This window comes from Mesorhizobium sp. M2D.F.Ca.ET.226.01.1.1 (assembly GCF_004022705.2).
GTDB lineage: Bacteria > Pseudomonadota > Alphaproteobacteria > Rhizobiales > Rhizobiaceae > Mesorhizobium.
Genome location: NZ_RZOY02000014.1, coordinates 57,672 through 115,342, shown reverse-complemented (window position 1 = coordinate 115,342; position 57,671 = coordinate 57,672). Strand labels below are relative to the sequence as shown.

The following is a 57,671-nucleotide window of genomic DNA, read 5'->3' as shown; positions in this document are numbered from 1 at the left end:
GCCCGATCAACCCCACGGCTTGCCCATCAGCCCGTTGGGCCGGACCGACAGGAACACCATCAGGGCGGCGAAGATGACGAGATAGGTCACGTCGCCATATTCGCGCAGCACGGTGAGGCCGACCGATTCCATCATGCCGAGGATGAAGCCGCCGGCGATGGCGCCGCCGACAACGCCGGCGCCGCCGATCATCACCATCAGGAAGGCCTTGATCGAGATCGGGCCGCCGATGCCGGAATTGACACCGGTGATGGTGACCAGCAGCCCGCCGACGACGCCCGCCAGCATGGCGCCCATGGCGAAGCCGATCATCGAATAGCGGTCGACGCGGACGCCCATCAACTGGGCGGCGACGCGATCCTGGGCAAGCGCACGCATGGCGCGGCCGACGCGGCTGTACTGCATGTAGAGGACGAAGGCTGCGATGAAGACGATCGCCAGCGCGCCGACGACGATGCGGTCGTAGGGCATGATGATGCCGACATCGTTGAAGACGCCCTTGACGATCTTGGGAACGCCGCGCTGCTTTTCGCCGAACAGAAGCAGGATGACGGCGTCGAAGAAGAAGGCGGTCGCGGCGGCCAGCAGCATGGTGCTTTCCTCGCGATGGCTGCGCCGGATGACGGTGCGGAAGAGGAATTTCTCCATTAGCGCGCCGATGACGGCGAGCGTCACGCCGGAGGCGAGAAGCGCCACGACGAAGGGCAGGCCGAGCTGGCCATAGACGGTATAGGTGATGAACCCGCCCAGCACATACATCTGGCCGTGGGCGAAATTGAGCACGTTCATCAGGGCGAAGATCAGGGTCAAGCCCAGCGCGATCAGCGCGTATTGGGCACCGAGATACAGTCCGTTGGCGATGACCTGTTCCATGGGTACCTTCGATCTTCCGCGGGGTCCGGCCTATCGTCCGGACCCCGCGGCAAGCTGGAGGAAATGGCGCTCGAAGGTAAAGCTAGTCGACGGAGCCGACGAACAGGGTATGGAAAGCGCCGTCCTTGTATTCATTAACCACCATCGGCACCGAGAGCTGCCGCTTCTGGCCGAAGGAGGTCGCGCCGACATAGCTCAACTTGGCGTCACCCTTCAGGTAGGGGTTGGGCGCCGAGAAGGTGTCTATGGTCTTCTTGAATTCCGCGACATCGTTGAGGGCCGCCGGATTGGCCTTCAGCGTGTCAAGGATGTATTCCAACGCGTAGACCTTGGTGTTGGACTCGTCGTTATATTCGCCGAACATTTTGGTGTAGCGGGTGACGAATTCCTTCATCTCATCCGACGCGATCTCCGGCGTCGAGGCGCCGCCGACAGAAATGAAGCCGTTGGCATATTCACCGGCACCCTCTTGCAGAACCTTGGCGTCCTGCGCGGTTTCGGTCGAGATCAGGCCTTCATAGCCGAGCTCGCGAGCGGCGCGGATGAGCAGCGGCGCGTTGGCGGGCGCCACGCCGGACAGGACGAGCAGGTCGGGCTTCAACGCGACGATCGGCGTCAGCACGGGGGTGAAGTCGCGCGTGTCGTTTTGGTAGGTGTCGTTCTGGGCGACGATTTCCAGGCCGAGCGCCTTTGCCGCCTCGACACCCGAGTCGCGCTGGCTGAGCGGATCGGATTCATTGGCCGCGACAAAGGCGATCTTCTTCACGCCCTTGTTTTCCTTTAGATATTTGTAGATCGCGGGGCCGGACTGGTAGTTGGCGATCATGCCGAGCACGGCATTGGAAGCCGGCTTCTGGTACAGCGCCTTGGGGAAGGCGTAGGGGAAATAGATAATGCCGTTGGCTTCGGCGACCGGGCGCACCGCGGCGGCGCCGTCATCGACATTCGGACCGACGACATAGTGGATGCCTTCCTGCGCCATTTTCTCCATGCCGGCGATGGCGCGCTTGGGGTCCTTCTGGTCGTCGAAGGTGACGATGTTGATGTTGTAGGTGTCGTTGCCGATCTTGACGCCGCCTTTTTCGTTGAGCCAGGCGGCGCGGGTTTGCATCGAGCGTACGTTCGAGGTGCCCCAGGCGGCGGCCGGGCCGCTGGTGACGCCGACAAAACCGATCTTCAGTTCCTTGTTTTCAGCCTGTGCGTACGAAATGCCGACGGCGGCAATGGCCAGGGTCGAGACGGCGCCGAGCGCCATGGATTTCAGAGTCGAGCGACGGTTGATCATATTGGCAGTTCCCCTTGGTTATCGCGCTTTTGTGTTTTGCTCGTAGGCTGCGCGGATAGCGTTAAGGGAAACCGGCTGCGCCAGATTGTCAACATCTTTCTTATGTTTTGTATACAATGTTTCAGCGGAATGTGTTCGGACACTCTCCCGCCGCTACGCAGGGGCCGACGGAAGACTTGGCCCGATGGGCGTCAGCCGTTCAGGGAACGCAGCGAAATGCGCCGATCGAAGCTTATCGATTGCTTGGCAACGCGCCCTAAACGGCGGCTATTTCCCGCAATGATGGTCGTTGATCTTGTTTAGCGCATTCGCGTCCGGTCCGACGCGGTCGTAGGAACAGGCGCCTGACGCGGTGGTGAACAGCTGCTGGTCGTAATAGCGCGGACCACCGAACAGCTGATAGAGGATATCGTCACTGGCCGGGACATAGCCCTCATGCTCGACCGGCGGCTGATGACGATGGTGGCGATGATGATACCGTTCGCCCGCAACCGCCGAGGCGGACATGCTCGCGGCCGTGGCCAGCACGAGAGCAGAGATCGTTAGGTATTTCGGCATCGGCGGCAACCCTTCTGGCCATTGGGATCGGCAGCATATCCAAAATCGCAGGTTGCGCAAAAGTTCCCTCGGCTGGTGGTTACCGCGAGAGCAATTCCAGGAAAAGTGTGGACGGTTTTCCGTCCGGAATTGCGCCAAAACAAGGGTATAGGGCATTTCACCGTTTCCGTGAAACGGTGAAATGCCCTAGTGCAGGTGCCGCAGCTTGTCGGGATTGCGCATGACATAGATCGCCGTGATCTTGCCGTCCTCGATGTCGAGGGCCGTGGTCTGCAGCTCGCCGTCGACTTCGAGCGTGACGAAGCCTGGCAGGCCGTTGATGAAGCCGTACCGGACCAGCATCGAGCGGTTGTCCTTGAGCCACGCCGCGACGGCTGCGTATTGCGTCATGACCGCCTCGAATCCAAGGGCCGGCTCGGTCGCCGCCGGGCGCTTGCCGCCGCCATCGGCGTGAGCGGTGACGTCGGCGCTCAGCATTGCGCCGAGCGCTTTCATGTCGCCGCTGCGTGACGCGTTGAAGAAGGCCTCGGCGATCTCCAGCCCGCGCTGCTTCTCGACCTTGAAGCGCGGCCGCGCCTCGCGCACATGCTCACGCGCTCTGGCCGCGAGCTGGCGGCAGGCGGCTGCATCGCGCTCGATCTCGGCCGCGACTTCGTCGAACTGCAGGCCGAACACGTCATGCAGCAGGAAGGCGGCGCGCTCGAGCGGCGACAGCCGCTCCAGTGCCAGCATCAGCGGCAAGTTGACATCCTCCGCCTCGTCTTCCTCGACGAGCGGCTCGGGTAACCAGGGGCCGACATAGGTCTCGCGCTGGCGGCGCGCGGATTTGAGCTGATCAAGGCACAGCCTAGTTACCGTGCGGCGCAGGAACGCCTCGGGCTGGCGCACCGCGCCGCGCTCGGTCCGCATCCAGCGGATGAAGGCCTCTTGCACCGCGTCCTCGGCATCGGCGACCGAGCCCAGCATGCGGTAGGCGACCCGCATCAGCTGCGGGCGCAGCGGCTCGAACTCCGCCGCCGCGCCCGTCAATGACGGCTTCGTCGTCAAGCCGCGGCCGCCTTGTTGGCAGCCTGGGCGGCAGCCGCCTTGTTGGCAGCCTGGGCGGCAGCCGCCTTGTTGGAGGCCTTGACGGCTGCTGGATCGACGAAGCCGCCGAAGCCGACCGCGATGCGGTTCCAGCCGTTGATTATGTTGATCATCAATGTGAGCTTCACGCGCTCCTCCTCGGAGAAATGCGGCTTCAACGCTTCATAGGCCGCTTCATGCGTATGGCCTTCGCAAATCCTGGTCAGCGCTTCGGTCCAGCCGAGCGCGGCGCGCTCCCGATCGGTATAGCATGGCGCCTCACGCCAGGCCGACAACAGATAGATGCGCTGCTCGGTCTCGCCGCGCTCGCGGGCATAGGTCGAGTGCATATTGATGCAGTTGGCGCAACCATTGATCTGCGAGGATCGGATCTCGATGAGCTCGGCAAGCGCCGGATCGAGGCTGCCGGAAATGGCGAGCGAAGCGCGCTGCCACTCCTTCATCAGCGAAGGGGCGGCGGCAAGGGGGTCAAGTCTGACAGTCATGGTCGGTTCCTTTCGTTGCTTCCGAACTCAAGACGAGCGATGCGCGGCCAGTTGTGACATGAGCGCCGGATTTTTTGCTTCTGGCCGCCGAAAAATAACGGTAATTGCGACGGCGATTCGACAATGGGCGGCAGCGGGCGGCTATCCTGCGTTCGTTTGAACCCGTCCAATGCGGGATGCACAGGAACAGCGCCAGATGACTGCAAGAGTGATCGTCCTCGATGCCAAGCCGCTCAGCACGGAAGATGTCGCGGAGATCGCGCGGCGCGGAGCCCGGCTCGTGCTCGGCGAGGAAGCCATGCGTCGCATCCGCGCCAGCCGCGCCCTAATCGAGCATCTCACCCAGCTCGGCAAGCCGCTCTATGGCGTCACCACCGGACTCGGCGCCTGTGTCGACACACCGCTCGCCGAGGCCGACCTGATCGCCTTCCAGCATAGCGTGCCGCTCAGCCACTCGATGGGCGCCGGCCCGTCGCTGCCGACCGAAGCGGTGCGGGCGCTGATGGTCGCGCGCATCTGCGGCATGGCGGCGGGCGGCACCGGCACCTCGGAGCGCGTGGTGCTCGGCCTGGTCGCGGCGCTCAACGCCGATGTCCATCCGGTCATCCCGAGCTGGGGATCGGTGGGCGCCGCGGACCTCGCGCCACTCGGCCACCTGGCACGGGCGCTGCGCGGCGACGGCGAGAGCGAATATCAGGGCAGGATCATGCCATCGGCCGAGGCGCTGAAGCTCGCCGGGCTCGAACCGCTCGACCTGCGCGAGAAGGACGGCCATGCGATCATCGTCGCCAACAGCCTTTCCACCGGAACGGCGTGCCTCGCGCTCGAGGAGGTCGCCTGCCTGATCGACTGGTCGCTGGCGGCCGTCGCTCTCAACTACGAGGCATTCCGGGCGTCGCTCAAGGCCATCGACGAGGATGCGCTTGCGGCGCGGCCGGCCTTCGGCCAGCAGGAGATCGGCGCGCGGCTGCGGGCCGAGCTTTCAGGCAGCGGGCTGTGGCAGGACCACGCCGCGCGGCGCCTGCAGGACCCGCTCAGCTTCCGCTGCGTGCCGCAAGTGTGGGGCGGGCTGCTGCACGCCTATGAGCAGGCGAAGCTCGCGACCGAAATCGAGCTTGGCCATTCCGGCGACAATCCGGTCATCCTGCCTGAGGCCGAGCGCGTCGTCTCCAATGGCAATTTCGACCTGACGGCCTTCACGCTGACCTGGGAAAATCTCGGCCAGGCGCTGGCGCATTGCGCGGTCGGCACCGCCAACCGCTCGATGAAGCTGATGTCGCCGACGGTGGCGGAGCTGCCGCGCTTCCTGTCGGCCCGGGGCGGCAGCCGCCAGGGTTATGCTGAACTGCAGAAGCCGGTCGCAGCCCTCGAAGCCGAGATCCGCCACCTCGCCAATCCGATGTCGCTGAGCCCCTTGGCGATCTCGGACGGCGTCGAGGACCAGTCGTCGATGGCGCCACGCGTAGTGGCCAAGACGGCGGGGATCATCGAGCGCCTGCGCTATCTGGTGGCAATGGAACTGATCTTCGCGGCGACGGGCGTGGAGCTGCGCGGCGTGCTGGACTCGATGGGCGAAGGCCCGCGGCGCAGCTATGAAGCCGTGCGGGCACTCGTCACCCCGCTCGACGACGATCGCGAGATGAGCGCCGACATGGCGCGAATTGCCAGGATGGTGACGGGGCCGCGGTTCTAGAGCGGCCGCGAGACCCGCCGCGAGCGTCAGTGGGAGTAGATGCCGCCGTCGACCTTCAGCGCCTGGCCGGGGACGAAGGTCGAGAGATCCGAGGCGATGAGCGTGCGCGGCTCGCTGCCGCTCCGAATGGCTGATCTCAATCGTGCTTTATTCGAACGAATAGGTGAATCCTTCCGTCGAGGCACCGACGATGACTTTTGTCATCTTCTTGCCCTCGAGCGAGCGGTTGAGCACGCCACGGCTGAGTTCCGGCAGCAGGGTGTTGGTGAGGATCGCGTCGATCATGCGCCCGCCGGATTCGATCTCGGTGCAACGCGCCTTGACCAGATCCATGACGCCGTCGCCGATGACCAGTTCGGCATCGTTGGTTACCCTGAGCCGGCGTGCAATCTTGCCGAACTGATGCCTGGTGATCGCCTCGATCATCGTATCCGACAGCGGATAGTAGGGAATGGTCACGACCCGGCCGAGGAAGGCGGCCGGGAAGACCTTCAGCAGCGGAGCGCGGAGCGCGGTGTCGAGATCGTCGATGCCGGTCCGCACCGCGCCGTTCTTCGTGCGGTCCATGATGACGTCGGAGCCGACGTTCGAGGTTAGCAGGATCAGCGTGTTCTTGAAGTCGATGCGGCGGCCTTCGCTGTCATCCATCATGCCCTTGTCGAAGACCTGGAAGAAGATCTCGTGCACGTCCGGATGCGCCTTCTCAACCTCGTCGAGCAGGATCACGGAATAGGGTTTGCGCCGTACGGCCTCGGTCAAGATGCCGCCCTTGCCGTAGCCGACATAGCCGGGCGGCGCGCCTTTGAGGGTCGAGACGGTATGGGCTTCCTGGAACTCCGACATGTTGATCGAGATCAGGTTCTGCTCGCCGCCATAGAGCGTTTCGGCAAGCGCCAGCGCGGTTTCGGTCTTGCCGACGCCGGAGGGACCGCACAGCAGGAACACGCCCACCGGCTTTTCCGGCGCGCCGAGCCCGGCGCGGCTGGTCTGCACGCGTCTGGCGATCATCTCCATCGCGTGGTCCTGGCCGACGACGCGCTCGGATAGCGTGGCAGCGAGCTTCAACGCCTTCTCGGTCTGGCTGGAGAGCATCCGTCCGGTCGGAATGCCGGTCCAATCCTGGACAACGGCGGCCACGGCATTGCGGTCGACCGAAGGCAGTATCAACGGCGTTTCGCCTTGCGCCGCGGCGAGTTCCGCCATCAGTTCGCGCAGCCGTGCCAGGTCGGCAGCGGCCTGATCCGCCGGCTGGGCGGAAACAGCCTCGGCCTTCGCAGCCTTGGATCCCTTGGCTTTCGAGGTCTTGGTTTTCTTGGCTTCGGCAGCCTTGGCTTCGGCAACCTTGTCCTCAGCCGGCTTTTGCTCTGGCGCCTTTGGCGCGCTCTGCGTCTCGGCAGCAGCCTCTTCAGCCGCCGCTTCATCGAGCGGCACGCCCTCGCCCCGCAATTTAGCGCGCAGATCGAGGATCTCGCTGACCAGAGCCTTTTCGCGATCCCAGCGCGCCTGGGCTGCGGCCAAAGCGGTCTCGGTTTCCGCCAGCCCGGCGTCGACGCGAGCCCGCCGCTCGGCGACCTCGATGCCGATCGCCGCCTCGCGGCCAATGATGCCCTTCTCCACTTCCAGCGCCTGGCGGCGGCGCAGGATATCCTCGACCTCGGCGGGCGTGGCATGCTGCGAGACCGCGACGCGGGCGCAGGCGGTGTCGAGCAGGCTGACGGCCTTGTCCGGCAACTGCCTGGCCGGGATGTAGCGGTGCGACAGTGAGACCGCCGCCTCGATCGCCTCGTCCAGGATCTGCACCTTATGGTGCTGCTCCAACACGCCGGCGACGCCGCGCAGCATCAGCACGGCCACCGCTTCCGACGGTTCCTCGATCTTGACCACCTGAAAACGGCGGGTCAGCGCCGGATCCTTCTCGATATGCTGCTTGTATTCGGCCCAGGTCGTGGCGGCGATGGTGCGCAGCTCGCCGCGCGCCAGCGCCGGCTTCAGGAGATTGGCGGCATCGCCTGTGCCGGCGGCGCCGCCGGCGCCGATAAGGGTGTGCGCCTCGTCGATGAACAGGATGATCGGCACCTCGGAAGCCTGGACCTCGTCGATGACTGCCTTCAGCCGCTTCTCGAACTCGCCCTTGACGCTGGCGCCCGCCTGCATCAGCCCGACATCGAGCATGCGCACGCTGACATTCTGCAGCGTCGGCGGTACGTCGCCCTGGGCGATGCGGAGGGCGAATCCTTCAACGACCGCCGTCTTGCCGACGCCTGCTTCGCCGGTCAGGATCGGGTTGTTTTGCCGGCGTCGCATCAGGATGTCGACGATCTGCCTGATTTCCGGATCGCGGCCGACGACGGGATCGATCTTGCCGTCACGGGCTCGCTGGGTGAGGTCGGTGGCGTATTTGGCGAGCGCCGAGTCCCCACCGGGACCGCGCTTCATCGGCGTCTCCGTGGCAGGCTCGGGGGGAGGTGAGCCGGCTTCGAGCGAGCCTTCGGTGACGTCGGCGAAGCGGGAAATGACCCCGTCGGCGTCGATCTTGTCGAACTCGGCGCTGATCTTCGATACCAGGCCTTCCAGCACCGGCGTCTTCAGGCAAGCAAGCAGGATATGGGCGCTGCGCACCTCTTCGGCGCGGAACTCCAGCGTCGCCAGGTTCCAACCCTCCTGGATCGCGTGGAAGATGTGATCCGAAAATTCTTCAATGGAAGTGGCGCCATAGGGCAGCTTGTCGATGGCACGGGTCATGTCCGCCGTCAGCCGGCTGGCGTCGATGCCGGCGTCGGCGACGATCATCTGCACGTCCGAGCGTTCGGACAGAACCAGTTGCTGAATGAAGTGGACGAGTTCGACATAGGGATTGCCGCGCAACTTGGCCGTGTCGGCCGCCGCCTTGAAGGCGCGCACCCCCGTGGCGTTGAGCTTGGCGACCAGTTCCTTCCGCTTGAAGCTCTGCGATGACCGGCGCTGTTCCATCGAACCTGCTCCCGCAACCTGCCGACCGTACCCTGCCATATAAGCGGCTGCTTGACAAAGCCGCGTGGCGGATAAGGTTTTTTGAATCTATCCGGGCGGCACCGCCCGGTTACACAAGCCTTGCAAACTCCTGGCAACAGACACCGGATTGCCGTCCAGGCTATGCGAGCCATTTCACATACCGGGTCCGACAATCGCGCAATGGGTTTCGCCGCGGAAAACGGTCGCGTTTAGCTTCCGTTAGTTTTTGCGCAGGTGCTCAATTGTCGTGGCGTGAGGCCGGTGATAACGTTACGTCACATAGGGTCTCAGGTCCTCTGGCTGGGGGTTGGTGTGATTGATCTCGCACTCTGGCTGAATCCTCTGAACGGTGCGAATCCGTCGGGGGAGGACTTGCGCAACGACCCGGCCTTCCATGAGCTGGAGCGGCTGACGGAAGCCCAGCTCAAAGTTTCCCACGACGGCAACAACACCTCGCAGACCACCGTCCCGGTCGACTGGGCGGCAGTCCTGGAAAAGGCCGAGGAATTGCGGCCCCGCGGCCGCGACTTGCGTCTGCTGGTCCTCGTCACGCGCGCTCTCGCCAATGAGGAAGGCCTGGCGGGTCTCGCCCAGGGGCTAACGCTGATTGCGCGGACCTTTGAGCAATACTGGGACACGATGCACCCGTCACTGCGCTCTGGTGCGCCACGTGAAGCCGCCTTGCGCCGCATCAACGCGCTGCTCGACCTGCAGAACGGGCAGGAAGGCCTGCTGGCGAACCTCAGGCAGGCGGTTTTTTTCTCGCCGCGCGCCATCGGGCCGATCAGCGGGCGGGACCTGGAGCAGGCGGCGATCGACGAGCGCGTCATGCTGCAGGAAGCAGCCTCCGGGCTTGGCGCTGCCGAAAAGGCGGCGCTGACGAGCGCCCACAACCAGCTGTTGAACCGCGTGCGCACCGGGTGCGCGGCGCAGATCGATCAGGCAGCGGATGCCATGACGTCCCTGCTGGCGGACGCGCATTCCGCGATTTCCGCCCTCGACACGGTCGACGCCGCGCTCAATCCCCGCATCGATGGCAATGGCGCCACTGTCCCGGAATTGAAGAGGTTCCTGCAACGTTTGCTGACGACGCTGGAGCGGAACTCCAGCGCCGCCGCCGCTAATGGCACTGCAAAAACTGCCCCGCAGCCGGCGGCGCCGGCGTCGACACCCGCCCGAAACGGTCATGGAGCCGAGACGATGGCAAGTGTGGCTAACTCTGTGGAAGCGAGCGCCGGTCTGCCGGACCGGATCAACTCGCGCGATGAGGTCGTCAAATGCCTGGACCTCGTGGTCGCCTTCTACGACCGCACCGAGCCGTCCAGCCCGATCCCGCATCTCGCGCGTCGCGTGCGCCGGATGGTGCACATGGATTTCGTGGAACTGATGGAAGATCTCGCCCCGTCGGGGCTGAAGGAGTTCCGGCAGCTTGCCGGTGTCCCCGATCCCAAGAAGCCGGCTCAGAAGGATGAAAGGTAGAAAAGCATGCCAGCAGAGAGCAAAGCGAAGGTCATCGAAAGAAACCGGGCGCCGCGCGTGCAGATCGCCTATGACGTTGAAACCTACGGCAGCCCGACGACGATCGAACTGCCGTTCGTCATGGCAGTGATGGCCGATCTTTCGGGCGCCTCACAGACCAGGGAAGCGTCGAAGTCGGTCCTCGACCGCAACTTCGTCGAAACCGACGCCAACCGCTTCCCCAAATTCATGGAGGCGATGGGCCCGCGCGTGAAGGCGCGGGTGAAGAACACCCTGCCGCAGGCCGAGGGCCAGGAGCGGGACGAAGAGCTCGCGATCGACCTCACCTTCTCCAAGATGGGCGATTTCGCGCCGGACAAGGTCGCCGAGCAGGTTCCGCAACTGGCCGAGATCCTGAAGATGCGCCGTCAGCTCGAGGAGCTGCTGGGCTTCATGGACGGCCGTGTCGACGCCGAAAAGCGCATCGCGCAGCTTCTGAACAACGAGCCGCTGCTGAGCAAGATCGCCAGCCAGGCGATGGATGACGGCAAGGGCGAGGAGTAAGTCATGGCCGAACAGCAAAAGACCGCAGCCGCCACCGCCGAGGCGGAAGCCATCGATCTCGGCGAATTCAGCGGACTCCTTGAGAAGGATTTCAAGGTCAAGAAGGACGACAGCGAGAAGCTGCAGCAACTGGTGCGCAACCTGGCGCTGGCCGCCCAATCGCGCTCCGAGACCACGACGATCTCGTCCAACGCGATCAAGTCGATCAAGTCGCTGATCGCCGGCATCGACAAGATGCTGACGACGCAGGTCAACGAGATCCTGCATGCACCGGAAGTGCGCGAGATGGAAGGCACCTGGCGCGGCCTCTGGTATCTCATCAACAACACCGAGACGGATGCCAAGCACCTCAAGATCCGGGTGATGAACATCTCCAAGGAGCAGTTGGCCGACACGCTCGAAGACTATGAAGGCCAGATGTGGGACCAGAGCCCGATCTTCAAGAAAGTCTACACGGACGAGTATTCGATGCTGGGCGGCGAGCCGATCGGCTGCATCATCGGCGCCTACGAATTCTCGAACCATCCGCGCGACGTCGGCCTGCTGCGCAACATTTCGGGCATCTGCGCCTCGGCGCATACGCCCTTCATTGCCGCTGCATCGCCGCGCCTGTTCCGCATGGACAGCTGGCAGGAACTGCCGAACCCGCAGGACCTGCAGATGATCGTGAACAACCCGGCCTATGCCTCGTGGCAATCGCTGCGCGAGAGCGAGGACGCCCGCTATATCGGGCTCACCATGCCGCGCGTGCTGGCGCGCCTGCCCTATGGCTCGGAAACCGTTCCGGTGAAAGGCTTCACCTTCGAGGAGGAGGTGGGCGGCGATCATAACAAATATGTCTGGATGAACGCCGCCTTCCCGATGGGCGTGAACATCAACCGCAGCCACAAGCTCTATGGCTGGGGCACGCAGATCCGCGGCGTCGAGAACGGCGGCACGGTGATCAACCTGCCGGTGCATGCCTTCCCGACAGACGACGGATCGATCGCGATGAAGTGCCCGACCGAAGTCGCCATCGACGACCGCCGCGAGGCGGAACTGGCCAAGCTCGGCCTGATGCCGATCCTTCACCGCAAGAACACCGACCTTGCCGCCTTTATCGGCGCCCATTCATTGCAGGACGACGAGACACGCGCCGGCCGTCTTGTCGACCCCGACGCGCAGTCGAACGAGCGGCTCTCGGCGAACCTGCCCTATCTTTTCCCGGTGTCCCGTTTCGCGCACTACCTCAAGGCGATTGCGCGCGACAAGATCGGCTCGTTCAAGGAACGCACCGACATGCAGATCTGGTTGACCGAATGGATCAACCGGTACGTGCTGGCCAATCCAGCCTTCGCTGACGACAAGGCGCGCGCCAAGCGTCCCCTTGCCGCGGCCGAGGTCCAGGTCGACAGCGTCGAAGGCCGGCCCGGTTACTACAATGCCCGTTTCTATCTGCGTCCGCACTACCAGCTGGAAGGCATCAACGCCTCACTCCGGCTGGTGTCGGAACTGCCGTCAGTGAAGGGCTGAAATCGCAAAGTGTTTCGTTTGAAAGCGGTGGAGAAAGACAATGCCTGACAGAGCCGATGCGCCTTCGATGAAGATCGACGGTTTCCTGAAAGTCCCGGATATCAAGGGCCCGAGCAAGCGGGACGGCCATGAGGACGAGATCGAGATCCATGGCGTCGATTACAAGATGATCGCGCCGTACGACCCGAACTCGCTGTCGCGGCGCGGCCGCGTGTCGATGGGGATGATCAAATTCTTCAAGCACTACGACAAGTCTTCGCCTTACCTGAAGAAGGCGCTGTTCGAGAACAAGGCGCTCGACGAGGTGGTGTTTTCGGCACGCCGCACCATTGACGGCGAGACCAGCGACTATCTGGTCGTGACGCTCACCGACGCTTCGGTCATGGAATACGATATGCGGCAGGCCCGCGACGAGGCGGACCTCATCGAGGAAGAGGTCAGCTTCGCCTACAAGAAGATCAAGTTCGTCTACAACAAGGACGACGAGATCGAAATGGACGTCTATGTCGGCAAGTGAGGCCAAACGGCCTGGTGCGAAGGCGCAACTTGCCGGCAGCTCCCGGGCGAAACGCGAGGCGGTCCAGCCCTCCCTCTGGGACCGCCTCGTCAACGATTTGCCCGGGCTGACGTCGGAGATCGACGGGCTGCGTCGCCTGCTGGAAGAAGAACTCGGCGCCGAGCGCGTCGAGGCTCTTCTTGCCGGCAGCGCGCGCGCCATCGATGCCGATGCCGAATTGACGTCCGAGCAGAAACGGCGCCTGCACCGGCTGGTGTTCCAGACCGAGCATCGCGCCGAAATCGAAAGCCGCGGCGTTGTGGTCTCGGCGCGCGTGCTGCGCGAAGCCGTCCGGCGCGACATCGAGGCCCTGTTCAACACCGAGCGCTTCGAATCCGTCCCGATGCTTTCCGATGCCGAGCACGAAGAGCCTTTGGACGAGCTGCCGCCGCTCGCCGATTTTCCGGAAGTGCGCCGCAGCGTCGTGAATTACGGCGTGCCGTCCTTTTCGGGCCGCTCGTCGCGTGATTTCGACCGCGACGCCCTGGCGCGCGAGATCCGCGCTGTGCTCGCCACCTTCGAGCCGCGCCTCAAGGAAAGCGCCACGACCGTGAATGTCACGCTCGGCGACAAGAGCGTCGGCCTCAAGATCGAGATCGACGCCGTTCTGATCATGACGCCGACGCCGGAACGCATGCGGCTGCGCACCACGATCAATCTCGACAACGGCCTGGCGCGAACCGAATTCCGGGAGACCTGAAATGGATCGGGTCTTCGTTGAGTATTACGAAGAGGAACTGACCCATATCCGGGCGCTTGCCGCCGAATTCGCCGACATGCATCCGGCGGTCGCCCGCAATCTTTCCCTCGACACGGTCCCCTGCCCCGACCCTTATGTCGAACGGCTACTCGACGGCGTGGCCTTTCTGGCGGCGCGCACCCGGCTGAAGGTCGACGCGGAGCGCTCGCGGTTTTCGCGCGCCGTGCTCGACGTGCTCTATCCGGACCTGGTGACGCCGGCGCCGGCGACGGCGATGGCCGTGCTGAAACCTGGACAGCAGGTGCAGTCGATGATCGCCGGCCACGCCGTCGCGCGCGGAACGCGGCTGGTCTCCAGCCTGCATCCGGGGCTTTCGACGCGCTCAACCTTCACCACCGCGCAGGAAGTGACGCTGTGGCCGATCGCGATCACCTCGGTCAGCTATTTCCAGGATCGGAGCGCGCTGGCGGCTGCCGGCATCGCGCCGGTCGGCGGCGTGCGCGGCGAAGCGGCGTTTCGCGTCACGTTGGCGCGGTCCGGAAAGGGCAAGCTCAGCGAATTGTCGCTCGATCGTCTCGACCTCTATTTCGCCGGGCGCGCCAAGGCGCCGCTGCTGTTCGACGCGATCTTCGGCGCCTGCTCGGCTGTCGGCGCCCGAGCCGAAGGCAAGACCAATCCGCTCACGGCCCTGCCCGAGCCCGAAATGATCGGCATAAGCGACGATGAAGCTCTGATGCCGCGCACCCGCCCAACCTTCGAGGGATACCGGCTGCTGCGCGAGTATTTCATCATCCCCGAGCGCTTCAACTATGTGCGCGTCGCCGGCCTGCAGCCGGTGGTGCGCAGATGCGATGGAAGCCTCGAGATCATCTTCCTGTTCCGCCGTCCGGCACCGGAACTCGCCGATGTGACGACAGCCGATTTCGAGCTCTTCGTGACGCCGGTGATCAATCTCTTCGAGCGCGAATGCAACGTCATCGAGATCGATCAGCGCAGGACGCGTCAGGTGGTGCATGCCGACCGCACGCGGGCCCGCGATTTCGAGATTTTCCGCGTCACCCGGGTGGAAGACGCCGACGCGGAAGGCAACGAGGCGATAATTCCCGAATTGTTCAGCCTGGGGCAGAACCGCGGCAGCGGCTGGGTCTATTCGACCGAACGACGTCCGCGTCGAGCCACCGAAGAAGAGCGGCGCGAGGGTCTGACCCGCACCTCCTACACCGGCGACGATGTCTTCGTCGCGGTCTCGCGCCCGGCTGGAAGCCCGGCGAACCGGCCGCTCAAGCGACTCGACATCATGGCGCTCTGCACCAATCGCGACCTGCCGATCCTCGACGACACCCCGACGCTGACGCTGGAAACCGCGGATCCGGTCGAGACGGTGCGGCTGATGGGTGCGCTGCGGCCGCCGCAACCGGCGATCCCGGCAGCGCTGCCGGCGGGCGCCGAAGGCGAATCCCGCGCCGACAATCTCGCCTGGCGGCTGGTGGCGCAGCTCTCGCTCAACTTCCTCAGCCTCGCCAAGGAAGGCCGCGGCATCGATCCGCTGCACGCGCTGCTCGACCTCTACGCCGATCGCGGCGATCCGGGCCTTGCCCGCAACGTGCATTCGATCACCCGCATCGACTCGCGCCCGGTGATCGAACGGCTGCAGATCGACGGGCCGATGTGCTTCGGCCGCGGCACGGAGGTGACGCTGCATGTCGACCAGTCGGTGCTGGCAGGTCAAAGCTCGCTGCTGCTTTCGGCCCTGCTGGCGCGGCTGTTTGCCCGCCATGCCGGGATAAATGGCTTCGTGCGGACGCGCACGCGGTTGCTGCAGAAGCAGGAGGATGTGCCATGGCCGATGACGCCCGGCAATCGCTACCTGATCTAGCGCAGCCGGCTCCGAAGGAAGCCGAGGCGCTGTCGGAGGGCTTCGACTTCTTCGAGCTGCTGCGCCGCCTCGAACAGCGGCGCGGATTGTTCGGCTATTCCGGAACCGCGGACCGCGAGCCGGCAAGGCTCGGCCAACATGTGCGCCTGAGCTTCTCGGCGCGGGACGTCGTCAAATTCCAGGATGCCAGGGACAAGGCTCCGGCGCGCGTGACTGTCGCCAATCTCGGCCTGCTCGGGCCGGAAGGGCCGATGCCGCTGCATCTGACCCGCTGGGTGCTCGACCGCCTGTCGCAGCGCTGGTTCACAGGCGCCGACGCCGAGCAGACCAGCGACACGACTTTCGTCGACTTCGTCAACATCCTGCAGCACCGCATGATCGCGCTCTACTACCGGGCATGGGCCGACGCGCATCCGGCGGTGCAGGTCGAACGCTCGGTCGGCGGGCGCGTGCGCGCCATGCTGGAAGCGATGGCCGGGATCGGCCTGCCCGGCACGCAGGACCCCGAGCTTGACACGGTGCGGCTGCGCCAGGCCGGATCGCTCGCCAACCAGGTCGACGGCGCGGAGCGGCTGACACTGTTTCTCGCCACGGCCTTCAAGGTGCCGGTTGAGATCAAGGAATTCGTCGCCGCCTGGATCACCATACCGAAGGCGCTGCAGAGCCGTGTCGGAAAGGCCTATGCCTCGCTTGGCAGCGGCGCGACAATCGGCCCGCGCGTCTTCAGCCGGCAGAGCAGGATCGAACTGCGCGTCGGACCGCTGAGCCTCGACGACTTCAAGTCGTTCCTGCCCGGAGAACGCCGCCTTGCCCTGTTCAAGAAGGCGGTGCGCGACATGATCGGAGAGGCGCTCGACGTCGATCTGCGCATCGTGCTCGCGCGGGAGGCGGTGCCACCGCCTAAAATGGGAACCATCCAGCTCGGCCGGACCTCCTGGCTTTCGCGCCCCGCCGAGAAGGGCGACGCCGACGATCTCAGGTTGCGCACCGTCGTCGGCTGGCGGTCGGACATGGCGGAGGCAGCCGCATGAGCCTGCTGCTGACGCTGGAACAAGGCCCGCGCTCGCAAGTGGTCAGGCAGACCCGGCTGGACGAGGGCGAACTGGTGATCGGCCGCAGCGCCGACGCCGGCTGGCAGATCGACGATCCGGACATGTTCGTCTCGCGCGCCCACTGCAAGATCAGCGGCGGCCGTGACGGCTACTACGTGACCGACACGTCGAGCAGCGGATTGTTCATAGACGACTCCGACAGCCCTCTGGGAGCCGGCAGGTCGGCGCGGCTGCAGAGCGGCATGCGGCTGCGCATGGGCGACTATGTGCTCCATGTCGAGGTGCAGCCGGGCGCCGGCCACACGTCGGTCGGTCAGGCGCCGATCGTCAACCATGCGGCGCCAGCATGGTCATCGCCGCAGCCAAGGACGCCGCCCAGCCTCGGCGGCGATGACTTCTTCTCGGCCAAGGTCGAGGAAGAGCCGCCGCGCCCGCGCCCGGCCGGGTTGCCGGATCCATTCGAGAAGCCGGTGCCCGGAGCCTACGATCGCGTTTCCAGCCAGCGCAGCTCGCCGGCCTTCGATGACCCGTTCAGCCTCGATCCGGTGGCAACGCCGGCCTCAAACGATGAGCCGGCCGCCGGCCGAGCGGACCCGTTCGGCTTCGGCGACATGCCGTCGCGCAACGATACGCCCGAACCCGCGCCCAGAGCGGCCAGTTTCAACGACGATTTCAGCTTCGGGCCGGCCCCGACGCCCGCTTCCGCCAATGCCGCCGATCCGGTTGCTCGTGTCGAGCGCCCCGCCGAAAAACCACAAGCTGCTCGTCCATGGGAGATACCGGCACAGGCGGCTCCCGCCCCGTCCCGCCCTGTTCCCGTGCCCAAGCCGTCCCGTCAGCCGCAACCGGCGCCAAGTGACATGGCGCTGCGCGCGGCGTTCCTGCGCGGCATGGGCGTCGAAGAGGCCGATTTTCCCGGGCGCGATGCGATTGTCGAAATGGAGAAGTTCGGGCGGGAATACAGGCTGATGCTCGATGGCCTGATGCAGCTCCTGCGCAAGCGCGCCGAGGAGAAGGGAAGCGCGCGCGTCGCCCAGACGATGGTCGGCGCTTCCGAGGTCAACCCGCTCAAATTCCTGCCGACGGTCGAGGACGTCATCGTCACCATCATCGCCGAACGCAGCCCCGGCTTTCTCTCCGGCGAAGCGGCGATCGGCGACGCGGTGAAGGACCTTGCGCAGCATCATGTGCGCGCCTGGCGCGGCGTGCAGGCAGCGTTGCGGCGCATGATCGACCGTTTCGATCCGGCCGCGATCGAGGAAGAGCTCAAGTCCAATTCCGCCATCGGCAATCTGCTCGCCGGCGGTCGCAACGCCAAGCTTTGGGAACTCTACCAGAAACGCCACCGCGACATCGCCCAGAGCGCGGAATCGAGCTTCCTGGGCGAGATCGGCGCTGACTTCAGGGATGCATATGAAGAGGAGTGAAGCATGATCGACAGACGCGAATTCATCGTTGCCATCGGCACCACGGCCCTGCTTGCGGCTTGCCAGAGCGGCCCGCCGAAACCATCGGTGATCTCGGTCAACGTGACCGGCGGCGCCGGCATGAACCCGGGACCGGGCGGCGGCGACCGGCCGGTGACGGTGTTGGTGATGCGGCTTGCCAGCACCGGCAAGTTCAATTCGGCCGACTATTTCGCGCTGCAGGGCGATGCCGGTTCGGCGCTCGGCGCCGACCTCATCGGCTCGGATTCGATCTCGGTCGCGCCGGGCAAGACGGCGGCCAAGACCATCACCGTCGAGCCGAACGCCACGGCGCTCGGCTTCGTCGCGCTGATCCGCGAACCCGGCGGACGCAACTGGCGCACGACCAAGTCGGTATCGCCGGGGTCGAAATTCACCATCAACGTCAACCTCGGCAAGGGCGGCATATCCGCCTAGCGAAGCGCCAACAGGGCAGTGCAGAGAGTGGCAGCATGAGCGACGCAAACAGGGTGCTGTGGTCCGAGGGGCTCTTCTTGAGGACCCAGCATTTTCAGCAGCAGGACCGGTTCTTCGAGGGGATGGTGCGCGGCGCCTTGCAGGCCGGCCAGCTCCATACGTTCGGCTTCCAGCAGCTGACGCTCGACCAGTCGCTGCTCGATGCCGGTCAGGTCTCGATCGTGTCCGCCCGGGGCATTTTCCCGGACGGCACGCCCTTCTCCATCCCCGAGCTGATGGATGCGCCGAAGCCGCTGCCGGTCACGGCCGACACCGGCGCCGGGCCAGTGCTGGTGGCGCTGCCGCTCGAACCACCCGGCGGCGTCGGATTCGATCCGGCGCATGCCCAATCGACCGGCGCGCGCTACCACGGCAAGATCGTCCCAGTGCGCGATGCCGTGCAGGGCGGCGCCGATCCGGAGGAGATCGAAATCGCCCGGCCGCAAGCCGTGCTGCTGGCGCCCGGCAAATCGGTCGGCGGTTATACCGCGCTGCCGGTCGCCGACATCAAAGGCGTTCGTGCCGATGGTGGCGTCTCGCTCGACCAGTCCTTCCTGCCGCCGACGCTGATCACCGGCGCCGTCGCCTGGTACCGGCAATTGCTGCAGGAGGTGGTCACCGGCCTCGACCAGATCGCCGAGGCGCATGGCAAGATGGTGATGGGCGGTGCCGGCCGCAGCGTCGAAGACCTTTTGATGCTGCACCTCGCCAACGCCGCGCGGCCACGCCTTGCGCATATGCTCACACAGGATGTCTTCCATCCGGCCGAGCTCTATCTCGAGCTTGCCGGCCTTGCCGGGGAGATGGCCACCTACGGCTCGAGCTCGCGGCGGCTCGGCGAATTGCCGGCCTACGACCACATGGCGCCCGGCCCCGCCTATATGGCGCTGGCCGACGCCTTGCGTTCGCTGATCCTCAGCCTGCGTTATATCGAGCCGAAATCGCGTGCGCTGCCGGTCATGCGGCACGCGACCAATGTCTGGAAGGTGCGCATCGACAACCCGAAGCTTCTGGTCGCCAGCCGCATCGTCATCCGCGTCGGCTCCGAGCTCTCGGAAGACGCGCTGCGCAAGATCTTCGTCAACCAGGCGACGGTCGGCTCGGCGGACCAGTTCGAGGGTCTGTGGAAGTCGCGCCTGCCCGGCATTCCGCTGAAGCCGCTGCACTCTCAGCCGCGCGAAATCCCCTATGACGGCGACCGGCTGTGCCTGGAGCTCGACCAGAAGAGCGAGCATTGGGCCTCGCTGCTCGACGCGCCGGGCTTCGTCATCGGCGTTTCCGGCGTGCTGCCGAGCGAGCCGCAGGTCGACTGCTATTCGGTGAACAGGTGAGGCCATGAGCCGGGATGATCCCTTCGGACTGTCGGAGGATCGCGAGCGCACACGCATCCGGCTGACCGGTGCGGCGCCGCGGCCGATGGCGCCGTTGGCGCCGGGCGCGCCGGTCAAGCGGGCGCGCGCCCATCCCAACACGCTCATCAACATCTTCGCGCCGCTGCTCGAATTCGCGCCGGAGCTCGAAAGCGCGCTGGCGCCTGAGAACCCGGAAGTGATGCGCACGCGCCTGCTCGACGAGTTGGTGCAGGCTCGCGACGCCGCTGTTGCCGCGGGCTCATCGCTGGAGCGCGCGGACCAGGCGGCCTGGGCCGTGGCGGCACTGCTCGACGACCTTGCGCTCAACACGCCGTGGGGCGGCGCCAGCGCGTGGCCGCGACAGCCGCTTGTGGTCATGCTGCGCGGCGACGTCGATGCCGGCACCCAGTTCTTCACCAGGCTCGACGAGCTGGAGCGGCATCCCAACCGCGACCGCGAGATGCTGGAGCTGCAATATTACTGCCTGGCGCTCGGCTTCCGCGGCAAGTACCGAGTGCCCGGCCGCGCCGGCGACCGTTCGCTGAACGCCGTGCGCGTGGCGGCGGCGCGCTTCCTGCGCAATGCAGATGCCGAGGATTCGCCGCTGTCGCCGAACTGGAAAGGCGTGATCGCGTCCGACGAGCCGCAGCGCTTCATCGTGCCGATCTGGGTGATGGCGCTTGCCGCGATTGTCGTCGCCGCCGCTGCCTATGTCGGCCTATCGATGGGCCTGAGCAGCCAGGCCGTCGAGCTTTCTGCGCTGGTGCGCACGCTGCCGCCGGCCTCGCGCGGCGATGTCACCCGCGCCGCGCCCAAGCAGGATGCCCCCGAACCCGAAGCGCCGCAGCCGGTCGATTTCGCGCTGTTGCCCGAGTTCAAGGCCGCGGCGCCGGACGAGCTGAAGGGCGCGCTGAGCGGCACCGAGAGCGTCTCGCTGGCGAAGCTCATCATCCAGTCCTCCAATCCCGAGCTGTTCCAGTCGTCGCGGCCGACGCTGACCGAAGGCTACGAGCCGCTCATCGCGTCGATCGCCAAGGTGATCCTCGACAACAAGGAGCTGATCGGAAAGATCACCGTCGTCGGCCATACCGACAATGTGCGGCTGCAGAAGTCCAATCCGCTGGCCAGCAACCAGCGTCTGTCGGAAGCCCGCGCCGAAACCATAGCCAAGCTTCTGGTGCAGGCCGGCGTGCCGCAGGACAGCATCTCGTCCGAGGGCCACGCCGAAACCGATCCGGTGGCCGACAATTCGACGCGCGAGGGCCGCGCGCTCAACCGGCGCGTTGAGGTTCTGGTCGAGAAGAGGCTCTGAGATGTTCATCCTGCGCTTCCTCTGGGCCGTCATCACCTCGCGTTTCCTTTGGACGCTGATCGGCATTGCGCTGCTGTCGCTGTTGATCTGGGTGTTCGGCCCGATCGTGCAGGTCGGCCCTTACGCGCCGTTCGAATCCGACAATGTGCGCATCGCCATCATCGCCGGGCTGATCATCCTGTGGCTGATCTGGCTGATCATCGCGCAGCGCCGCGCGATCCGCGCTAACCGCATGTTCGTCGCCGAGATCGCGGCACCTGTTCAGGAGAAGCAACTTACCCCCGGCGAGGAGAGCGTGGCGGCCGTCGGTGCCAAGTTCGGCGAGGTGATGGCCGAGCTCAAACGGCGCAAGCTCGGCGGCAGAAAATTCCTGCGCGAGATGCCGTGGTATGTGATCGTCGGGCCGCCGGCCACCGGCAAGACCACGGCACTGCGCCAGTCGGGCCTCAATTTCCCGATCGACCTGACCGACGACCTGCAGGGCGTCGGCGGCACGCGCAACTGCGACTGGTTCTTCTCCGAGAACGCGGTGCTGATCGACACGGCAGGCCGCTACGTCCAGCAGGAAAGCCAGCCGGACGTCGACGCCGCGGAATGGTTGGGCTTTCTCGACCTATTGAAGAAGCACCGGGGCCGCCGTGCGCTCAACGGCGTCATCGTCGCGCTGTCGATCGACGCGCTGTCGGAAGGCGACGAAGCGATCAAGGCGCATGGCCGAAAAATCCGCCGCCGGCTGGCTGAGCTGAACGATCGGCTCGAGATCCGCCTGCCGGTCTACCTGATGCTGACCAAGGCCGACCTGATCAAAGGCTTCGAAGCCTTCTTCGGCGGCCTGTCGACGACGGCGCGCGAGCAGGTGTGGGGCACCACCTTCCCGCTCGATGCCCGCGTCAACGCCGGGACGATCCAAACCGAGCTGGCCCGGCTTGCCGCCGAGCTGGAACGGCGGCTGGTGCCGCGGCTCGAAGACGAGGACAAGCTTGGCCAGCGCGCCGAAATCTTCCGTTTCCCGGCGCAGCTGGCCAGCCTCTCCGAGCCGATCCAGGTGCTGGTCGAGGCGATGTTCGGCGAGAGCCGCTACGAGGAAGCCGCCTGGCTGCGCGGCCTTTATCTGACGTCGGCGACGCAGGAAGGCGCGCCCATCGACCGGCTGACCGCTGCGCTGTCATCGTCCTTCGGCCTGCCGCCGCGTCGCGCCATGCCGGCGTCGCGCGTCGAGAAGCGCAGCTTCTTCCTGCGCAATCTGCTCACCGAAGTGATCTTCAAGGAGGCCGGCCTCGGCACGTTCGATCCGCTGGCGCAGCGCCGCCGCGCCTGGATCTGGCGCGGAGCCGCCGCCGCCTGCGCGCTCGCGGCGCTGCTGGCCGCCGGATTGTTCACCTGGTCCTATCTCGACAACCGCAATGCGATCACCGCGCAGGCCGGCCAGTTCGAGGCGTTGCAGCAGCCTCTGACAGACGTCGCCGCGATGCCGGCGGCGGTCGAGCAGCCGACCATGGACGGCGCATTGGCGGCGATGGACGCGGTGGCGACGGCCCGCACCGCTCCGCCGGATGCGATCCACAATTTGCTCGGCCCGACCGCTTCGGCGGAGTTGGTGCGCGCGCAGGCCGACACTTATGACCACGCTCTGCGCAACGTGCTCGAGCCGCATATGGTCGCCTTGCTCGAGGCGACGATGTGGCGGCAGATCCGCGATCCGGATTTCATGCTCGGCGCGCTGAAGACCTACCGGATGATGACCGGCCTGTCGCAGATGGACACCGATTTCGTGCAGAACTGGTGGGTGAACAGCCTGCCGCAATTCGCCCCGGCGCCGCCCTTCCCGACCCAGGATGCCGAAGAGCATCAGCTTGCCGCCATCCGGCGCATGGCGGTCGACGACAGCTACATCGCGCCGGACAAGGAACTGGTCGCCGAGGCGCTGAAGACGGTGTGCACGATCTCGCTGCCGGAGCGCGCCTACAAGCAATTGCTGGCGGACCCCGAAGTGGCAGCCGTCAAGGAATGGGTACCGGCCAATTTCGCCGGGCCAAACGGCGCCAAGGTGTTCGCGCGCCGCTCCGACAAGACGCTGCGCGTCGGCGTGCCTGGCCCCTACACCTATGTCGGTTTCCACGACGCGATCCTCGACCGGGTCGAGGACGTGGCGGGACAGGCGGCGCTCGACCGGGCGGTGTTCGCCGGCGGTTGCTCGGAGAATTCGGAGACGTCGGTCTCGGCGCTCTCCGAGGACATCCTGAAGCTCTATTACGACGACTATATCGCGCAGTGGGATTCCTTCCTGCGCGACATGCGGCTGGCGCCGCTGACCGATCTCAACGTCGCCAGTGAGAACCTCAAGGACCTGTCCAATGCCGACTCCGCGCTGAAGCGCCTGCTGACGGCGGTGGTGCAGGAAACCGACCTCACTCGTTCCGACGATGCGTCGGCCAACGACAAGGCCGGCGCCGCCCAAACCGGATCGAAGCTCTTGAGCAAGCTGGGCAAGCTCGGCAAGGTGGTGACCACCGGCGCGAAGCTGTTGCCCCGCGCGGGCTCCGCCAATCAGGTCGATATGACCGGCAGCCTGGTGGCCGAGCACTTCAAGCCGCTCAAAGGCACGATCGCGCAGGTCGACGGCCAGCCGCCGGCGCTCGATGCCGCGGTCGTGGCGCTGACGGCGCTGTCCAACGTGCTGCAGACGGTGACGGCCAATCCCAACCCGCAGGATGCGATCAAGAAGCAGGGTGGCCTCGCCGAGCTGACGGGCGCGGTCGCCAGGCAGGCGCAGATCCTGCCCTCGCCGATCAACGACTGGCTGGGCGGCATTGCCGGCGACACCAGCGGCCTGTCGCAGAAGGCGGTGACCAATGAGCTCAACGCCATCTGGCGGGCCGATATCCTGCCCTTCTGCCAGGCCGCGCTCAACAACCGCTATCCGTTCAGCCCGGACAGCGCCGTCGACGTCAATGTGCGCGACTTCCAGCGCCTGTTCGGGCCGACCGGCCTGATCGACGCCTTCACCAACGATCATCTGATCAACTATGTCGACACCGCCAGCGAGCCGTGGAAATGGCGCGCCGATTTCGGCCTGGATCCGGCGGCGCTCGCCGCCTTCGAGCAGGCGCGGCATATCCGCGACGATCTCTTCCCCGGCGGCACCGGACCGGTGATGAATTTCACGCTCGAGCCGAAGGACCTGTCGCCCAACGTGGCGCGGGTGACGCTCAATCTCGATGGCCAGAACATGGTCTATTACAACAACGCGACCAGGCCGCAGCCGATGACGTGGCCGGGGAAGGACGGCACCGGCGTGATCTCGCTGGCCTTCCAGCCGGTAGACGGCTCGCCCGAGGTGATGCTCAACGAGACGGGCAGCTGGGCGTGGCTGAGAATGCTGCGCGGCGGCCGCTTCAACGCGACCAAGCTCACCGATGTCTACAGCCTGCGGCTCGGCACCAAGGGCATGTGGGCCGATTTCGAGCTCAAGGCGGCCAGCGTCGAGAACCCCTACACGTTAGAGATGTTCAAGAAGTTCACATGTCCACCGCAGATCTGATCCTGCCCGGCTTCTACGGCAAGATGCCTGCCGCCGGCGACTTCGTGACGAGGCGGCTGCCGGGCGATTTCGTGCGCGTTTGGGACCGCTGGCTGGCGCAGCACATCGTGCCGCTGTTCGGGCTCGAAGCCTGGCCGGCGGACACGGCGCTGCGTTTTCTGGCCGGCCCCGGTTCGTTCGGCGCCTCGGCGGGCATCGTGCTGCAAAGCGCCGACCGGGTCGGCCGGCAATTCCCGTTGAGTGTCGTCGCAAGGCTGTCGGGGGCGCGGCTGAAGCTGGCTTATGCGGACGCGTGGTTCGAAGGGGTCGAGAATGCGGCGCTGGCCGCGCAACGCGGAGAGCTGACGCCCGACGAACTCGACGCGGCGCTGGCCGCCCTGCCCGTTCCACCCGTCAAGGATGAGGGCAATGTCATCGACGACCTTGTCATGTGGACGGCGCATACGGATATTTTCGACGTCGATCCGCAAACGCCGCGGCCGACGCTCGAGCAGATCTTCGCGGCGAGTTGGGAGACCAGCTGATGCAGATCTGGAACCAGATGGGCTATCCGCACGAATATACCACCGCCACCGATGTCGCGGGCCACGAGCACATCGTGGTTATCGTCAAGGGTACATTCGATTTTCCGGCGACGCCCGGCGGAGCGGTGCAAAAGTCGGCGCGGCAGGTCCCTCTGGTCACGGCCGACATGCACACCGGCGACGCCGGTTTCTCCGCCACGCTTTGGGAATCAGATTTCGCTTTCCACAAGCCACGCTGCGACGTGATCGTGAATGGCTTCGCTTACGCGCCCGGCGGACGGCCAGCGGAGCGAGTGCTCGTCGGCGTCAAGCTCGGCAATTGGTCGAAACGGTTCGAAGTGGTCGGCCATCGCGAGTGGCGAGCCATCGGGCCGATGTTCACCGCAACCGCGCCACGGCCCTTCCTGAAGCTACCCATATCCTATGACGTTGCATGGGGTGGCGTCGACAGGCTGGACCCCGACGACAAGCCGCCGGCAAGTTACAAATACAACCCGGTCGGCACCGGCTGGTCACGCGCCAGGAACCAGCGTTTCATTCCGGGCCTTGGCTTGCCGAACACGCAATCCGTCGGCGAGGAAATCCGTTCGCCATTCGGTGACTACAAACCAATGAGTTTCGGGCCGATGGGCCGAGGCTGGCCCGGGCGCATCGAATATGGCGGCACCTATGACGAAAACTGGATGAAGAACATCTTTCCGTTCTTGCCGCCCGATTTCGATGACCGCTATTTTCAGATGGCGCCAGCCGACCAGCAGATCGACTATCCGCGCGGCGGGGAAGAGGTCCAATTGGTCAATCTGACGCCGGAAGGAAGGCTGAGCTTTCGTTTGCCACCTTCCGGCCTCTCGATGACTTTGTTCAAGCAACAGCACCGGGTTTTCGACGGGAGCGTGTTGCCCGACACCGTGCTTATCGATCCTGAAAACCGACGCTTTTCATTGGTTTGGCGCGTCTCTCATCGAATTCAGCGAATGATCCTGGAGTTTACGGAGTGCTGGGTCGGCCCACCCAGCGAGTCGATGGTGCGCGCCATGGACAGGGGCAAGGAATATATCCGCGCGAGCCTGAAAACATCCACGGACACCGACGCATGACCGGGTCGATTGAAGTCGCTTCGATTGGCATGGTGACGGCAGTCGGCCTCGACGCCCCATCCTCGTGCGCGGCCATGCGCGCAAAAGTGGACGGGTTCCAAGAAACGCGGTTTCGAGGCCCGCGTGGCGGCTGGCTGACCGGAGCGCCGGTGCCACTTCCCAGAACCTGGATCGGCGAGAAGCGCATTGCGCACCTGGCAGCGGGCGCAATTGTCGAGGCGTTCGACAATTTCCCCGAGGCACGAGGGCAGACCGCCCTGATCCTATGCATAGGTGAAGAAGGCCGTCCGGGTCATCCTGTCCGCAATCCGGCCAACCTCTTGCGCCGCATCGCCGACATCGTCGAGGTCGACGCCTATTCACGCTCCCGGGTCGTTGCCTACGGTCGTCCCTCCGGTCATGTCGCACTGGAGCAGGCGCGGCGACTCATTTCCACCGGTGAAATGCCTTACGTGATGATCGTCGGCGTCGACAGTTATCTGACCTCCGAGACCATCCGCCATTACATCGGCGAAAACCGAATTCTCGCGCCGCAAAATCCAAACGGCTTCATCCCGGGCGAAGCGGCAGCGGCGGTCGTGTTGTCGCGACGCGGTGCCAGGACCCTGCGATTGACCGGGCTCGGCCTCGCTCGCGAGCTGGCTGCAATCTACAACAAGGAAGACCTTCCTCTTCGTGGCGACGGGATGACGGCGGCCTACCGCGCCGCGCTCGATCAGACCGGTATCGAGATGAACCGGCTCGGCTACAGAATTTCCGATCTCATCGGCGAACAATACTGGTTCAGGCAGACCGCGCTGGCATCATTGCGGTTGATCCGCGGGCGCGACGCCTTCCAGGATCTGTGGTCGCCCACCGAATTCGTCGGCAATGTCGGTGCGGCGGTCGTTCCGATGATGATCGGAATGGCCTGGACAGCCGCCCGAAAGGGCTATGACAAGGGCAATCCCGTTCTTATCGAGGCCTCCAACGACAGCGGCGCCTGTGGTGCCGCCATTTTTGCGGTGGCGAGCTGATGTCGACAAATGTTTTTGCCAACAGTCTGGAGATCTCGGGCAAGGCCGTCGACGCGAAAACTCTGGGCGCGTTCCCGGACGTTTGCTTCACCCCGCCCGAAAACCCCGCTACGCCACCGGGCGTGCCGGTTCCTTATCCGAGTTTCGGCTTCGCGTCGGATACCGACAAGGGAACGGGAACCGTTAAGATCGCCAACAAAACCGTCAACATCAAAAACCAGTCTTACTTGACGAAGACGTCCGGCACCGAGGCTGGATGCGCGGCGAAGAAAGGGGTCATCACCTCCACAAACACGGGCAAGGAGTATTTCAATTCCTGGTCAAGCGACGTGAAGTTCGATGGCGAGCCTGTCGTTCGTCACACCGATCTCGCGACCAACAATCACGCATCACCCCAGGCCAACACTCCGCCGATGGTCCATGCGGCGCAATGGCAGGTTGATGGGATCTCCTGCAAGACAATATTGACCAGGAACGACATGGTCCTTCATCGCCATGGCGATAGTCCCTGCGACAGCAAGAAGGGCGAATGGTCGGAACACTATGTGGAAAATCAATTTATGGCGGTGTCCGGTAATCGCAATAGCACCAAGGCCAAGTTCAAGAATTATAAGTGTGACGACGCGCCATGCCTCTGCATGCACTCCAGGTGGACCAAAAGCGACAGCAAGCCCAGCGGCATCCGGAACGGCCAGACGACCGGCACCGACCATTACGACAAGAGCAAGGTGTGCCGAGACAGTCTGGCCAATGACGACCCCAATTTGGGTGAGTTCACCGACACCTGCGCGCAGGCATCCGTGGACAATCACGAGAACATGGCCGGCAAGTCAGCCGCAGAAAAGGCAAGAGTCGCAGCTTGTCTGGTCGCTGTCTTCCTCGCGCACATCCAGGAGAAAATCAACGAACACCGAAAGGCGACGGGCAAACCGCCCGTGAGCATAAAGGACGTCAGGGCCATGACCAGGTAGGAGTTAGCCCATGAGCAAGTTCACCGACGAAATCGAAACGATCCTTCGGGACCCCCGCTACCACGCCCAATGTATGCAGATCACTCCGTTCGGTCTGAATCATTGCGCTCTCCTTTTCGAGCTCGGAACGCAGGACCACGACGTCGCCTATTCCGTTGTTTTTGAGGTGAGCAGCTTCGCTCCCGGCACACAAAGTCAAACCTTGAAAATTGACGAGTGGCTTGCCTCTCTGACGTCGCCAAGCCTCACCAACCTGTTTGCCCTTCAGGTGGGGAGAGTGGTGTGGCGCTACAGCAATGGCGGCTGGACATCCACCAAGGTCGCAAAGAATCTGATGCAGCGTGTTTGGTCCTATGACGATGGCCTCACTCTCCTGGTCGGAGACAAGGGGCAGTCGTGGGCGTTCGATGGAAATGCTTGGTCGGCGTTGAAACCCGCCCGGCCGCATCGCCTGCGGGACGTTCACGGGCCAAGGCGCGACCTTATCCATAGCGTAGGACAGGTCGGGACACTGCAGCGGCTGGTCGGAGCCGGTTGGCAGGCAATCGATCTCCCGATCGAGAACGATCTATGGGGTGTATTCGTAACGCCCGACGGCGTCGTTCGCGCCTGTGGCAACGATGGCACCTGCATCCGCGTGACGAATGAAGAGATCGTCGAGCTGGAGGCGCCCAAGAGCAGATTTTTCTGCGTCCACCAGTTTCAGGGTGAAACATATTGGGGCGATAGCGACTACGGCGTCTATCGGGAGCAAGGCGACCAGTTGGTGGAATTCCACCCGGCCGGCAGCGGATGGGACATGCGTTCAGACGCTGAATATCTTTATCTTGTCGGAGGGGGCATTGCCTGGCGCTTCGACGGCAAGAAATGGAACTCGCTGCAGCTCGACTATGACGGCACCGACCTTCGCCTGATCCAGTAGTCAGCGCGGCAGATGCGCAGCCAGATATTTCCGCACACTCGCAAGGTTGAGCTGCGTCACGGGAATGGGCTGAATTGTGGGCTGTAGCATTCTGACGACGAACAGTTCGCCCGCCTCGGGGTACTCGGAAAATCGGTCGTTGGCGATCTCCCGGCCGATATTTCCCGCGACGCGTAACCCGTCCAAATGCGCCTCCAGCCGTTCGATCAACCGCGCCAGCCGATCTCCGTCCATATCGGGATTTTCGTCCGGATGGAGCAGATGATAGTCGTAGACCGTCCAAAGGAAGGCGGCCATTTCGGCGTGCTGGCGCACGATCTCACGCAGGACGGGGACGGGCATCAGTTCAGATTGATCGAACCGCCGCGAATGCGGTTCGACGCGCTTGCGTGACTGACGAGATACGTCCCGCGTATCGTGATATGCCCGTCCTTTTCCATGACGATGGTTGCTTTGCCGCAACGCAGTTCCAGCCGTTCCTGGGCATTTATGCGAACACTTTCACCGTCGCGAATAACTTGCGTGGACGATTTGCGGACTGGATCGACGATCCGCCCGACGATCAAAGGCATTCGCGGATCACCGCCTTGAAACATCAAGGCGATTTCCGAACCGACCATGGCCGACGTCAGTTCGGTGAGGCTGCGCGCGGGCAGCGCCGTCTGCTCGGGGTTCCCGGGGAAGACGACCAGCGGGACAACATCGTCGTCAAACCCCAGAAATATGCCAATCACGACACCGTCTATCTTCGCGACCGTCCTGGCCATCCGCGCATCTCTCAGTTCTGATTGATCTTGCTACCCTTCATGGTGATGTTGCTCGACGCCTTCACCTCTATTTCGCCCGATCCTATGACAGTTATATCTTTTCCTTCGATGGTGATGGTTCCATCTTTCTTCATGCCTATCGCAGCCGACCCGCATTTGATGACGATCGCGTCGCCGGCCTCGATCGACAGCGTCTTGCCGACCTTGATGCCGCCGTCTTCGCCAATTTCAACCAGACTCTTCTTCGCAATTTTGACGGCTCTATTGCCGCCAACCTCGGTGAGATCGTCCTTGGCAATTTTGGCGGAGCGGTCGGCGCCGATGTCAGCGCCCTGATTTTTTGCAATCTTGAAGTTCTGGTCGGCTCCGATCTGCACCGACTGGTTCGCGGCGACGGTCCAGCTGTCATCCGCCCCGATGTCGTGGCTCTGCGCGGCACCTACGGTGACGGACCGCGTCGTGCCGATCGTGTTCGTCTGCGGCCCGCCGACGCTCCGGGTTTCGGAAGCTCCAACCGTATCGACGCGCGCTGCGCCCACGGTGATCGCCTGAACGATCGAAACAGTCTGAGTGTGATTGGCACCAATGGTTTCGGTGGAATTGGCGCCGATGCTGATCGTCTCGTTGGCGCCGACGGTCAGCGAGCGATTAGTGCCCACCGTTTCGGTGTCGTTCGAGCCGATGTTCGTCGTCTGGTCGACGCCGATCTTGACTGTCTTGTTGTTGCCGACATCCTCGTCGAGGTTGTGGCCGACGGAGTGCTTGGCGTCGTGGTCGATGCGGTCGGACTGGTCGTGCTGGACCGTCTTGTTGCGGTCGTGCTTGATCAGCAGATGGTGGTCCTTCTGCGCCTGGAAATTGACCAGTTCGGAGCCGGCCTTGTCCTCGAACATCAGCTCGTTGTAGCCGCCGCCACCCTTCGAGGAATTGGATTTCCAGCCGGACTGCGTCGCGTTGCCCGGCAACCCGTAAGGCGGCATCTGCGAGGCGTTGTAGACGCGGCCGGTGATGATCGGCAGGTCCGGGTCGCCTTCGATGAAGTCGACGATGACCTCCTGGCCGATGCGCGGGATCTGGATGAAGCCCCAGTTGCTGCCGGCCCAGGTCTGCGAGACACGCACGAAGCAGGACGAGTTCTGGTCCTTCTTGCCGAGGCGGTCCCAGTGGAACTGCACCTTCACCCGCGCATATTTGTCGGTGAAGATTTCCTCGCCTGAAGGGCCGACGACGGTCGCGGTCTGCGGCCCGCGCATGATCGGCCGCGGCGTGATGCGCGGCGGGCGATAGGGCAGTTTGGTCGGCGCCACGCCAAGCACCACCTTGTAGTTCTCGCTGTGGGCTTCGCTCTGGGTGCGATAGCCCGGGTCGAACAGCCGGTATTCGGCGCTGACCACCAGATAGTCCTGGTTCTGGTCGTCGCGCGGAAAGCTTTCCAACGTGAACTTGCAGCCGGAAAACAAGCCGCGCACCGTGCCAACCGCCGTGCTGTGCTGGTGAACGGCCTGGAGCTCCTCGCGGCGGATCCCCGCTATCTTGTCGCCCCGGCCGACATCGAGATGCGCGCCGGGCTGGCGATAGTTTTCGCCGGAGGCCTCCTTGTGGGCGAAGGGCTGGGCCGACTTCGCCATCAGATCGGCGCCGGGCTTCTCGAAATCATAATCCGTGTGGGCATAGGCGCCCGGCCGCACCGCGCTGCCAGGTATCCATTCGGTGATGTATTCGACATCGCGCCGCGAGGCTTGGCCCTCGAAGTTGTAAAGCACCTTCTCGTAACCGGGCGCCGGCTTCAGCTTGCTCATCGCGTCGCAGAGGATGAGCGTGTGCTTGCCCTCGTCATGTTCGAAGAAATAGAAAATGCCTTCGTGCTCCAGCAGCCGCTGCACGAAATCGAGATCGCTCTCGTCATACTGAACGCAATATTCGCGCTGGGGATAGGACCCCTGCAGCCGCTTCTCGAATTTGGCGATGCCATATTTCGAGAATATCTTCTCGACGATCTCGACCGCCGTCATGTTCTGGAAGATACGGCAGTCGGTGGTGTTGCCGAGGAACCAGAGCCATGGCCGGACAGTTGCCTCGTAAAAGGACAGCCTATCCTCGATGCGGGTAAGTTTGAAATCCGCGACCAGGCCGCTGAACCAGCGCTTCGGATTGGATTCGCCCTCGACCGAAACGACGCCGCCCAGCATCTTCAACGGATCGATGTCGCGGTTCTTCGAGACGAAGCCGACGGTATAGGCGAAACAACGGCTGATCTCATCGCGGCCGATGAGATGGGTGAAGGTCAGATCGGCGCCAGCCGGCGTCTGCACAACCGTGGCACGTTCGTTCGGCATGGGTCGTGCCCCTCCTCGACGCGGCCGCCAGTGTGGTGGTTTGAAGCCCCCGTTCTATTAACTGCGTCACGTTCGGGGATGTCGAATTCACCGCACTGCGCCACAGTCAGCCTAGCACATGTTTGATGGAGACCAAATAACAGCGACGGCTAAACCGCGCCCACGCGCCGGCGTGAAACGCTCCCCTCCCGCTCAGCTTGCAAGCTGCTAGAATACCGAAGCAATTCGGGACAAGCGCCCAGCGTTTTTTCCGTCGGAAATTGCACGAAGATAAGCAATTGTTGACCAAGTTTGGCGACGCTTCCGGATGTTCATCTCTCTGCAGATCAGCAATGTCGACAGGCTGCCGGCCGGCACCTCCGCCAGCTATGCCGCCCGCGACCGCAGCTTCGAGATCGGCCGCGAGAATTGCGACTGGACGCTGTCCGATCCGGACAAGTTCATTTCGGGCCGGCATTGCGAGGTCCGCTACCAGGCGGGTTCATTCTGGCTTTATGACGTCTCGCGCAACGGCACTTTCGTCAACGGTTCGCGCCAGCGCATGGCTGGGCCGCATCGGCTGGCCCAGGGCGACCGGCTGCTGATCGGCCGTTATGTCGTCTCCGTTTCGGTCGAAGACGAACGGGCCGCGACCGGACATCCGCAGGCCAGGACCGGCTCGACACAGCGCGAACTGCCGCCCGCGACCGGCCGCCCACTGGATTTCGGCCCGCAGCCATCCTTCAATCCGGCGGGGCAGCGCCCGCCCGAGGCGGCGGCGTCGACATCCTCGGCGCTGCCACCCGGCCCGGGGGCAGTTCCAGCCAACCGGCCCGCTGAAGCGGACGCGATGTTGCACGAGATCGCCAGGGCGGCGGGCATTGCACCGGAATTGCTCAAGTCGCGCGATCCGCATGACGTCGCGGCCGAGATCGGCGCCGTGCTGAGAACCACGGTCGAGCAACTATCCCTGCTGCTCAAGGCGCGCGCGGCGGCAAAGGTGCTCGCCAAGAGCGCGAACCGCACGATGATCGGCGCCGAGGACAACAACCCGCTGAAATTCGTGCCTGGCACCGACGACATCTTGGAGATCATGTTTGCCAAGCGCAGGACCGGCTATCTCGATGCCAAGCATAGCATCGAGGATGCGTTCCGCGATCTGAAGACGCACGAAATCGCCACTTACGCCGCCATGCAGGCCGCGCTGTCCCGGTTGCTCGACGACCTGTCGCCGGAGGCGATCGCCAAGAAAATTCCGCCTGCATCCTTCTCGTCCAGGAAAAGCCAGGCCTGGGATGCGCTCGTCGCGACATGGCGGACGATGGAAGACAAGCACGAGAACGGCATGCTGGATGTCTTCCTTGCCTATTTCGCCGACGCCTACGCCAAGGCCGGCAAACAGAAATAGGCCATGGGCATGGACCACGCCGGCTGTATGTGACGGTTCTCATAGAAGAAGCCGCCTCTTCGATCATCTTGCTCTCCGATTCAATCGGCAGGCCCGTTTCAATCAGATGCCTGGGCGACTAGGATATGCTGGCAAGCTTGCCTGGCGGGCAAAGCGGCGTGGCTTGGAGCGTGTGCAGCAATGTCATGTTTCGGCGAGATGAGCCTTTCCCTGCGGCCCGCCGCCGAGGTTCAGCCTGAAACGCGTTTCTCCAGGCAAACGCCCGCTCATTGCAACTCGACGTCTGGTCGGCGCCGATGAGCTCAAAGGACGATCCCTCCAGGCCGGCGGACAAAACCGTCATCCGAGCCCCGCGGCCAAAGGCAAGGCCGCTTGCCGCTCCCGATGGTTCCGGCCCGCAAAGCGGCCGGCCTGCTCCGTCGCCTGCCCGTGAATCAACGGTGTTCGACCCCGGCGGCGGCCGGCAGATGCCCACCGGCTGGTCGTCCGGAACCGTGCTCTTTCAACCACCGACACCGGGGGTAGCTGCGGCGCCGGGTGTGCAGCAGGAGGCCCTGCTCGACGCTACCGCCGGCGTGAAATATGCCGCGGCAAATCCGCTCCTTGCCGCCGCGGCCCCGCTCTTGATGCTGTTCGGCCAGTTGCGGCTGATGCCGGTCGAACGGCAAGCGGCGCCGTTGGCTGAACACATTGCCGAAGCGGTCGAGACCTTCGACCGCGCAATCGCGAAAGCCGGCATTGGCGAGGAAGACGCGCGGATCGCCAAATTCGCGCTTTGCGAAACCGCCGACGACCTTGTCGGCAATCTGCCCTGGCCGAGCAAGGACAACTGGCTGCCGCACAGCCTGGTGGCACAGTTCTTCCACACCCAACCGACGGGCGCCGGCTTCTTCGAAGCCCTGAACAAGATCCTCGCCAAGCCGGAAGCGCATTACGACCTGCTCGAACTGATGCATGCCTGCCTGTCGCTGGGCTTCGAAGGCCAGTATCGGGGGCTGGCGGGCGAACGTAACGCGCTCGAACGTGTCCGGCGCGACGTCTACGACACGCTGCGCTACTTCAGGCCGCGCGCCGACCAGGACATCTCGCCCCGTTGGCAGGGCATGGCGGCGGCGTTGCCGAAGCCAAGGGCGCGGCTGCCGCTCTGGGCGGTCGCAGCCGCCGCGGCGACGCTGGTGACAGCGGCCTTCTTCGGATTGCGGGTGCTGATCACCGACGAAGGCGACGCGACCGCCGGCGAGTTGCTGGCGCTCAATCCGTCGACGCCCGTCACCATCGAGCGCGCCAGTGTGGCGGCGCCCACTGAGCCGGTGCCAGCCACCCCGCCACAGCCCGCGGCTCCGGATACCGCCCAGATCGACCGTATCCGCGCCGCACTTGCCAAGGAAATCGCCGACGGCGGACTGAGCGTCGGCGAGAAGGGCGAATTCATCGTCGTCGAGATCAACAACCAGCTCTTGTTTGCATCCGGCCAGGCGGATCTGAAGCCGCAGTTCCAGCCGATCGCCGCCGACATCGCCACGGCGCTCAACGCTGAACCCGGACCGATCAACATCATCGGCCACACCGACAATGTGAAGCCGAAGAAGTCGAGCACGTTCAAATCGAATTTCGATCTCTCCGTCGCTCGCGCCAAGGCCGTCCGGGCAATGATGGCCGGGCAATTGAAAGACCCGTCGCGGCTCAATGCCGACGGCAAGGGCGAGGACGAACCGATCGCCGACAACGGAACGGCGGACGGCCGCGCCAAGAACCGCCGCGTCGACGTGATGATCCCGAAACAGGAGACCTTGCAGACCGGCGCGGCGGAGAACGGCGACTAATGCGCTGGATGCTGCGGATCTTCAGCCTGGCTGCGCTTGCCGGTTTCTCGGCGGCGGTCTGGTACGCCGGGCCGCTGATCCGCTTTGCCGATACGCACCCACTTGGTCCTGTGTGGATCAGGGCCACGATCATCGGCGTCACCGTCGCCGTGCTTGCGCTGTTCTACGGGGTCCGCTTCTGGCAGCGGCGCAAGGCGCAAAAGGCGCTCGAAACGGCCATCGCGCGCAGCGACGAGCGCAACGACGATTCACAGGTGCTCGAGGCACGCATGAGCGAAGCCATCGCGACGCTGAAGCGGACGAGCGGCAAGCGCAATTTCCTCTATGACATTCCCTGGTACATCATCATCGGCCCGCCCGGCGCCGGCAAGACCACGGCGCTGGTCAATTCCGGGCTGAAATTTCCGCTTGCCGGCTCCGGCAGCGCGCAGCCGGTGGCCGGCGTCGGCGGCACGCGGTCCTGCGACTGGTGGTTCACCGACGAAGCGGTGCTGATCGACACGGCCGGCCGCTATACGACGCAGGAGTCGGACCGCGAGCGCGACAAGGCAAGCTGGCTCGCCTTCCTGGGGCTGCTGAAGAAAAACCGCGTCAGGCAACCGATCAACGGCGTTATTCTCGCCATCAGCCTTGCCGATCTGATCGGCTTCGACGACCGGCAGCTCGACGCGCATGTCACCGAGATCAGGAGCCGCCTGCGCGAGTTGCACGAGACGCTGAAGATCCAGTTTCCGGTCTATCTGCTCTTCACCAAGGCCGACCTCGTCGCCGGCTTCATGGATTATTTCGGCGATTTCGACGAGGCGCGCCGGCGTAAGGTGTGGGGAGCGACATTCCAAACCGCCGACCGCACCAAAAACATGGCCGGCGAAGCGCCGGCGGAATTCGACGGATTGGCGAAGCGGCTCGCCGAGGAGGTCGCGGACCGCCTGCAGGAAGAGACCGACCCGGTGGCGCGGATCGCGCTGTTCGGTTTTCCGGCGCAGTTCGGCGCCCTGAAGAGCCGGGTAACGCAGTTCGTCGGCAACCTGTTCGACACCTCGCGGTCGCAGGTCAATGTCAGTCTGCGCGGGCTCTATTTCTCGTCCGGCACCCAGGAAGGGACGCCGTTCGACCAGGTGCTGGGCGCGATCGACCGCAGTTTCGGCAGCGCTTCCCAGGCGCACCTTTCCGGCGCCGGCAAGAGCTTCTTCCTGCACGACCTGCTGACCGAAGTCATCTTCCCGGAATCGGGCTGGGTGTCTTTCGACAGGGCCGCCGAGCGGCGCGCAAGGCTTGCCAGGTTCGGCGGCCTTTCCGTGATCGCGCTGGCGGCGTTGGCGGCGCTCGGCGTGCTCGGCCTCAGCTTCTTCGCCAACAAGCAGCTGATCGCCTCCACCAGGCAAGCCATGGCGCATTATCGTGACAGCGCCGATTCCCTGCTGAAAAGCACGACGGTGAGCGACGTCGACCTCGAAAACGTCATCGGTCCGCTTGACCAGTTGCGCAGCCTGCCCGCCGGTTTCGACAACGGCGACCAGGGCAAGCCGATCGAGGAGACGTTCGGGCTCAGCCAACGCGAGAGGCTGTTGTCGGCCTCCAAGACCGCCTACCGGCAGGCGCTGGAGCGGACCTTCCGCTCGCGGTTGCTGGTGCAGGCCGAGCGGACGATCCAGGCCAGGATGGCCGATCCGATCGCACTCTACGAGCCACTGAAGATCTACCTGATGCTGGGCGGCAAGGCGCCGAAGGTCGACGACGAGCTGATCGTATCGTGGATGAAGCAGGACTGGGAAGAGAACCGCTACCCCGGCGAGAACAACCGCGAGGGCCGCGCGCAGCTCGAAATGCATCTGCGCGCCATGCTTACGCTCGACGACGCCTACGATCCGGTCTTCGCGCTCAACCAGCCGCTGGTCGAGGCCGCGCAACGTTCGCTGGGGCGCATGAGCCTCGCCGACCGCGCCTCGGCGCAGATCAAATCGGCGGTCTACGCGGCAAGGCTGCAGGATTTTTCCGTCGCCGCCAAAGCCGGTCCGGAAGCGCAGCTGCTGTTCGAGCGCATGGACGGCACCGACCTCGCCGATCTTCACGTTGCCGGCCTTTACACACGTGCCGGTTTCAACCGCTTCTTCCTGCCACAGCTCTCGCGCATGGCGCAGACGCTCGTCGACGACCGCTGGGTGCTCGGTGGCGGTGGCGAACAGGGCGGCATCGACCAGGACCTGCCCAAGCTCGGTCCTGAGCTCATCGACCGCTACGGCAAGGAATTCGCCGCCGCCTGGAACGGCGTGCTCGACCAGCTGAAGCTCAAGGCGATGCTGAAGGACAAGCCGCATTATCTGGCGCTTTCGGCCGTCGCGTCGCCGGATTCGCCTCTCGACCAGCTGTTCACGGCGATAGCCGATGAAACCGCATTGACCAAGGACACGGCCGTCGAGAGCGAGACCAGCACCGCGCAGCAGGATCCCGCCGCCATGGCCAAGGGCCTGGCCCGCATCGGCCTGCAGGTCGCCGGCGGCAAGTCGCAGAGCCGCGCCGGCGCTAGCTCGGTCGTCGCGCAGAACGCCGGCGCGAGCGTCGAGGCGCAGTTCCGGCCGTTCCAGGCGCTGGTCAGCGGAGCGGCCGGACGCCGGCCGCTCGACGCGCTGACGCAGAACTTCCACGACATCTTCCAGAGCCTGAAGCTCGCTGCCGACGTCCCCTCGCAGACCGAACGCGTCAACGCCAATCTGCAGCTGCAGATCTCGACCTTGCGCGCCAATGTCTCGCGCCTGCCCAAACCGCTGGCGCGCATGGTCAATGCCGCGGCGGACGAATTCGAGGGCAATGTCGCCGAGACCTCCGTCGCCAACCTCAACCAGACCCTCGACCAGACGGTGACGCGCGCCTGCGAGGAGGCGGTCAACGGCCGCTATCCCTTCGCTCGCGACAGCAGCGAGGACATCCCGATGGCGGATTTCGCGAAGCTGTTCGCGCCTGGCGGCTTGATGGACCGTTTCTTCGCGCAGAACCTTGCACCGTTGATCGACATGACTGGGCAGGAATGGAGCTGGAAGCAGAATGTGCGTTCCAGCAAGGACCTGGCAAAATCGACCTTGAAGGCGTTCCAGTCGGCCGCGGAAATCCGCGCCGCCTTCTTTCCGTCGGGCGGATCGACGCCGTTGGTGTCGATCACCTTCACGCCCACCTCGCTGAACAGCGAAGCCGACAGCGCGGTGCTCAATGTGGACGGGCAGACGGTGCAGAGCGCCCAGGCCGGCAACGCGCCGAGCATCGTGACATGGCCGAGCGGCGCCGCTTCCGGATCGGCGAGCCTCAGCCTGGCGCCGGAAATGCCGGGCCGCGAGTCCGCGCTCAAATTCGAAGGCCCGTGGGCGTTGAAGCGGCTGTTCGACAAGGCGACCGTCACTGGCGACGGTTCCAACACCGAGGCGCGCTTCGTGATTGGCGGACGCGACGTCGCCTATACGATGCAGGTCGGGTCGGGCGCCAACCCGTTGCTGCTGCCGGCCTTGTCCGGCTTCAGCTGTCCGAAGGCGTTCTGACATGGCCGGATCCAGCCTTCATTTCGGTACTCTAAAGTATGCGCTTGTGGCAAAGTGGCGTGGGCACGCGGCCCATGGTTGGTCACAGAGGACGCCTGCTGAGCGCTTGGTGGCAAATTGAGCACTGTCGCCCTCCCCATCGACAGCTTCGGCGTGAGCCACCAGGGCTGCGTGCGCGACCACAACGAGGACAATTACCTTATCGAACCGCAGACCGGCCTGTGGGTGGTGGCCGACGGGATGGGCGGGCATGAGGCCGGCGAAGTGGCCTCGGCCAGCATCGTCGACCACCTCGCGACCATCGGCATTGCAAGCTCGGCGCCGGACCTCCGTGCCCGCTTCGAGGACCGGCTGAGCCGCGCCAATGCCGAGATCCGCGGCATATCGCGATCGCGCGGCATCACCATCGGCTCGACCTTTGCAGCCCTTCTCGCCATGGATGGTCGCTTCGCCTGCCTGTGGGCCGGCGACAGCCGCATCTATCTCGTGCGCAACGGCGCGATCTTCCAGGTTTCGAAGGATCACACCGAGGTACAGGAATTGCTCGACCGCGGCATGATCAGCGCGGAGGAGGCGCTCACCTGGCCGCGCCGCAACGTGATCACGCATGCGGTCGGCGTCAGCGACGAGCTGGAGATCGATTTCCAGCAGGGCGAATTGATGCCCGGCGATGTTTTCGTTCTGGGCACCGACGGACTGACGGCGCATGTCAGCGATCCCGAGATCGAGGCCGCGGTCAAATCCGCCACGCCGCGGGCGGCCTGTCAGAACCTGCTGGACATGGTGCTGGCGCGCGGCGGCACCGACAATGTGACCATCGTGCTCGTGAGGGTCGGCGGCGGGCGCAACGGCGCGCTCCATTCGGATCGGTCCGCAGTGGAGGGCCTGGCCAGATGAGCGACGACGACAAGACGCGGATAGCGACGAACATCGCCTATGCGGGGGTCGGGACGCAGCTCAGCGGCATCTACGAACTCGACGAGCGGATTGCTTCCGGCGGCATGGGCGAAGTCTATCGCGGCCACAACATCCAGACCGGCGACCATGTGGCGATCAAGATCGTGCTGCCCGAATTCGCCCGCGACCAGACGATCCTGTCGCTCTTCCGCAAGGAAGCATCGATCCTCAACCATCTCTCGCATGACGCGGTGGTGCGCTACCACGTTTTTACGATTGATACGGGAATCGGCCGTCCTTATCTCGCGATGGAGTTCGTCGACGGCCAATCGCTATTCGATATCATGCGGCGCGGGCCGATGCCTGCGGACGACGTGCGCCGGCTTTGCCATCGCCTCGCCTCCGGGTTGAGCGCCGTGCACCAGGCGGGCGCTGTGCACCGCGACCTTTCGCCGGACAACATCATCCTGCCGGGCGGGCGGGTCGATCGCGCCAAGATCATCGATTTCGGCATCGCGCGCTCGGCGACCGGCGGCGAGACGCTGATCGGTGGAAGGTTCGCCGGCAAATACAATTATGTTTCGCCGGAGCAGCTCGGCCTCTATGGCGGCGACGTCAGCGAGCAATCCGATATCTACAGCCTCGGCCTGGTGTTGGCCGCGGCGCTGCGCGGCAAGCCGCTCGACATGAGCGGATCGCAATACGAGGTCATCGAAAAGCGCCGGACCGTGCCAGACCTGTCGGATATCGACCCCGACTTCCAAGAACTCATCGAAGCCATGCTGCAGCCGGATCCGCGCGACCGGCCAGCCAGCATGGCCGAGATCGCCAGGGCGACGCGCGGCGAGGACCTCGAGGCGACGTTGCCGCCGCCAGCTCCGTTTGGCGCCCACGAACGCCCGGGGCTGCCGCGCGCCGGCTGGACGGCGCTGCCCGGCTCTAAACCCCAGCCGTCGGCGCCGCCGCCCCCCGGCGAGCCGCGCTTCGTCGAACATGTGCGTCCAGCGCTTCTGTCGGAGCCACGGCCTGCGCCGGCCGCGGCTCCCGCCAGCGCGTCCAAACCGGCCCCGCCGAAAAAGACTTCGCGGATGCCGGCCATCGCCGGCGGCGTCGGGGCGCTCGCTGTCCTGGTTGGGACCGGCCTTTATTTCAGCGGCGTCCTGGCGCCGCCGCCGGTCGCGGAAAAATCCAAGCCGCTGACCCCGAAGCCGGTCGCGGAAGCCGCCAAACCAGTGGCTGAAGCGCAGCAACCGGAGCCGGCGAAACCCCAGCCGCAGGCGCCGGCCGCGCCTCAGCCAGAAGCGCAAAAGCCGGACAGCGCAGCCACCATCGAGATAGCGAAGCCGTCCGCCCAACCCGACGCGGCCAAGACGCCCGTCGGGAAGCCGGCACCGCCTGCAACTCAGCCGGAGAGCGAAGCCAACAATCAGGCGAATGCGCCCGAGGTCGAAGCAAAAGCTGCGCAGCCGTCCGCTGCGCAATCGCCTACGCCTGTGCCAACGCCTGCGCCGAAGGCCGCGGAGAGTCAGCAGCCGGCGCAGCCGACCAGCGAGCCGCCGGCGGTCAAGACTCCAGAACCGACCCAGGCGGCTGAAAACAAGCCGGCGCCGGAAACAAATAAGCCGGCGGCCAAGCTCAGCGTGAAAGACCTCGTGGATAAGCTTTCCAAGCTGCCCAAGCCGGCCACTTCCCCGTCCCCGGCTCCCCAAAGCCAGGCTTCGGCGCAGCCGACCCCTTCACCGTCCGCGCCGAAGGCACAGACCCAGCCAGCCAGCCAGCCGGAGACGCCGATCGCGCCAACACAGCCGGCAGAGCAACCGCAGCCGCCGGCAACCAAGCAGCCTGGAACCGACGTCGCCATCAATGTGCCAAAGCCGGCGCTTCCGTCACCGCAAGATGATGTGGCCAAGTTGAACGACCAACGCTCCTGGGTGCGCGATTTCAGTGGCGGCAGCTGTTTTTACGCGAATGTGACGTCGCGAGCCGGTGCCGCTCCCGCGATCGAGGGATTTGGAACCGCGGTGCCGCCCTTCGAGCAACTGCTGAACGACTTCCAGACGAGGTTCCATGTCGAACCGGATATCAGCGTGCGCCTCATCACCCCGTCGCAGTGCGGCGTGCCGACCTTCCTGCGCTTCCTCGACCGCAGCTCGGCCGAAAAGCCGCAGCTTGTCCTCGACCGGACATCGGTGCCGGACGGCACGCCGGTCAGCGGCGCGCTCTATACGGGCGGCGGGCTTATCTCGAATGTCATGCTGATCGACCACAAGGGCGTCGCCTTCAACCTCGACGACCGCATGGTGCCGCAAACCGGCAAGCTGACCTTCAACATCCCGATCGGCCTTGCCGCCCCGGACAAGTCCGCCGGCAAGGCGGTGCCGCAGATCATGCTGGTGATCACCGGGCCCAAGGACATCCAGGCCGCGATGTTCTCCAGGCCGACACCGGCTTCGGAGCTGTTGCCCAAGATCCTCCAGGAGATCGAGGCCGACGGATCGCAGTTCTCGGCCACGGCCACCTATTTCCGGCTCGGCGGGTAGCATGAACGCCGATGGACCTTCGCCGCCCGCGTTCAATGTGCCAGCCCTCGCCACGCCAGCAGCGTAGCCGGCTCCGATTGCTGCCAGACGTGCTGGGCCGGACGACGCTTGCCGCGCTGCTCGGCGCGGTGTTGCTCGCAATCCTTTCGCCCGGCAAGGCGCATGCCGAATTCACCGTCTGCAACCAGACGCTCGACGTCGTCAATCTCGCCGTCGGGCAGAAGGTCGACAATGCCGACCAGACGGATGGCTGGTGGACGATCGGCGCCAATCAGTGCGTCAACGTCATCCGCGAGGAGTTGGCCAACCGCTACATCTACCTCTACGCGACGGACGTCTTCGGCCACGCGATCCTCAACGGATCGACCGAGATGTGCATCGACCGGCGGCGCTTCTCCATACGCGGCATCGAGGAGTGCTGGCAGCGCGGCCATATCGCGGCGCGCTTCGTCGAGGTCGACACGCTCGAGCAGGTGCGCTGGACCTATTTCCTGACCGGAAACAGCCCGTGACGCACTCGATCGACACGAGCTTCAGGCAGAAGAAGCAGGCGCGCCTGGCCGAGCGCCGGCGCAAGCTCTGGCGCCGAGTCCTTGCCGGCCTTGCCACGCTCGCCATGGTTGCCTCAGCCACCGGCTTTTATTTGACCAAGGACTATTGGTCGTTCGGCGACGAGGACGAGGAGCTGCATCCGGTCGAGGGCATGGAAGACGTGCCACCCGACGCCTCTGTCTATGTGCCGGCGATCATCGATCTGGCCGGCGATCCGATGTGGATCACGCTTGCGCCCGATGCCGACACGGCAACGAAGGGCAAGACCGTGGCGCGTCCGGCCGAGCTCGACAGTTCGGGGGCTTCGCCACAGATCGAAATCCTGACCGACGTGATGCTGAGCGCCAGCGAAAAATTCATGACAACGATCCCCTCGACGCAGGAGGATTTCGCCTTCTTCCAGGCGCAGCGACAGGCAGCTCCCAAACCTTCGGCGACGACACCCAGTGACGAGCAATTGGCATCGCCGGCTCCGGCCGTCGCGCCAGACGATCAGCAGGCCGATCAACAGGGCGATCTGCAGAACGACCTCCAGGCGGCGCCGGACGAAAGCGACGTCGGCTCGGCGCCCAAAGCCGACACCAACGACCCCGAGGCCGGCTGGGGCGAGACCATCGACCAGGGGGAAGCGGCGCTTCCCGCGTTCAAGAAAACCGCGATCGAGAACAACACGAGCGTCGCGACCGTCACCAGCGAATATCAACGCTTCGAAGCGACCGAGGACACTTTCGTGAAGATCCTCAACGACCGCAGCCTGGACAGCGTGGCGCTCGACGGGCATTTCTCCGCCGACGATGCCAAGCTTGCCGGCGAAGCGCTGAAGACGCTGTTCAATCGCGACGGGCTGGAAGCCGGGTTTGTCGTGGCCATGCGCGGGTTTCGGGCGAACCGCGAGACGACGGTCATGTCGCTGATGCAGGTCTCCATCTACGCCAAGAACGTCTATGTCGGCACGCTGACGCGCAATGCGGCCGGGGCCTTCGTGTCGGGCGTCGACCCCTGGGTCCGCGAGGATCTCTTCAACTATTCCGGCGCTTCCGACCAGGGCGGGCCGAAGCGGCAGTACCGCCTGCTCGACGCGATCTATTCGACCGCGGCGCGCAACAAGGTGCCGACCAGCGTGATCGGCGAGGCGATCATGTATCTGTCGCGCGGGCAGGACCTCGACACCTTCGCCAGCGAGGACCAGCGCCTGGTGCTGATCTATTCGCAGACGCCGCGCGGCCAGGGTGAGATCTCCGGGCGGGTGCTCTATGTCGGCGTCCAGGGCGCGGACAAGAGCCTCGACTGTTTCGTCTTCCAGCAAAGCGACGGCCAGTATGCCTGCGTGACCGGCGACGACCAGGTGCGCTCCCTGACCGTCACCAACGGCATGGTCACGCCGGTCGCCGGCGTGATGACCTCGACTTTCGGCCCGCGCAAGCATCCGATCCTCGGCACGGTCCGCATCCACAAGGGCGTCGACTGGGCGGCGCCGGTCGGCACGCCTATCATGGCCGCCTTCGATGGCGAGATCTCCTTCCAGGGCGATGGCGGCAGCTACGGCAACATGGTGAAGATCACGCATGCCAACGGTCGCGAGACGCGCTACGCGCATATGCAGAAATTCGCCATCGCCAGCGGCGTCGGCACCAAGGTGAAGGCCGGGGACGTCATCGGCTATATCGGCACCACGGGGCTTTCGACCGGCCCGCATCTGCATTTCGAACTCTACCAGAACGGCGAGGCGATCGATCCGCTGGGCACGGTCACCACGGTCGCCACCGCGGTCTCCGTCAGTTCCGGCGGTTCCGGCGACGCCGCCGTCGAGACGCTGACCGACAGGATCGTGCATGTCGAAAGCGGCGGCAGCGCGCGAGCCAAGAACCCGCTTTCCTCGGCCACCGGTGCCGGCCAGTTCATCTCCAAGACCTGGATCCGGATGATGAACACCTATCGGCCCGACCTTGCCCGGTCGCTGTCGACGGCCGACCTGCTCGCGCTTCGCTATGATGCGACATTGTCACGCGAAATGGTGCGCAACCTGGCACGCGAAGGCGAGGCCTATCTGCGCGCCCGCGGCCACCAGATCACCGCCGGCCGCCTCTATCTTTGCCATTTCCTCGGCATGGAAGGGGCTGCCCAGGTTCTGGCGGCGCCGGGCTCGACGCAATTAAGCGCCGTGCTCGGATCAGCCGTGATCCAGGCCAACCCGTTCCTCACCGGCAAGACCGCGAGCTACGTCGTCGACTGGGCCGAACGGAAGATGGGGCAGAAAGTGCTGCGCGTGGCGACCGATCAGGGCCAGCCGGCGACAACCACGACCGAAGTCCGGCAGACCTCGCCGGAGTTCGAGAAATACAAGCAGGCGATCACCGCGCTGATAGGCTCGATCGAGGATACAATGGAGCCCGGATAGATGTCCCGCGCTGGCGGCTTATTCCGTCCTGATCCGCATTTCCACCCGGCGGTTGACCGGATCGTAGGGATTGGCGACGCGCGGGTGCGACTTGCCGAGGCCGATCGCCTCGAGCCGCGTGGATTGGACGCCGTTCGCCGTCAGGAAGGCTGCCACCGATTGCGCCCTTCTCTGCGACAGGCCCTGATTGTAGCTGTCCGTGCCGGTCGCGTCGGTATGACCCTCGACGACGAAGCTGAACGTGCTCAACCGGTTGTCCTTCAGCGCCTTGGCGAACTCGTCCAGTTCCGTGCGCGCGGTCTGGTCGAGCTGTGCTGAATCCAGCGCGAAATTGATCATCATGTCGAGGCCGGCGCCCTTGGGCGGCGACCCACTCTTATCAGCCTTGCTCTTGCACTCTTCCGCGGTGCCGACGCAGATGCCGCGCGACGCGCCAAGATTGGCCTGGCCAGCGAAAAATTTCACGATGTCTTCGGATTTCTGAAGCGGATCGGCGAACGCATGCGTCGAAAAAAGCACGGCCGCCAATGCCAAGGCTGAGCTGCCCCACCGCATGACCGTCACTCCTTATGAGCGGATTTTCCTGGCGCGAACCATATCAAATCGCGAGGCGGTTGTCTGTGAACAAACGCACGTTGCCGGATGCCGGAGCCTGCTAAAGCTAACGCTTGACCGGCGCCCGGCCGCAGGCTTGAGTGCTGTTCAGCCGGTGCTCGGGGTGTGGCAGCCATGGCCAATGAACTCGGTTACAGAAGCGCAAGGGATCTCTTCCTTGCCTGTCCCGCCATTGCCAGGGACATGAAGTCGACTGCCGCCAATCAAGCACCGCTCGAGTTCTGCCGCGCCCTGCTTGCCGGACGCGTGCCGGAGGAAGCCGTCACCTTCTGTGCCTATCTGCTGCCCGAACGCGCCGCGGTCTGGTGGGGGCATGAATGCCTGAGCAATCTCTCGGAACTCCTAGTCGACAGGGACCTCGAATTGCTGGCGCTGGTCAGCGACTGGGTCGGCGAGCCCGGCAACCCCCGCCATCGCGCGGCCTTGGGCCAGGCTGTCGATCCGTCGCCGGCGACGCCGGCCGCGTGGATCGCGTTGGCGGCGGCGTGGCGTGACCCGGCATTCGACATGATATCGACCGGATTTCCCGCCGCCCACGCCGTCAACGCCGGTATCCTGGCGGGGCTGGCCCGCGTCTCGACGGCGGACCGCTTTGGCGTGCTTTCGACCTTCGTCGAAATGGGCATCCAGATGGTGGAGATGGAAGCGCAACGACAATCGGTCGACGCGTATTAGCATGTCTCCCGAAAGTGCGGTTTCGGGACAAAGACATGCGTAAAATCAAAAACTAAAGCGCATGGAGCGAATGTGAAAGATCGCGAGGCGCTTTAGGCGTTGCTCCACACAGGGCTCGGAAAGCCCTGATCCACGCTCATTGGCAACCGCCTTGCGCCCATCTGGCCAAAGCGACCTTGAAGCGGGTGCCAAGCGGATGCTGCAGCCGCAGGACGGACACGTCGTTGGCGGCGAAATTCTTCGCCTGCTCGCACAGGCGCGTCTCGTTCCACTGATGACAGCCGTCGCAGTGCTTGCCTTGCCAGACCGACTTGTAGAGCCCTTCGACCGGGCTGAAAAGCGGTTCCCCCTTGATCGTCGATCGCCGCGTCGCCGAACTTGACCGGGCGATCGAAAAAGATCGGCCCATCCGTCGCCAGCTTCGGAATTTTTCGCGCAGCGCATTGAGCGCAAGCTGATCGTCGGTCTGGCGAGCGGCTAGGGCAGGCTGTGAATGCGGTGCCCAATAGTGCATATTGAAGGGAGCGTCGTGCGTTGTGGAGGTCTTATCCCCAGCCGCCGCCGCCGCCACCGCCGCCGCCGCCGCTGCCGCCCAAAGGAGCAATGACGGGTGCGGTTTCGTTGTTGACCGGTTTGATCAGTTTCTTTGCAGTCACCTTCTTCTGCTTGACCACCCGCGGCGAGGTCGTCGTTCGAACGGCCTTCGCACGATGTTTCGTGGTCGGCGCCGGCTCGATTCTAGGCGCCACGGTCGTACACCCAGCAATCGCGAGGGATAGGAATGTTGCGATGACCGCCTGTTTTGATGCCCAGCCCACCACGTTGTCTCCTCTTGATCAGAACAAGTCCCGGCGCGGATTGGCTTGTTCCCAGATCGCCCTGGCCGTCTTGACCAGTTGATCATCCAACGAGCCGGCTGCCGAAATCTTCGATTTGAGTTCCTCACGCATCTGTTTCAGGGCCGCTGTCTTGGCCTTGACTCCGAATTTCCCAAGGGTAGCCCTTGCATCCGGAATTTCGTTGCGAAGATCGAGTGCCGCCGCGAAAGCAAGATAGCGCACAGCCACGGCCTGGTCGGCTTTATCGCCCTTTTGCATCTCCAGAGCCGCGCGATCATAGGCAGAAGACTGGTCGCCTCGGTCAGTCGCCACCTCGAACAGCCTTTGTGCTTCGGGCAGATTCTGGCCCACGCCGACACCGTCCCTGTACATGCGCGCGAGGCTGCCAGGAGCGTAAGGCTGACCGAGATCCATGGATTTCTGGAAGAGCGAGAGTGCAGCCTTGGGGTCCTTGTCGACTCCCGTGCCGGCGAGATAATTGCGGCCGAGCAGGTTCATCGAATACATGTCCTGCCGCTCGACGCCAGCCTTGAGGAAGGCCACGGCGCGCGCTGGATCGGCGGGCACGCCGTTGCGGCCCTCGGTGAAGATCGCCGCAAGATCGTTCATCGCATAGGTATGGCCCATCGCCGCCGCCTTGAGCAGCAGATCAAGCCCCTTGCCGGTATCGCGGTCTACACCGTAGCCGTTGAACAAGGCGCGGCCCCATGAGGTCATGCCATAAGGGTCGCCCTTGTCGGACGCGGCCGCATAGAAAGTATTGGCCTGCTTGCGGTTGGCGGGCATACCCGTGCCCGTTGCGTTGAGGTAGCCAAGCTCGAACACGGCGCGGACATGCCCTTTGTCGGCAGCCTCCTTGATGGCTTTCTTCGCCTCGTCGACCTTGCCGGCGGCGAGCAGCGCGCGCCCGAGTTCGTAGTGGAAGCGGGCGACATCGGGATAGGCTTTCACTGCCGCTTCGCAGGAATCCACCGCGCTGGCGCCGATCTCGTTGGGCAACAGGCCGGGCACGACACCTTGTAGGTCGAGCGGCTCGCCGGCAGCCTGGTCGCACGGATCGACGCTTGGCGACAGCTTCATCGTCGCCGGCTTCGACGAGGTGTTGTCCGCCCGGATTTCGAAGCCGACGATCAGCGGTTTGACGGTGCCTATCTGGGGTTCGTACCGCAAGTGGTCGACCTCAGCGGCCATCACGCTGGAATCGGGAGACAAGGTTCTGTCCGGCAACGAAAGCGTCCCGGTCGCCGGATAGCTCGCGAGCTTCAGGCTGACCGCCGGATCCTTCGTCGGAAAATCCAGCTTCAGCGGAACCGGCCCGACACCGACGGGAACGTTCACGTCGCGGTTATCGATCGCCTCGGCGGCGCCGGTGATGTGGATGCCGCGCTCCACCGTCTCCTGCTTCTGCTCGGACTCCAGCGAGGCCACGAGCTGCTTGCCCACGGCACCGTCGCCGCTCTTCACCCTGAACACCAGGATGCCCTGCGATCCGCCGCCCCATTCGTCATGCGTGGCATAGGCCAGCATATCGACCTGGTCCTCGGCGTCGGCGCTCTTCGGCACGTCCATCTGAAGCCGCGGCAGATCCTTGCCCTCGATCGGCTCGCCCGTCGCGACCGGCTTGCCGTCCAGGATCAGTCGTCCCAGCGCCGGCGGCCTTTCGATGCTGATGGTGACCGCGCCGCCGTCGACATCGACCGGCTGCGGCAGGTCGAGCGCGACAGGCCCGACGCCCGACGGCACGACCTTCTCCAGCACCGGCGGCAGCGCCGGCCGGCTGGCCCGGCGCATCAGCACCACCTCGTCGATCAGCGAGGAATTCTCCCACGGAACCTGCGCGCCTTTGGTCGCCTCGACCACGTCGCGGCGGACGGCCGCCATGACCGCGCGTATCTCCTGGTTCGGCGCCAACGCGCGGCGCGAGAAGGCGGATGAGAACGGGCTGAGATCGCCGGACCCGTCATAGGCGACCGAGCCGGGCTCGGTGGCAAAAGCTATCAGCGTGTTCAGCGAGCTTTTCACCTGGGCGAGGCCGGTGCCGCCGGCCGCGATCAACTGGTCGCGCAGCCAATAGTCTTTGCGCGGGAACGGGTTGTTGCGGCAGGCATCGAGGATGATCACCTGGATCTTCGATTTGGCGCGCAATTGCTGCAGCACATCGTCGAGCTTGACCGCCTGGACCTCGATATCGGCCGCGGCCTTGAGCGAGGCATCGACCGGGATCAGGAAGTTCTCGCCGCCGATCTGGAAGCCGTGGCCCGAATAATAGACGACCGCCAGGTCGGCCCCATCGGCCGCCGCGAGATAATTGCGGAACTCCTTCTCGAACTGAACCTTGGTGAGATCCTTGGCGACGAACACGTCGAACCCGGCCAGCCGAAATGTGCTCGACACATCCTCGGCATCCTTGTCAGGATTCTTGAGGGCCGGAATTTCGCGATATTCGGAATTGCCGATGACAAGCGCAACCCTTCGATCGGCTCGCGCCTGCACTGTCGTGAGGCCGACGAGAATCAAGGCTGCAATCAGCGCGCAGCGTCGCAGCATGGCAAAACCCCTAACGCTATGACCTGTCGGCGCCTAGAACGCAGCTTGCGGCGCGGAGGTCTGTTAAAGAGTTCACAATCTGCCCAGACAGGATGGAACCCCTGCACTAACGACAGGAGGCATGCGTCTCATCCAATCAAGCTTAGATTACCGCAGCGGCACCGGGACCGCAACGATCGAACGAATTCGCGAAAGCGAGCCGGAACACGTCCGTGAAGCCAGCGACGGGAGGCCAATCGACGTTTTTGGGCCGGCGCCAAGATTCGCGCCCGGCATGATCCTCATGGCGCACCAGCCCCGCCCTCGGACGACGGCTGGCGAATTCGCTTATCACGGATGAAGATACCGCAGGCTGATACTGTCGATGGACTGACGACAAGCGCCTCAACCGGCTTGGAACCAGGCTCGACCCGATGACGCCACCCTTGGCAGCGACATAAGCCGCCACGTTCGGTGTGCCGGCAAAGAAGGTGTTGGAGGCGATGCTGATGACGCGTCCGGCCTTGCGCCGCCCGCATCTTGTCGGTCGCCGCACGGGTGACGATGAAGGTGCCCGTGAGATTGACGTCGATGATCTTGCGCCAATGCTCGAGGTCGACATCGTCCCAGGCGATGAAGGGCACGATGCTGGCATTGTTGACCAGTATGTCGACGCCGCTGGTGCAACCGAGACGCCAGGGTCCGGTGCGATCTGGGCGATGGGCCGTCCGTCTTGTTCTGCCATGGCTTCCCCGACACATGGCGCGGGTGGCCGCGACAGATGGAGGGATCGCCGCCGCTGGCTTTCGCGCCATTGCGCTGCACATGCGGGGCTATGGGAGCAGTACGGCGCCTGACGATCCCCACGCTCACAGTCCTGCAGTGGATCAACTCAGTGTATCGGAGACAATCGGGGACGGACGAGAACTATCGCTTCTTCTTTATCCCAGCCTATCCGAAACATTTTTCTACTCCAGGTCACTCCCACTCGATGATCAACTGGAGCATCAACGAATTGAATTTATTATATAATTTCTATCAATGAGTTCGATAATACCGTTCCAAATACCGTCGGATTCCTACGCTGTTGAAAAGGCTACAACAATGTAGTCGCTGTCGCGGCATGCATTCTTTTGACTACATCATTTCCGTCAGCGCCTTTGCGGCGCCCAAGGCGCACTTCGTTTGGCCGGCTGTGGCGGACGCCGTACGCAAAACCGGCACAGGACAGCGGTTGCTTCAGTTTGGGTATGCATCGCTTCCCGTTTGGCCCCCAAGCACAAACGAACTTACACAATTCGACAGCAGCGTTTGCGGACGCCCAATTTCCCCGGGCGTGAGCATCCCGTGCCTGAACAAGGTGACCACGCGACACCTCAAACCGATGCTGCTTTAGAAGCAACAGCAACTCGGAATCGGTTTGCGGGAGCCCAATGTCCGTGGGAAGGCTGCGCCGGAGAATGCCATCCGATACTGTGAACCCGTCTTGCTCCAGTCCGTAGCGGAGCCTTTGAAACTCGGGCTTCTCAACGGTCGGCTTCGACCATTCATATACTGGCTTGACGGCGGGAAGACGCGCAGCCGCGCGTTCAACCAGCGCGTTTTCAAGTAGTCCATCGTCAACGGGATGTCTCGGATTTCTATCGATGAACTGCTTCAGTTCAACCATCCGTGCTTTTGCGCTACCACCTCCGATATTCTCGTAAACGCTGGGCCCAAAGTCGGTGAGCAGCGCACTGATTTCAGCCTGCGTCAGGTTCTCCAGAACGTCAGCCGCCGCAATAATCGTCCGGCGCGAAAACAGCGAGCGCGTCGCCTCGCGAGCGGGCCCGAAATACTGCTCGACCCGATCATTGGCATGGCGCTCTAGGAACTTTCGCGCCTCCAGGTCCGTCAGGGGGAAGAACCCCTCCAACACACCATCATGACCTGCCAGCAGCTCAAAGAACACGCCGCTTGGTGTCCGGTAAAGCGTCCAGGAGGCATCCGACCTGTCGTCGCCGTGGTCGCCTCGGGCTAATCGCTCGGAGGTTTCGGTATCGTACACGACCCCGTTTATAATCCTCCTCATGCTACACCCGCCGCGAAGCCGCCTCGGCAATACCAGTCACTGTCGGCCAACGCCTGGTAGGAGGCCGTCCGCCAACCATTCACATTTACCAGCCGACAGCTGTTCGCCGTGCTCTGCAGAAGTGAGCGCACATCGTCCGCGCCGCCATCTGCATAGTTTGTGTTCATCAGATCGCTTAGTTCGGTAAGTTCCTGTGCGGCCTTTGCCGCATATCGGCTCGCCAGATTGAGCATCTTAAACTGGCGCTGGACCCGGGAGGTCAAGATTTCGCTCCAGCCGGCTGGTGGGGAAACGAGGAACCGCAGAGCCGCAGGCGTACCTTCGACGACTTCAGCGACAAGCCAGGGCTCGCCTTCGATATCGTCATAGTAGGGATGGATAGTCTCTTCGCTCGCCGTCAATGGCCGGACATCCGACTTGGCCTTGTTACAGTCATGACAGGCCGGAATCAGGTTCCACGGGGCTACCGCGAGCGCAGGAAACTGAGTTTTCGGTAAATAGTGATCGAGGGTTGAGACCACGTGTTGGCCACAGAGCGGGCATCGGCCGTGCTTCGGAGCGGCCATTAGTTCATCATAGACGGTCCGGCCAGGGGCCCCCTTCGCGGCCAATCTGCCAGTGTAGACCCTCGACATTTCCTTGACTGTTACAATACCGTCGATGTTCGCACTCGGTGCAATGGTGTGGATCTCATTGTTGGAGGCCGCGTCATCGAACTCGATCGAGGCGCCAACGATTGCAGCGGTTACGCTCACAAGGCGCTGTTTGAGGTCCTCATTTGCCACCTTGCTGATCGTCGTGGTGAACACATCTTCGGCCGTTTGTTCGGGCTTTGGCAATTTCCACATCAGTCATCGCCATTCGCGTCGCGTGCAGCGATAAGGCCTCGAACGATCGCCTGGCCTTCGAGGCCAAGTTGACCGACGAAGTGTTCGACGATCTCATCGAAGTCGCCACCCGCCGCCACCTGATCTCGCAGCATCCTATGGAAGCCGGACCCTGTTACCTCCAAGCCGAAGACCTCGCGGGTCAGAATTTCCACGTTCTCACCAAAGGTCTCAATTTCTGGACGTTCGGCGACGACAGTGCGTCCGTTGCGTCGAATCTTCCAGACGCAACTCATTGGCACCTCCTGCAACACGACAGGGGAGTGGGTTGAGTATTGCGGACCAGAGGACTTGTCCCTCGGAACGCTGATTGGAGTGAAATCGTCAAACGCGCTGAAGCTGACCGACACGAGCCCTGTAAATGAGCCGGCGTCTTCGTCGTCGTGACTGACGACGAAGCGCCCCTTTGCGCGATCGTTGTCATCCAAGAACGCTTCTGTCATCGAGTTTAGCAGGTAGGTCTTGCCCACACCGTTCCGCCCCGTGATGACATGGATGTTGGTCGGTGGCTGAACTTCGGGAAACACCCCAAACGTCAATTCCACCCGCTGCGTAATCGACCTGCGATCGCGAGGCATCCTGTATGAGAATTCGAAGGGTGTGACGCGAGCCCCACCACGTGCCATGCGGCGGTACTGCCCACGCACCGCCTGCGTCGACACGGAACGAAGCAGCGATAGTCCCGTGACACGCTCCTGCAGCGCGCGCTCAAAAAGATCCGAATCGAAAGCGAGGTCCCTGAGGCCTTCGAGGATTCGGTCGCGTAGCTCGGGCCCGATTTCGTTCAGCGCGGCATAATAGGTATCGTCCTGGCCCAAAGAGAAAAATTGCTCCTCCAAGGCCTCGAAGCGCTCTGGAATGTCGGGACGCCGCTGAGGTTTCTCCATCCCGACTTGGCCGATTTTCACGGACCCGATGTCCCGACTCTCACCATCGGCATCGATGTAGGTCAGGAAATACATGGTCGAGAATGCGAACCAATCGTCCCAGTTGTCGCTGATTAGAAATGCTCGCGATCGAGCCTTGCTCGGCGGCCGCCCGCCGACAGGCAATACTGTAAAGAACACGCTCCCTCCCCCCAACCCGCGAATAGAAATTCTATACCAGTATCTCGCCATGGAAGGCGACAGGCGAAATGAGCCGCGAATCAGATGGATCGGTGCAGGATTACAACTGGGGTCGACAGCAAGGATGTCGGACGTGGGGTTGCATCGCAGTGACCGATCTAAGGATACCGAGCCTTTATCTGATGCATCGCCGTGCCAATGGCCGCCATCATCTTCTGGGACATCGTAACCAGCGTTTGGGTACTCGCCGCATCGAACTCCAAGATCGGCACCTGCTCGATATCGCTATGGTAGTCGGATCGCCAGGGTCGAACATAGTAGCTCTGGGAGTCAGAATGAGCGTAAACTTGGTGACGCAGGCGAATGACATTCATGTGCAGCGCAGCTTCTGCTGTGTCGTAGGTATCCAGAAGCTCCTTGGGAAATTGTGGCCACCCCCTGCTCCCTCCGAACGCGCGCCCATACGGGTGACCATTCCACCCCTTCTTTAAGATAAACAGCCCGTAGCTGTGAGCAGCAGCCAAGTCGTGGCGTGCAGCATGCAGCTTACCGTAGAGTCTGTTATCCACATCGTCGAAATGGAGTTCTTTACTTTCGCTCGTTGTCAATGAAGCGGCCTCATGCCTGCCTGGGCGTGTGCAAGCATACAACAACTAATGAGTTCAGCCGGTGTTAGCTTCGGGGTGCCTGGAATGCGCTATTTGCACCCCGCGCAGCCTCGTGGGCTAGATAAGTTCGATCCAAGCCGGCGCATGGTCACTCGGCTTTTCCTCACCACGCAACTCGACATCCACACCGGAGTTGCGGAGCCTGTCGGAAACTGAGGGATTAATGAGCAGATGGTCCATTCGGAAGCCAGAGCTCCTATCGTAGCCACCGCCGTAGGAGAAATTCCAGTAGGTGTAGACGCCCTTCTCCGGATGAATGCGTCGAACCGCATCGATCCACCCATTCTCAAGCATCTCGGCATAGGCTCGCCGGCTCTCGGGGAAGTAAACCGCATCGCCTAGCCATCGTCGCGGCACCACAGCGTCAATTGGGGTTGGAACGACATTGTAGTCTCCGCACAGCACAGTTGGTGCTCCCTCTTTGAGCAGGACTTGGCCGTGGCTGATCAGACGGTCGAACCAGCGTAGCTTATAGTCGAACTTGGGACCAGGCGCTGGATTCCCATTCGGCAGGTAAAGGCAGCCGACAACAAGCCCGTCCACGTCGGCCTCGATGTAGCGGCTGTGCGTATCATCAGGATCGCCCGGCAGACCGCGCCGGCGTTCCACCGGGTCCATTCCCCGAGATAGAATGGCCACTCCATTGTAGGATTTCTGGCCATGCCAGACCGCGCCGTATCCCGCCTCGCGGATCGCGTCGGCTGGAAACTTCTCGTCCGACGTTTTCAGTTCCTGCAGGCAGACGATGTCGTAGTCCCTTGCCCTGAGCCATTTGAGGAGCACGGGCAGCCGGCCATTGACGCCGTTCACATTGAAGGTGGCGATGCGGACCATCTGTCCTCGCGGCCGAGGCTCACTTCTTGCCCAGTTTTTCCTCGACCTTCTTGCGACTGTTGCCGACCGATTTCACAGCCGACTTGACACCAGCCTTGGTGGCCCCAGTCTTGCCCGCCTCGTATTTCACCTCATGATCCTGCCCACCAGCGACTTTCGCGCGGTCCTGGCTACGTCCGCGAGTTGTTTGAGTAGTGGCCATTTCTTCCTCCAAGGGGTTGCGTGCAGTTCCCAACAACGCGGTCGGGCTCTTCCGGTTCAATCGATAGACGCGCGGAGTGGAACTGAATCTCAGGTCAGAGTATTGAATCGCACAATGTATGCGAGTTCCCTATGTCGGCCGTAGAGGCCGCTCTCAGCAAGAAGCGCGCACGGCGCAAGGACTCGGAATCTATCCCTCCATACGCGCTTCCCAAGTTTCGCCCATTCCAGCTCTGCACGCTGACAGACGACATACCGGTGGGCGCCGACTGGCTCTTCGAAATGAAGTTCGATGGCTATCGCGCGCAGGCCGCGATCTCCGGCTCGGAGGTCGTGGTCTATACCCGCAACGGCCACGACTGGACCCGCCAGTTCAAGGTGATCGTGCCGCCGCTGAGGTCGCTGACCAAGGGCTCCGCGCTTATCGATGGCGAGATCGTGGCCATCGACAGCCAGGGTCGCAGCAATTTCTCCATGCTGAAAACCGGCATCGCCGCGGGCATGCCGCTCAAGTTCTATGCCTTCGATCTGCTCGAATTGAACGGCGACGATCTGTCGAACCGTCCACTCCTCGACCGCAAGGAAAGACTTGAGGTCCTTCTGGGCAAGCGGGAGCCCGGCGACAGCCTGCAATTCTCCAGTCATATCGCCGACAATGGGAAGAAAGTCTTCGACACCATGTGCGCCGGCGGCCACGAAGGTGTCATCGCCAAGCGCGCGGACAGCCGGTATGTCGGCGACCGCGCCCCCACCTGGCTCAAGATCAAGTGCACAAGACGACAGGAGTTCGTGGTCGGCGGTTACCGCCCAAGCGACACCGGACGCGGCATGGCATCGCTGATCTTGGGTACCTATGAGAACGGCAAGCTGATCTATCGTGGCCGCGTCGGCACTGGCTTCACCCAGCCGATGCGCAAGAACATCCTCGAGCAACTTGAGAAGCGTCGCCTCGATAAGCCGGCCTTCGCCTCCGTACCGCGGGACATCGCGCGCCGAGCCAGATGGGTCAAGCCCGAGCTTGTTGCCGAGGTTGCGTATTCGGAGGTCACACCAGATGGCAGCCTGCGACATCCAAGCTTTCAGGGCATGCGCGAAGACAAGCGAGCCGATCAGGTGGCGATGGAAATGCCGAAGACACCGGCGACGCCTGGCGCCGCCAATCTCGATCCGGCGATCGGCAAGGAGGTCGCCGTCGCGGTCGGCGTCAAGCTGACGCATCCGGACAAGGTTAGGTATCCCGGCACCAAGGTTACAAAGGCTACGCTCGCCGCCTACTACGCCGCGGTCGTTGAGAAGATGTTGCCGCATATCCAGGATCGGCCGCTGTCACTGGTGCGCGACACTGATGGCGATCTGCGGCAGACCTTTTTTCAGAAGCACAAGCTGCCAGGCATGCCCAAGGCCATCCACGACGGCCATTTGGAGAAGATGTCCGGCAAGGAAAGACGCATCCTTTGGGTCGACGATCTGGCGGGGCTGATCGCCGGCGTCCAAATGAACGTGCTGGAATTCCACGTGTGGGGCAGCCTGCGCCAGCAGCCGAAACTGCCGCATCGCATGATCTTCGATATCGATCCCGACGAGGGCCTTGGTTTCAACGACGTCAAGCAGGCAGCCCTCGACATCCGGGGCGTTCTGGAAGCGCTCGGCCTTCAATCCTGGCCGCTGCTGTCCGGAGGCAAAGGCGTTCACGTGGTCGTTCCACTCGTTCCCGA

Annotated in this window: 47 protein-coding genes (1 of these 47 only partly in view); 27 read left to right on the top strand and 20 right to left on the bottom strand. The window is 63.8% G+C overall.

The features are described 5' to 3' along the window. Positions 1–6: 6 nt before the first annotated feature. From EN869_RS27805 to EN869_RS27785, 5 genes are all read right to left on the bottom strand, one after another. Positions 7–873, bottom strand: coding sequence for a branched-chain amino acid ABC transporter permease (locus EN869_RS27805; RefSeq protein WP_042638857.1), 867 nt, complete (start codon positions 871–873; stop codon positions 7–9). Positions 874–955: 82 nt separating this feature from the next. Further along, the gene (locus tag EN869_RS27800; RefSeq protein ID WP_127229443.1) at positions 956–2,158 is read right to left on the bottom strand and encodes an ABC transporter substrate-binding protein; all 1,203 of its coding nucleotides are present in this window, start codon (positions 2,156–2,158) and stop codon (positions 956–958) included. Between the two features lie 267 nt (positions 2,159–2,425). After that, on the bottom strand, positions 2,426–2,716 hold the full coding sequence (locus EN869_RS27795; protein WP_127229444.1) for a hypothetical protein: 291 nt from the start codon (positions 2,714–2,716) through the stop codon (positions 2,426–2,428). Positions 2,717–2,902: 186 nt separating this feature from the next. Further along, the gene (locus EN869_RS27790) at positions 2,903–3,763 is read right to left on the bottom strand and encodes a sigma-70 family RNA polymerase sigma factor (RefSeq protein WP_281035893.1); all 861 of its coding nucleotides are present in this window, start codon (positions 3,761–3,763) and stop codon (positions 2,903–2,905) included. Continuing rightward, positions 3,760–4,287, bottom strand: a complete 528-nt coding sequence (locus EN869_RS27785; RefSeq protein ID WP_135885086.1) for a carboxymuconolactone decarboxylase family protein — start codon at positions 4,285–4,287, stop codon at positions 3,760–3,762. Before EN869_RS27785 ends, EN869_RS27790 begins: the two co-directional genes overlap by 4 nt. Positions 4,288–4,483: 196 nt before the next feature. Between EN869_RS27785 and hutH the strand changes: the two genes are divergently transcribed. Beyond that, on the top strand, positions 4,484–5,980 hold the full coding sequence (hutH, locus tag EN869_RS27780; RefSeq protein WP_127229446.1) for a histidine ammonia-lyase: 1,497 nt from the start codon (positions 4,484–4,486) through the stop codon (positions 5,978–5,980). 147 nt (positions 5,981–6,127) lie between these two features. On the opposite strand, the gene tssH is transcribed toward hutH, so the two are convergent. After that, positions 6,128–8,950, bottom strand: coding sequence for a type VI secretion system ATPase TssH (gene tssH, locus EN869_RS27775; RefSeq protein WP_127229447.1), 2,823 nt, complete (start codon positions 8,948–8,950; stop codon positions 6,128–6,130). Between the two features lie 333 nt (positions 8,951–9,283). Between tssH and tssA the strand changes: the two genes are divergently transcribed. From tssA to EN869_RS27690, 17 genes are all read left to right on the top strand, one after another. After that, positions 9,284–10,450 carry a type VI secretion system protein TssA gene (tssA, locus tag EN869_RS27770; protein WP_127229448.1) on the top strand — a complete coding sequence of 389 codons (1,167 nt, stop codon included), beginning with the start codon at positions 9,284–9,286 and terminating at the stop codon, positions 10,448–10,450. Positions 10,451–10,456: 6 nt separating this feature from the next. Continuing rightward, on the top strand, positions 10,457–10,993 hold the full coding sequence (tssB, locus tag EN869_RS27765) for a type VI secretion system contractile sheath small subunit (RefSeq protein WP_127229449.1): 537 nt from the start codon (positions 10,457–10,459) through the stop codon (positions 10,991–10,993). 3 nt (positions 10,994–10,996) lie between these two features. Beyond that, positions 10,997–12,505 (top strand): type VI secretion system contractile sheath large subunit, encoded by a 1,509-nt coding sequence (tssC, locus tag EN869_RS27760; protein WP_127229450.1) that lies wholly within the window; start codon positions 10,997–10,999, stop codon positions 12,503–12,505. Between the two features lie 67 nt (positions 12,506–12,572). After that, on the top strand, positions 12,573–13,022 hold the full coding sequence (locus tag EN869_RS27755) for an Hcp family type VI secretion system effector (protein ID WP_167498734.1): 450 nt from the start codon (positions 12,573–12,575) through the stop codon (positions 13,020–13,022). Further along, entirely contained in the window at positions 13,009–13,761 is a 753-nt protein-coding gene (tssE, locus tag EN869_RS27750) for a type VI secretion system baseplate subunit TssE (protein WP_127229452.1), read from the top strand. Before EN869_RS27755 ends, tssE begins: the two co-directional genes overlap by 14 nt. A 1-nt stretch (position 13,762) precedes the next feature. Beyond that, a complete protein-coding gene (gene tssF, locus EN869_RS27745) occupies positions 13,763–15,637 on the top strand; it encodes a type VI secretion system baseplate subunit TssF (protein WP_127229453.1) in 1,875 nt (624 codons plus the stop codon). Beyond that, a complete protein-coding gene (tssG, locus tag EN869_RS27740) occupies positions 15,601–16,668 on the top strand; it encodes a type VI secretion system baseplate subunit TssG (protein ID WP_127229454.1) in 1,068 nt (355 codons plus the stop codon). The genes tssF and tssG overlap by 37 nt, the downstream gene beginning before the upstream one ends. After that, positions 16,665–18,116 (top strand): type VI secretion system-associated FHA domain protein TagH, encoded by a 1,452-nt coding sequence (gene tagH / locus EN869_RS27735; RefSeq protein WP_127229455.1) that lies wholly within the window; start codon positions 16,665–16,667, stop codon positions 18,114–18,116. The genes tssG and tagH (EN869_RS27735) overlap by 4 nt, the downstream gene beginning before the upstream one ends. Before the next feature lie 3 nt (positions 18,117–18,119). Continuing rightward, entirely contained in the window at positions 18,120–18,572 is a 453-nt protein-coding gene (gene tssJ / locus EN869_RS27730) for a type VI secretion system lipoprotein TssJ (protein WP_127229456.1), read from the top strand. A 35-nt stretch (positions 18,573–18,607) separates the two neighbouring features. After that, positions 18,608–19,942, top strand: coding sequence for a type VI secretion system baseplate subunit TssK (tssK, locus tag EN869_RS27725; RefSeq protein ID WP_127229457.1), 1,335 nt, complete (start codon positions 18,608–18,610; stop codon positions 19,940–19,942). Between the two features lie 4 nt (positions 19,943–19,946). Next, on the top strand, positions 19,947–21,275 hold the full coding sequence (gene tssL, locus EN869_RS27720; protein WP_127229458.1) for a type VI secretion system protein TssL, long form: 1,329 nt from the start codon (positions 19,947–19,949) through the stop codon (positions 21,273–21,275). 1 nt (position 21,276) lies between these two features. Further along, positions 21,277–24,816, top strand: coding sequence for a type VI secretion system membrane subunit TssM (gene tssM / locus EN869_RS27715; RefSeq protein ID WP_127229459.1), 3,540 nt, complete (start codon positions 21,277–21,279; stop codon positions 24,814–24,816). After that, positions 24,798–25,340: a type VI secretion system-associated protein TagF gene (tagF, locus tag EN869_RS27710; protein WP_189341257.1), complete on the top strand. Its 543-nt coding sequence runs from the start codon at positions 24,798–24,800 to the stop codon at positions 25,338–25,340. The genes tssM (EN869_RS27715) and tagF overlap by 19 nt, the downstream gene beginning before the upstream one ends. Further along, positions 25,340–26,437, top strand: coding sequence for a DUF2169 domain-containing protein (locus EN869_RS27705; protein ID WP_127229490.1), 1,098 nt, complete (start codon positions 25,340–25,342; stop codon positions 26,435–26,437). Before tagF ends, EN869_RS27705 begins: the two co-directional genes overlap by 1 nt. Continuing rightward, a complete protein-coding gene (locus tag EN869_RS27700) occupies positions 26,434–27,453 on the top strand; it encodes a beta-ketoacyl synthase N-terminal-like domain-containing protein (protein WP_127229491.1) in 1,020 nt (339 codons plus the stop codon). The genes EN869_RS27705 and EN869_RS27700 overlap by 4 nt, the downstream gene beginning before the upstream one ends. Next, positions 27,453–28,424, top strand: coding sequence for a DUF4150 domain-containing protein (locus tag EN869_RS27695; protein ID WP_127229460.1), 972 nt, complete (start codon positions 27,453–27,455; stop codon positions 28,422–28,424). The genes EN869_RS27700 and EN869_RS27695 overlap by 1 nt, the downstream gene beginning before the upstream one ends. A gap of 10 nt (positions 28,425–28,434) precedes the next feature. Beyond that, complete coding sequence (locus EN869_RS27690) at positions 28,435–29,346, top strand: hypothetical protein (protein ID WP_127229461.1); 912 nt, start codon at positions 28,435–28,437, stop codon at positions 29,344–29,346. Here the strand turns inward: EN869_RS27690 and EN869_RS27685 are convergent, their stop codons facing one another. The 3 genes from EN869_RS27685 to tssI are packed head-to-tail and all read right to left on the bottom strand — an operon-like array spanning position 29,347 to position 32,449. After that, complete coding sequence (locus tag EN869_RS27685) at positions 29,347–29,688, bottom strand: hypothetical protein (protein WP_127229462.1); 342 nt, start codon at positions 29,686–29,688, stop codon at positions 29,347–29,349. Beyond that, complete coding sequence (locus tag EN869_RS27680; RefSeq protein ID WP_127229463.1) at positions 29,688–30,113, bottom strand: DUF6484 domain-containing protein; 426 nt, start codon at positions 30,111–30,113, stop codon at positions 29,688–29,690. Before EN869_RS27680 ends, EN869_RS27685 begins: the two co-directional genes overlap by 1 nt. An 11-nt stretch (positions 30,114–30,124) precedes the next feature. After that, positions 30,125–32,449, bottom strand: coding sequence for a type VI secretion system tip protein TssI/VgrG (tssI, locus tag EN869_RS27675; RefSeq protein WP_127229464.1), 2,325 nt, complete (start codon positions 32,447–32,449; stop codon positions 30,125–30,127). Between the two features lie 307 nt (positions 32,450–32,756). On the opposite strand from tssI, the gene tagH (EN869_RS27670) reads away from it, so the two are divergent. From tagH (EN869_RS27670) to EN869_RS27640, 7 genes are all read left to right on the top strand, one after another. Beyond that, positions 32,757–33,836 (top strand): type VI secretion system-associated FHA domain protein TagH, encoded by a 1,080-nt coding sequence (gene tagH, locus EN869_RS27670; protein WP_127229465.1) that lies wholly within the window; start codon positions 32,757–32,759, stop codon positions 33,834–33,836. A gap of 440 nt (positions 33,837–34,276) precedes the next feature. Beyond that, positions 34,277–35,659 (top strand): type VI secretion system protein TssL, long form, encoded by a 1,383-nt coding sequence (gene tssL, locus EN869_RS27665; protein WP_348630863.1) that lies wholly within the window; start codon positions 34,277–34,279, stop codon positions 35,657–35,659. Then, positions 35,659–39,186, top strand: a complete 3,528-nt coding sequence (tssM, locus tag EN869_RS27660; RefSeq protein ID WP_127229467.1) for a type VI secretion system membrane subunit TssM — start codon at positions 35,659–35,661, stop codon at positions 39,184–39,186. Before tssL (EN869_RS27665) ends, tssM (EN869_RS27660) begins: the two co-directional genes overlap by 1 nt. 117 nt (positions 39,187–39,303) lie before the next feature. After that, complete coding sequence (locus EN869_RS27655; RefSeq protein ID WP_127229468.1) at positions 39,304–40,083, top strand: PP2C family serine/threonine-protein phosphatase; 780 nt, start codon at positions 39,304–39,306, stop codon at positions 40,081–40,083. Then, the gene (locus EN869_RS27650) at positions 40,080–42,623 is read left to right on the top strand and encodes a serine/threonine-protein kinase (protein WP_127229469.1); all 2,544 of its coding nucleotides are present in this window, start codon (positions 40,080–40,082) and stop codon (positions 42,621–42,623) included. Before EN869_RS27655 ends, EN869_RS27650 begins: the two co-directional genes overlap by 4 nt. Before the next feature lie 11 nt (positions 42,624–42,634). Beyond that, positions 42,635–43,135, top strand: a complete 501-nt coding sequence (locus EN869_RS27645; protein ID WP_167507092.1) for a DUF1036 domain-containing protein — start codon at positions 42,635–42,637, stop codon at positions 43,133–43,135. Further along, complete coding sequence (locus EN869_RS27640) at positions 43,132–45,573, top strand: M23 family metallopeptidase (protein WP_127229470.1); 2,442 nt, start codon at positions 43,132–43,134, stop codon at positions 45,571–45,573. Before EN869_RS27645 ends, EN869_RS27640 begins: the two co-directional genes overlap by 4 nt. Positions 45,574–45,591: 18 nt before the next feature. Here the strand turns inward: EN869_RS27640 and EN869_RS27635 are convergent, their stop codons facing one another. Continuing rightward, on the bottom strand, positions 45,592–46,128 hold the full coding sequence (locus EN869_RS27635) for an OmpA family protein (RefSeq protein ID WP_189341258.1): 537 nt from the start codon (positions 46,126–46,128) through the stop codon (positions 45,592–45,594). Positions 46,129–46,302: 174 nt separating this feature from the next. Between EN869_RS27635 and EN869_RS27630 the strand changes: the two genes are divergently transcribed. After that, positions 46,303–46,863: a hypothetical protein gene (locus EN869_RS27630; protein ID WP_245489550.1), complete on the top strand. Its 561-nt coding sequence runs from the start codon at positions 46,303–46,305 to the stop codon at positions 46,861–46,863. Positions 46,864–46,999: 136 nt separating this feature from the next. Here EN869_RS27630 and EN869_RS27625 read toward each other — a convergent pair whose 3' ends face one another. The 10 genes from EN869_RS27625 to EN869_RS27580 all read right to left on the bottom strand — a co-directional run bounded on the left by EN869_RS27625 (position 47,000) and on the right by EN869_RS27580 (position 55,957). Continuing rightward, positions 47,000–47,434, bottom strand: coding sequence for a hypothetical protein (locus tag EN869_RS27625; RefSeq protein ID WP_245489551.1), 435 nt, complete (start codon positions 47,432–47,434; stop codon positions 47,000–47,002). Next, positions 47,409–47,681, bottom strand: coding sequence for a hypothetical protein (locus EN869_RS27620; RefSeq protein ID WP_245489552.1), 273 nt, complete (start codon positions 47,679–47,681; stop codon positions 47,409–47,411). Before EN869_RS27620 ends, EN869_RS27625 begins: the two co-directional genes overlap by 26 nt. A gap of 18 nt (positions 47,682–47,699) precedes the next feature. Beyond that, positions 47,700–50,249: a caspase family protein gene (locus EN869_RS27615; RefSeq protein ID WP_127229473.1), complete on the bottom strand. Its 2,550-nt coding sequence runs from the start codon at positions 50,247–50,249 to the stop codon at positions 47,700–47,702. Positions 50,250–50,530: 281 nt separating this feature from the next. Beyond that, positions 50,531–50,872: a hypothetical protein gene (locus EN869_RS35255; RefSeq protein ID WP_245489553.1), complete on the bottom strand. Its 342-nt coding sequence runs from the start codon at positions 50,870–50,872 to the stop codon at positions 50,531–50,533. A 452-nt stretch (positions 50,873–51,324) separates the two neighbouring features. Then, positions 51,325–52,275, bottom strand: a complete 951-nt coding sequence (locus EN869_RS27605; RefSeq protein WP_126101812.1) for a hypothetical protein — start codon at positions 52,273–52,275, stop codon at positions 51,325–51,327. 20 nt (positions 52,276–52,295) lie between these two features. Then, the gene (locus EN869_RS27600) at positions 52,296–53,147 is read right to left on the bottom strand and encodes an HNH endonuclease (protein ID WP_126101813.1); all 852 of its coding nucleotides are present in this window, start codon (positions 53,145–53,147) and stop codon (positions 52,296–52,298) included. Continuing rightward, positions 53,147–54,253: a hypothetical protein gene (locus EN869_RS27595; protein ID WP_126101814.1), complete on the bottom strand. Its 1,107-nt coding sequence runs from the start codon at positions 54,251–54,253 to the stop codon at positions 53,147–53,149. The genes EN869_RS27600 and EN869_RS27595 overlap by 1 nt, the downstream gene beginning before the upstream one ends. A 158-nt stretch (positions 54,254–54,411) precedes the next feature. After that, positions 54,412–54,861 (bottom strand): hypothetical protein, encoded by a 450-nt coding sequence (locus tag EN869_RS27590; protein ID WP_126101815.1) that lies wholly within the window; start codon positions 54,859–54,861, stop codon positions 54,412–54,414. Between the two features lie 117 nt (positions 54,862–54,978). After that, positions 54,979–55,755: an exodeoxyribonuclease III gene (gene xth, locus EN869_RS27585; protein WP_126101816.1), complete on the bottom strand. Its 777-nt coding sequence runs from the start codon at positions 55,753–55,755 to the stop codon at positions 54,979–54,981. 19 nt (positions 55,756–55,774) lie between these two features. Continuing rightward, a complete protein-coding gene (locus EN869_RS27580) occupies positions 55,775–55,957 on the bottom strand; it encodes a DUF3606 domain-containing protein (RefSeq protein WP_126101817.1) in 183 nt (60 codons plus the stop codon). A 131-nt stretch (positions 55,958–56,088) separates the two neighbouring features. Between EN869_RS27580 and ligD the strand changes: the two genes are divergently transcribed. After that, positions 56,089–57,671 carry the 5' portion of a DNA ligase D gene (gene ligD, locus EN869_RS27575; protein ID WP_126101818.1) on the top strand. Its footprint extends 358 nt past the window's final position, so only the first 1,583 of its 1,941 coding nucleotides appear in the window; it begins with the start codon at positions 56,089–56,091; the stop codon falls past the right edge of the window.

Excerpts from the sequence above, each read along its gene's own strand:
- EN869_RS27805 (WP_042638857.1), bottom strand. The coding sequence starts at position 873 with ATGGAACAGGTCATCGCCAACGGACTGTATCTCGGTGCCCAATACGCG.
- EN869_RS27800 (WP_127229443.1), bottom strand. The coding sequence starts at position 2,158 with ATGATCAACCGTCGCTCGACTCTGAAATCCATGGCGCTCGGCGCCGTC.
- EN869_RS27795 (WP_127229444.1), bottom strand. The coding sequence starts at position 2,716 with ATGCCGAAATACCTAACGATCTCTGCTCTCGTGCTGGCCACGGCCGCG.
- EN869_RS27785 (WP_135885086.1), bottom strand. The coding sequence starts at position 4,287 with ATGACTGTCAGACTTGACCCCCTTGCCGCCGCCCCTTCGCTGATGAAG.
- hutH (WP_127229446.1), top strand. The coding sequence starts at position 4,484 with ATGACTGCAAGAGTGATCGTCCTCGATGCCAAGCCGCTCAGCACGGAA.
- tssH (WP_127229447.1), bottom strand. The coding sequence starts at position 8,950 with ATGGAACAGCGCCGGTCATCGCAGAGCTTCAAGCGGAAGGAACTGGTC.
- tssB (WP_127229449.1), top strand. The coding sequence starts at position 10,457 with ATGCCAGCAGAGAGCAAAGCGAAGGTCATCGAAAGAAACCGGGCGCCG.
- tssC (WP_127229450.1), top strand. The coding sequence starts at position 10,997 with ATGGCCGAACAGCAAAAGACCGCAGCCGCCACCGCCGAGGCGGAAGCC.
- EN869_RS27755 (WP_167498734.1), top strand. The coding sequence starts at position 12,573 with ATGAAGATCGACGGTTTCCTGAAAGTCCCGGATATCAAGGGCCCGAGC.
- tssE (WP_127229452.1), top strand. The coding sequence starts at position 13,009 with ATGTCGGCAAGTGAGGCCAAACGGCCTGGTGCGAAGGCGCAACTTGCC.
- tssF (WP_127229453.1), top strand. The coding sequence starts at position 13,763 with ATGGATCGGGTCTTCGTTGAGTATTACGAAGAGGAACTGACCCATATC.
- tssG (WP_127229454.1), top strand. The coding sequence starts at position 15,601 with ATGGCCGATGACGCCCGGCAATCGCTACCTGATCTAGCGCAGCCGGCT.
- tagH (WP_127229455.1), top strand. The coding sequence starts at position 16,665 with ATGAGCCTGCTGCTGACGCTGGAACAAGGCCCGCGCTCGCAAGTGGTC.
- tssJ (WP_127229456.1), top strand. The coding sequence starts at position 18,120 with ATGATCGACAGACGCGAATTCATCGTTGCCATCGGCACCACGGCCCTG.
- tssK (WP_127229457.1), top strand. The coding sequence starts at position 18,608 with ATGAGCGACGCAAACAGGGTGCTGTGGTCCGAGGGGCTCTTCTTGAGG.
- tssL (WP_127229458.1), top strand. The coding sequence starts at position 19,947 with ATGAGCCGGGATGATCCCTTCGGACTGTCGGAGGATCGCGAGCGCACA.
- tssM (WP_127229459.1), top strand. The coding sequence starts at position 21,277 with ATGTTCATCCTGCGCTTCCTCTGGGCCGTCATCACCTCGCGTTTCCTT.
- tagF (WP_189341257.1), top strand. The coding sequence starts at position 24,798 with ATGTCCACCGCAGATCTGATCCTGCCCGGCTTCTACGGCAAGATGCCT.
- EN869_RS27705 (WP_127229490.1), top strand. The coding sequence starts at position 25,340 with ATGCAGATCTGGAACCAGATGGGCTATCCGCACGAATATACCACCGCC.
- EN869_RS27700 (WP_127229491.1), top strand. The coding sequence starts at position 26,434 with ATGACCGGGTCGATTGAAGTCGCTTCGATTGGCATGGTGACGGCAGTC.
- EN869_RS27695 (WP_127229460.1), top strand. The coding sequence starts at position 27,453 with ATGTCGACAAATGTTTTTGCCAACAGTCTGGAGATCTCGGGCAAGGCC.
- EN869_RS27690 (WP_127229461.1), top strand. The coding sequence starts at position 28,435 with ATGAGCAAGTTCACCGACGAAATCGAAACGATCCTTCGGGACCCCCGC.
- EN869_RS27685 (WP_127229462.1), bottom strand. The coding sequence starts at position 29,688 with ATGCCCGTCCCCGTCCTGCGTGAGATCGTGCGCCAGCACGCCGAAATG.
- EN869_RS27680 (WP_127229463.1), bottom strand. The coding sequence starts at position 30,113 with ATGGCCAGGACGGTCGCGAAGATAGACGGTGTCGTGATTGGCATATTT.
- tssI (WP_127229464.1), bottom strand. The coding sequence starts at position 32,449 with ATGCCGAACGAACGTGCCACGGTTGTGCAGACGCCGGCTGGCGCCGAT.
- tagH (WP_127229465.1), top strand. The coding sequence starts at position 32,757 with ATGTTCATCTCTCTGCAGATCAGCAATGTCGACAGGCTGCCGGCCGGC.
- tssM (WP_127229467.1), top strand. The coding sequence starts at position 35,659 with ATGCGCTGGATGCTGCGGATCTTCAGCCTGGCTGCGCTTGCCGGTTTC.
- EN869_RS27650 (WP_127229469.1), top strand. The coding sequence starts at position 40,080 with ATGAGCGACGACGACAAGACGCGGATAGCGACGAACATCGCCTATGCG.
- EN869_RS27645 (WP_167507092.1), top strand. The coding sequence starts at position 42,635 with ATGGACCTTCGCCGCCCGCGTTCAATGTGCCAGCCCTCGCCACGCCAG.
- EN869_RS27635 (WP_189341258.1), bottom strand. The coding sequence starts at position 46,128 with ATGCGGTGGGGCAGCTCAGCCTTGGCATTGGCGGCCGTGCTTTTTTCG.
- EN869_RS27630 (WP_245489550.1), top strand. The coding sequence starts at position 46,303 with ATGGCCAATGAACTCGGTTACAGAAGCGCAAGGGATCTCTTCCTTGCC.
- EN869_RS27615 (WP_127229473.1), bottom strand. The coding sequence starts at position 50,249 with ATGCTGCGACGCTGCGCGCTGATTGCAGCCTTGATTCTCGTCGGCCTC.
- EN869_RS27600 (WP_126101813.1), bottom strand. The coding sequence starts at position 53,147 with ATGTGGAAATTGCCAAAGCCCGAACAAACGGCCGAAGATGTGTTCACC.
- xth (WP_126101816.1), bottom strand. The coding sequence starts at position 55,755 with ATGGTCCGCATCGCCACCTTCAATGTGAACGGCGTCAATGGCCGGCTG.
- EN869_RS27580 (WP_126101817.1), bottom strand. The coding sequence starts at position 55,957 with ATGGCCACTACTCAAACAACTCGCGGACGTAGCCAGGACCGCGCGAAA.